The 56,205-nt window shown below is 59.9% G+C and carries 59 protein-coding genes and 1 tRNA gene (2 of these 60 cut by a window edge); 26 read left to right on the top strand and 34 right to left on the bottom strand.

The window, feature by feature from the left end:
• A protein-coding gene (locus tag BM152_RS10265; protein ID WP_066599971.1) for an iron-sulfur cluster assembly scaffold protein crosses the window boundary here: on the top strand, positions 1-203 show its final stretch. 262 nt of this gene lie to the left of the window's left edge; the window shows 203 of its 465 coding nt (coding positions 263-465); its start codon lies beyond the left edge, outside the window; it ends in the stop codon at positions 201-203.
• Positions 204-398: 195 nt separating this feature from the next.
• On the opposite strand, the gene BM152_RS19625 is transcribed toward BM152_RS10265, so the two are convergent.
• The 5 genes from BM152_RS19625 to sciP form a co-directional block, all read right to left on the bottom strand.
• Entirely contained in the window at positions 399-521 is a 123-nt protein-coding gene (locus tag BM152_RS19625; protein ID WP_269446548.1) for a hypothetical protein, read from the bottom strand.
• Positions 522-642: 121 nt separating this feature from the next.
• Positions 643-2,736, bottom strand: a complete 2,094-nt coding sequence (gene recG / locus BM152_RS10270) for an ATP-dependent DNA helicase RecG (RefSeq protein ID WP_066600298.1) — start codon at positions 2,734-2,736, stop codon at positions 643-645.
• A gap of 7 nt (positions 2,737-2,743) precedes the next feature.
• A complete protein-coding gene (gene ligA / locus BM152_RS10275) occupies positions 2,744-4,885 on the bottom strand; it encodes an NAD-dependent DNA ligase LigA (RefSeq protein ID WP_170845866.1) in 2,142 nt (713 codons plus the stop codon).
• 146 nt (positions 4,886-5,031) lie between these two features.
• The gene (ctrA, locus tag BM152_RS10280; protein WP_066599969.1) at positions 5,032-5,748 is read right to left on the bottom strand and encodes a response regulator transcription factor CtrA; all 717 of its coding nucleotides are present in this window, start codon (positions 5,746-5,748) and stop codon (positions 5,032-5,034) included.
• Between the two features lie 117 nt (positions 5,749-5,865).
• The gene (gene sciP, locus BM152_RS10285) at positions 5,866-6,144 is read right to left on the bottom strand and encodes a CtrA inhibitor SciP (RefSeq protein ID WP_066599967.1); all 279 of its coding nucleotides are present in this window, start codon (positions 6,142-6,144) and stop codon (positions 5,866-5,868) included.
• 127 nt (positions 6,145-6,271) lie between these two features.
• Here sciP and mnmA point away from each other — a divergent pair, with 127 nt between their 5' ends.
• Complete coding sequence (mnmA, locus tag BM152_RS10290) at positions 6,272-7,417, top strand: tRNA 2-thiouridine(34) synthase MnmA (RefSeq protein WP_066599965.1); 1,146 nt, start codon at positions 6,272-6,274, stop codon at positions 7,415-7,417.
• Between the two features lie 71 nt (positions 7,418-7,488).
• Here mnmA and lpxB read toward each other — a convergent pair whose 3' ends face one another.
• From lpxB to pyrH, 13 genes are all read right to left on the bottom strand, one after another.
• Positions 7,489-8,640, bottom strand: a complete 1,152-nt coding sequence (gene lpxB, locus BM152_RS10295; protein WP_066599961.1) for a lipid-A-disaccharide synthase — start codon at positions 8,638-8,640, stop codon at positions 7,489-7,491.
• The gene (locus BM152_RS10300) at positions 8,637-9,419 is read right to left on the bottom strand and encodes an LpxI family protein (RefSeq protein WP_066599958.1); all 783 of its coding nucleotides are present in this window, start codon (positions 9,417-9,419) and stop codon (positions 8,637-8,639) included. The genes lpxB and BM152_RS10300 overlap by 4 nt, the downstream gene beginning before the upstream one ends.
• A gap of 4 nt (positions 9,420-9,423) precedes the next feature.
• Positions 9,424-10,224 (bottom strand): acyl-ACP--UDP-N-acetylglucosamine O-acyltransferase, encoded by an 801-nt coding sequence (gene lpxA, locus BM152_RS10305; RefSeq protein ID WP_066599951.1) that lies wholly within the window; start codon positions 10,222-10,224, stop codon positions 9,424-9,426.
• Positions 10,225-10,234: 10 nt separating this feature from the next.
• On the bottom strand, positions 10,235-10,702 hold the full coding sequence (fabZ, locus tag BM152_RS10310) for a 3-hydroxyacyl-ACP dehydratase FabZ (RefSeq protein WP_066599943.1): 468 nt from the start codon (positions 10,700-10,702) through the stop codon (positions 10,235-10,237).
• A 196-nt stretch (positions 10,703-10,898) separates the two neighbouring features.
• Positions 10,899-11,537, bottom strand: a complete 639-nt coding sequence (locus BM152_RS10315; RefSeq protein WP_066599939.1) for an OmpH/Skp family outer membrane protein — start codon at positions 11,535-11,537, stop codon at positions 10,899-10,901.
• A gap of 1 nt (position 11,538) precedes the next feature.
• Positions 11,539-13,905, bottom strand: coding sequence for an outer membrane protein assembly factor BamA (gene bamA / locus BM152_RS10320; protein WP_082715285.1), 2,367 nt, complete (start codon positions 13,903-13,905; stop codon positions 11,539-11,541).
• Positions 13,906-14,190: 285 nt separating this feature from the next.
• Positions 14,191-14,322 carry a hypothetical protein gene (locus BM152_RS19630; RefSeq protein WP_269446547.1) on the bottom strand — a complete coding sequence of 44 codons (132 nt, stop codon included), beginning with the start codon at positions 14,320-14,322 and terminating at the stop codon, positions 14,191-14,193.
• A gap of 190 nt (positions 14,323-14,512) precedes the next feature.
• A complete protein-coding gene (rseP, locus tag BM152_RS10325; protein WP_066599938.1) occupies positions 14,513-15,859 on the bottom strand; it encodes an RIP metalloprotease RseP in 1,347 nt (448 codons plus the stop codon).
• A gap of 14 nt (positions 15,860-15,873) precedes the next feature.
• Positions 15,874-17,046, bottom strand: coding sequence for a 1-deoxy-D-xylulose-5-phosphate reductoisomerase (gene dxr / locus BM152_RS10330; RefSeq protein WP_066599934.1), 1,173 nt, complete (start codon positions 17,044-17,046; stop codon positions 15,874-15,876).
• Positions 17,047-17,053: 7 nt separating this feature from the next.
• Entirely contained in the window at positions 17,054-17,743 is a 690-nt protein-coding gene (locus BM152_RS10335; protein WP_066599932.1) for a phosphatidate cytidylyltransferase, read from the bottom strand.
• Positions 17,740-18,498 carry an undecaprenyl pyrophosphate synthase gene (locus BM152_RS10340; protein ID WP_066599930.1) on the bottom strand — a complete coding sequence of 253 codons (759 nt, stop codon included), beginning with the start codon at positions 18,496-18,498 and terminating at the stop codon, positions 17,740-17,742. The genes BM152_RS10335 and BM152_RS10340 overlap by 4 nt, the downstream gene beginning before the upstream one ends.
• 101 nt (positions 18,499-18,599) lie before the next feature.
• The gene (gene frr / locus BM152_RS10345) at positions 18,600-19,160 is read right to left on the bottom strand and encodes a ribosome recycling factor (RefSeq protein ID WP_066599922.1); all 561 of its coding nucleotides are present in this window, start codon (positions 19,158-19,160) and stop codon (positions 18,600-18,602) included.
• 64 nt (positions 19,161-19,224) lie between these two features.
• Positions 19,225-19,974 carry a UMP kinase gene (pyrH, locus tag BM152_RS10350; protein ID WP_066599915.1) on the bottom strand — a complete coding sequence of 250 codons (750 nt, stop codon included), beginning with the start codon at positions 19,972-19,974 and terminating at the stop codon, positions 19,225-19,227.
• Positions 19,975-20,150: 176 nt separating this feature from the next.
• Between pyrH and BM152_RS10355 the strand changes: the two genes are divergently transcribed.
• The 3 genes from BM152_RS10355 (at position 20,151) to BM152_RS10365 (ending at position 23,092) form a co-directional block, all read left to right on the top strand.
• The gene (locus BM152_RS10355; protein WP_066599912.1) at positions 20,151-20,954 is read left to right on the top strand and encodes a mechanosensitive ion channel family protein; all 804 of its coding nucleotides are present in this window, start codon (positions 20,151-20,153) and stop codon (positions 20,952-20,954) included.
• A gap of 140 nt (positions 20,955-21,094) precedes the next feature.
• Positions 21,095-22,003, top strand: coding sequence for a tRNA (adenosine(37)-N6)-dimethylallyltransferase MiaA (gene miaA / locus BM152_RS10360; protein ID WP_066599910.1), 909 nt, complete (start codon positions 21,095-21,097; stop codon positions 22,001-22,003).
• Positions 22,004-22,105: 102 nt separating this feature from the next.
• Positions 22,106-23,092, top strand: a complete 987-nt coding sequence (locus BM152_RS10365; protein WP_066599907.1) for a helix-turn-helix domain-containing protein — start codon at positions 22,106-22,108, stop codon at positions 23,090-23,092.
• Between the two features lie 126 nt (positions 23,093-23,218).
• On the opposite strand, the gene BM152_RS10370 is transcribed toward BM152_RS10365, so the two are convergent.
• Positions 23,219-23,794: a lytic transglycosylase domain-containing protein gene (locus BM152_RS10370; RefSeq protein WP_066599903.1), complete on the bottom strand. Its 576-nt coding sequence runs from the start codon at positions 23,792-23,794 to the stop codon at positions 23,219-23,221.
• Between the two features lie 243 nt (positions 23,795-24,037).
• Between BM152_RS10370 and ssb the strand changes: the two genes are divergently transcribed.
• On the top strand, positions 24,038-24,565 hold the full coding sequence (gene ssb / locus BM152_RS10375) for a single-stranded DNA-binding protein (protein WP_066599900.1): 528 nt from the start codon (positions 24,038-24,040) through the stop codon (positions 24,563-24,565).
• On the opposite strand, the gene BM152_RS18970 is transcribed toward ssb, so the two are convergent.
• A complete protein-coding gene (locus BM152_RS18970) occupies positions 24,562-24,906 on the bottom strand; it encodes a hypothetical protein (protein WP_211435251.1) in 345 nt (114 codons plus the stop codon). The genes ssb and BM152_RS18970 overlap by 4 nt on opposite strands.
• Here BM152_RS18970 and kdsA point away from each other — a divergent pair.
• Together kdsA and BM152_RS10385 are read left to right on the top strand one after the other, a co-directional pair.
• Positions 24,896-25,720 carry a 3-deoxy-8-phosphooctulonate synthase gene (kdsA, locus tag BM152_RS10380; protein WP_066599898.1) on the top strand — a complete coding sequence of 275 codons (825 nt, stop codon included), beginning with the start codon at positions 24,896-24,898 and terminating at the stop codon, positions 25,718-25,720. The two genes, BM152_RS18970 and kdsA, sit on opposite strands and share 11 nt — an antisense overlap.
• Positions 25,721-25,741: 21 nt before the next feature.
• A complete protein-coding gene (locus BM152_RS10385; RefSeq protein ID WP_066599896.1) occupies positions 25,742-26,080 on the top strand; it encodes a TfoX/Sxy family DNA transformation protein in 339 nt (112 codons plus the stop codon).
• A gap of 132 nt (positions 26,081-26,212) precedes the next feature.
• Here the strand turns inward: BM152_RS10385 and ndk are convergent, their stop codons facing one another.
• Positions 26,213-26,635, bottom strand: coding sequence for a nucleoside-diphosphate kinase (gene ndk, locus BM152_RS10390; RefSeq protein WP_066599890.1), 423 nt, complete (start codon positions 26,633-26,635; stop codon positions 26,213-26,215).
• Between the two features lie 139 nt (positions 26,636-26,774).
• On the opposite strand from ndk, the gene BM152_RS10395 reads away from it, so the two are divergent.
• From BM152_RS10395 to BM152_RS10405, 3 genes are all read left to right on the top strand, one after another.
• On the top strand, positions 26,775-28,625 hold the full coding sequence (locus BM152_RS10395) for an ABC-F family ATP-binding cassette domain-containing protein (RefSeq protein ID WP_066599882.1): 1,851 nt from the start codon (positions 26,775-26,777) through the stop codon (positions 28,623-28,625).
• A 15-nt stretch (positions 28,626-28,640) separates the two neighbouring features.
• Positions 28,641-29,267, top strand: coding sequence for a MarC family protein (locus BM152_RS10400; protein WP_074914168.1), 627 nt, complete (start codon positions 28,641-28,643; stop codon positions 29,265-29,267).
• Between the two features lie 75 nt (positions 29,268-29,342).
• Positions 29,343-29,912: a retropepsin-like aspartic protease family protein gene (locus BM152_RS10405; protein ID WP_231730468.1), complete on the top strand. Its 570-nt coding sequence runs from the start codon at positions 29,343-29,345 to the stop codon at positions 29,910-29,912.
• A 57-nt stretch (positions 29,913-29,969) separates the two neighbouring features.
• Here BM152_RS10405 and BM152_RS10410 read toward each other — a convergent pair whose 3' ends face one another.
• On the bottom strand, positions 29,970-30,428 hold the full coding sequence (locus BM152_RS10410; protein WP_066599875.1) for a DNA polymerase III subunit chi: 459 nt from the start codon (positions 30,426-30,428) through the stop codon (positions 29,970-29,972).
• Positions 30,429-30,434: 6 nt separating this feature from the next.
• Positions 30,435-31,901, bottom strand: a complete 1,467-nt coding sequence (locus tag BM152_RS10415; protein WP_066599873.1) for a leucyl aminopeptidase — start codon at positions 31,899-31,901, stop codon at positions 30,435-30,437.
• 99 nt (positions 31,902-32,000) lie between these two features.
• Here BM152_RS10415 and lptF point away from each other — a divergent pair, with 99 nt between their 5' ends.
• The 6 genes from lptF (at position 32,001) to rsmA (ending at position 39,687) form a co-directional block, all read left to right on the top strand.
• The gene (gene lptF, locus BM152_RS10420) at positions 32,001-33,182 is read left to right on the top strand and encodes an LPS export ABC transporter permease LptF (RefSeq protein WP_066599871.1); all 1,182 of its coding nucleotides are present in this window, start codon (positions 32,001-32,003) and stop codon (positions 33,180-33,182) included.
• Entirely contained in the window at positions 33,179-34,276 is a 1,098-nt protein-coding gene (gene lptG, locus BM152_RS10425) for an LPS export ABC transporter permease LptG (RefSeq protein WP_066599863.1), read from the top strand. Before lptF ends, lptG begins: the two co-directional genes overlap by 4 nt.
• A gap of 3 nt (positions 34,277-34,279) precedes the next feature.
• Positions 34,280-36,478, top strand: a complete 2,199-nt coding sequence (locus tag BM152_RS10430; RefSeq protein ID WP_082715283.1) for an LPS-assembly protein LptD — start codon at positions 34,280-34,282, stop codon at positions 36,476-36,478.
• Between the two features lie 133 nt (positions 36,479-36,611).
• Positions 36,612-37,865, top strand: a complete 1,254-nt coding sequence (locus BM152_RS10435) for a peptidylprolyl isomerase (protein WP_074914190.1) — start codon at positions 36,612-36,614, stop codon at positions 37,863-37,865.
• On the top strand, positions 37,862-38,845 hold the full coding sequence (pdxA, locus tag BM152_RS10440) for a 4-hydroxythreonine-4-phosphate dehydrogenase PdxA (protein WP_066599855.1): 984 nt from the start codon (positions 37,862-37,864) through the stop codon (positions 38,843-38,845). Before BM152_RS10435 ends, pdxA begins: the two co-directional genes overlap by 4 nt.
• Positions 38,845-39,687 carry a 16S rRNA (adenine(1518)-N(6)/adenine(1519)-N(6))-dimethyltransferase RsmA gene (gene rsmA / locus BM152_RS10445; protein ID WP_066599852.1) on the top strand — a complete coding sequence of 281 codons (843 nt, stop codon included), beginning with the start codon at positions 38,845-38,847 and terminating at the stop codon, positions 39,685-39,687. The genes pdxA and rsmA overlap by 1 nt, the downstream gene beginning before the upstream one ends.
• Positions 39,688-39,843: 156 nt before the next feature.
• Here the strand turns inward: rsmA and BM152_RS10450 are convergent, their stop codons facing one another.
• From BM152_RS10450 to BM152_RS10490, 9 genes are all read right to left on the bottom strand, one after another.
• Positions 39,844-40,479, bottom strand: a complete 636-nt coding sequence (locus BM152_RS10450) for a DUF4167 domain-containing protein (RefSeq protein ID WP_066599849.1) — start codon at positions 40,477-40,479, stop codon at positions 39,844-39,846.
• A gap of 371 nt (positions 40,480-40,850) precedes the next feature.
• A complete protein-coding gene (gene prmC, locus BM152_RS10455) occupies positions 40,851-41,705 on the bottom strand; it encodes a peptide chain release factor N(5)-glutamine methyltransferase (RefSeq protein ID WP_066599847.1) in 855 nt (284 codons plus the stop codon).
• On the bottom strand, positions 41,702-42,751 hold the full coding sequence (gene prfA / locus BM152_RS10460; protein WP_066599844.1) for a peptide chain release factor 1: 1,050 nt from the start codon (positions 42,749-42,751) through the stop codon (positions 41,702-41,704). Before prfA ends, prmC begins: the two co-directional genes overlap by 4 nt.
• Before the next feature lie 55 nt (positions 42,752-42,806).
• Positions 42,807-43,229 (bottom strand): DUF1499 domain-containing protein, encoded by a 423-nt coding sequence (locus BM152_RS10465; RefSeq protein ID WP_066599835.1) that lies wholly within the window; start codon positions 43,227-43,229, stop codon positions 42,807-42,809.
• Entirely contained in the window at positions 43,226-44,191 is a 966-nt protein-coding gene (gene speB, locus BM152_RS10470) for an agmatinase (protein WP_066599827.1), read from the bottom strand. Before speB ends, BM152_RS10465 begins: the two co-directional genes overlap by 4 nt.
• Before the next feature lie 225 nt (positions 44,192-44,416).
• On the bottom strand, positions 44,417-45,010 hold the full coding sequence (locus BM152_RS10475) for an outer membrane protein (protein ID WP_066599825.1): 594 nt from the start codon (positions 45,008-45,010) through the stop codon (positions 44,417-44,419).
• A 214-nt stretch (positions 45,011-45,224) separates the two neighbouring features.
• Positions 45,225-47,054, bottom strand: a complete 1,830-nt coding sequence (locus tag BM152_RS10480) for an ABC-F family ATP-binding cassette domain-containing protein (RefSeq protein WP_066599823.1) — start codon at positions 47,052-47,054, stop codon at positions 45,225-45,227.
• A 47-nt stretch (positions 47,055-47,101) separates the two neighbouring features.
• Complete coding sequence (locus BM152_RS10485; RefSeq protein ID WP_066599821.1) at positions 47,102-47,545, bottom strand: tellurite resistance TerB family protein; 444 nt, start codon at positions 47,543-47,545, stop codon at positions 47,102-47,104.
• Positions 47,546-47,725: 180 nt separating this feature from the next.
• Positions 47,726-48,478, bottom strand: coding sequence for a GNAT family N-acetyltransferase (locus BM152_RS10490; RefSeq protein ID WP_066599820.1), 753 nt, complete (start codon positions 48,476-48,478; stop codon positions 47,726-47,728).
• A 269-nt stretch (positions 48,479-48,747) separates the two neighbouring features.
• Here BM152_RS10490 and msrB point away from each other — a divergent pair, with 269 nt between their 5' ends.
• A complete protein-coding gene (gene msrB, locus BM152_RS10495) occupies positions 48,748-49,149 on the top strand; it encodes a peptide-methionine (R)-S-oxide reductase MsrB (protein ID WP_066599819.1) in 402 nt (133 codons plus the stop codon).
• A 116-nt stretch (positions 49,150-49,265) separates the two neighbouring features.
• Here the strand turns inward: msrB and BM152_RS10500 are convergent, their stop codons facing one another.
• Positions 49,266-49,763, bottom strand: a complete 498-nt coding sequence (locus tag BM152_RS10500; RefSeq protein ID WP_066599813.1) for an outer membrane protein assembly factor BamE — start codon at positions 49,761-49,763, stop codon at positions 49,266-49,268.
• A 79-nt stretch (positions 49,764-49,842) separates the two neighbouring features.
• Here BM152_RS10500 and BM152_RS10505 point away from each other — a divergent pair, with 79 nt between their 5' ends.
• The 8 genes from BM152_RS10505 (at position 49,843) to BM152_RS10540 (ending at position 56,058) form a co-directional block, all read left to right on the top strand.
• On the top strand, positions 49,843-50,400 hold the full coding sequence (locus tag BM152_RS10505) for a YceD family protein (protein WP_066599810.1): 558 nt from the start codon (positions 49,843-49,845) through the stop codon (positions 50,398-50,400).
• A 314-nt stretch (positions 50,401-50,714) separates the two neighbouring features.
• Complete coding sequence (rpmF, locus tag BM152_RS10510; protein ID WP_066599808.1) at positions 50,715-50,921, top strand: 50S ribosomal protein L32; 207 nt, start codon at positions 50,715-50,717, stop codon at positions 50,919-50,921.
• Between the two features lie 54 nt (positions 50,922-50,975).
• Positions 50,976-52,082, top strand: a complete 1,107-nt coding sequence (gene plsX / locus BM152_RS10515; protein WP_066600285.1) for a phosphate acyltransferase PlsX — start codon at positions 50,976-50,978, stop codon at positions 52,080-52,082.
• A 20-nt stretch (positions 52,083-52,102) separates the two neighbouring features.
• Positions 52,103-53,077, top strand: coding sequence for a beta-ketoacyl-ACP synthase III (locus BM152_RS10520; protein ID WP_066599807.1), 975 nt, complete (start codon positions 52,103-52,105; stop codon positions 53,075-53,077).
• 117 nt (positions 53,078-53,194) lie between these two features.
• Positions 53,195-53,494, top strand: coding sequence for an integration host factor subunit alpha (gene ihfA / locus BM152_RS10525; RefSeq protein ID WP_066599804.1), 300 nt, complete (start codon positions 53,195-53,197; stop codon positions 53,492-53,494).
• A gap of 25 nt (positions 53,495-53,519) precedes the next feature.
• Positions 53,520-54,701, top strand: coding sequence for a MerR family transcriptional regulator (locus tag BM152_RS10530; RefSeq protein ID WP_074914170.1), 1,182 nt, complete (start codon positions 53,520-53,522; stop codon positions 54,699-54,701).
• A gap of 92 nt (positions 54,702-54,793) precedes the next feature.
• Positions 54,794-54,870: transfer RNA gene (locus BM152_RS10535), tRNA-Pro, on the top strand.
• A 114-nt stretch (positions 54,871-54,984) separates the two neighbouring features.
• Complete coding sequence (locus BM152_RS10540) at positions 54,985-56,058, top strand: 2'-deoxycytidine 5'-triphosphate deaminase (protein WP_066599800.1); 1,074 nt, start codon at positions 54,985-54,987, stop codon at positions 56,056-56,058.
• A 48-nt stretch (positions 56,059-56,106) separates the two neighbouring features.
• Here BM152_RS10540 and BM152_RS10545 read toward each other — a convergent pair whose 3' ends face one another.
• Positions 56,107-56,205: the 3' portion of a hypothetical protein gene (locus BM152_RS10545; protein ID WP_066599799.1), read on the bottom strand. Its footprint extends 159 nt past the window's final position; only the last 99 of its 258 coding nucleotides appear in the window; the start codon falls outside the window, past its right edge; its stop codon occupies positions 56,107-56,109.

The following is a 56,205-nucleotide window of genomic DNA, read 5'->3' on the forward strand; positions in this document are numbered from 1 at the left end:
TTGGTCGAACCGAATCCGAACTCCGGCGCGCCCGCGATGAATTGGCGGCTTTTCTCAAAGAAGACGGCCCGATACCCTCTGCCCCGTTTGAAGGGTTCGAGGCGCTTTTGCCCGCACGGGATTTCAAGAACCGGCACGCTTCGATCCTCTTGGCGATCACGGCCACCTGTAGGGGCTTTGAGGAATTGTCCCGCACCATCTAGCCGCAGAATCTACAACATCAACGCCACCCGAAAGACCATAAAAAAAACCGCCGCACTTCGGAACGAAGGCGGCGGCAGGTTGATCTGATGCGTCGTATCGGCGGTTGGGGAACCACCTTCTGAACAGGTAAGGGACAGATGTGAGGCAGACGCGGGGTTCGGGATCAGATCAGAGGCAGAAACACGAAAGTGACGTCACACCAGAGCGGGCAGAGACAACCCGCCGACAAGGATGACCAAAAGCGCAACCGCGCCGAGCATGTCTTCGAGCAGAGTCGCTTGGGAGCGGCTAACAACGGACTTGAGGTCTTTGATCATGGCATCCTCACCATTAAGGTTAATGACTTGTTGCCACTTTGTTCTCATATTGAGTTTCGTCTGTAAAGAACTTTTTAAGAACATTTGCGAACAAACCGGTATCTCAAAAAGGAAAGACCGCCTAACCCACTGAAATCAAACGGATCGCCTCATCCTTGCCCATCAGCCACAGAAGAATACGCACAGCCTGCCCGCGTTCGCTTTGCAGCGTCGGATCATCATGCAGGAGTTTACGCGCGTCCGATTGGGCCAAAGCCATCAATGCCGATTGCCGTTCCAGATCGGCCACACGGAAACGCGGCAGGCCGGATTGCGCCGTGCCCAGAACGTCGCCCGCCCCGCGCATCGCCAGATCCTCTTCCGCGATGCGGAACCCGTCCTCGGTCTCCCGCAAAATCTCCAGTCGCTGCCGTCCGGTTTCGGTCAAAGGAGGTTTATACATAAGCAGACAGGTCGACGCGACATCCCCGCGCCCGACCCGTCCTCTAAGCTGGTGCAACTGGGCCAGACCGAAATGCTCGGCCCCTTCGATCACCATGATCGAGGCGTTCGGCACATTCACCCCTACCTCGATCACCGTGGTTGCCACCAGAACAGAGAGCCGTCCCGCCGAAAATTCGGCCATCGTGCGGTCCTTGTCCTCAGGCGCCATCTGTCCGTGAACCAAACCGACACGCCCCTCACCCAAAGCCGCGCGCAGATATTTGAACCGCTCCTCGGCGGCCGTCATATTCACCAACTCGCTTTCCTCGACCAAGGGACAAACCCAATAGGCCTGCTTTCCGTCGGAAATGGCATCGCGCAAATGCGCCACCACCTCATCCATCCGTTCGATCGAACTCAAAGCCGTTTTCACCGGCGTGCGCCCCGGTGGTTTTTCATCCAGAACAGAGACATCCATGTCCCCGTAATGCGCCAGAGACAAGGATCGCGGAATCGGCGTGGCCGTCATCACCAGCACATCCACCGCCGTGCCTTTTTTCGACAGAGCCAGACGTTGCGCCACGCCGAAACGGTGCTGCTCGTCGATAATGGTCAGACGCAAATCGTGATAGGTGACATCCTCCTGAAACACGGCGTGCGTGCCCACAAGAATATGAATATCGCCACGTTCCAAGGCCGCGAGTTTTTCTGCGCGGGCACGGCCCTTGTCCCGCCCGGTCAACAACTCCAGCACAACACCCGCACTCTCCGCCAGAGGTCTGAGCCCCTCAAGATGTTGACGTGCAAGGATTTCCGTCGGGGCCATCATCACCCCCTGCCCGCCGCTTTCGACCGCAACCAACAGCGCAAAGAGAGCCACCAGCGTCTTGCCCGATCCCACATCGCCCATCAGCAAACGGTTCATCCGCTGCGGGGCGGCCATGTCGGCGGCGATTTCTTCCATCGCACGGCTTTGTGCGCCGGTCGGGCGATATGGCAAGTCTTTCAAAACCTTGGCACGTAAGTGCCCGTCACCTTCATTCACCCGCCCCTTGCCGCGACGCACCCGTGCGCGTGCAAGAGCCAAGGTCACTTGATGGGCAAACAATTCGTCATAGGCCAGCCGTTGCCGCGCTACGCTGGTCGGAGAGACCTCATTGGCGGAGAGTGGACGGTGCGCCTGAGACAAGGCCGTCTCGAAATCCGGCCAGCCTTCGCGTGCTTTGAGCGCGGGATCGATCCATTCCGCCAAATCGGGCACGCGCTCCAAAGCGGAGGCGCTGGCTTTCGCCATGGTTTTCTGCGTCACCCCCGCCGTCAAAGGATAGACCGGCTCAAACCCCGGCAATTCATCGGCCTCATCCTCCGTCAGAATATAATCCGGATGCGGCATCTGGAACTGCCCGTCATACATCTCGACCTTACCGGACAAGAGGCGGCGCTCACCTACGGGCAACTGTGTTTCAATCCATTTCGATGCCCCGCGAAAGAACACGACCTGAAAGGCAATCTCGCGATCTTCAACGAAAACCCGATAGGGCAAGCCCTTGCGCGTGGGCGGCTGATGGCGCAGTACCGTGACTTCGACCGTGGCCACCATCCCCGGCGACACATCGCGCAAACTGTCGCGCCGCCGCCGGTCCACCACCGCATTGGGCAAAGTGAACAACAGATCACGCGGACGCTCCACCCCCATTGCTGGCAGGAGTTTCGCCGTCTTCGGACCCACGCCAGACAGCGTTTCCAAACCCGCAAACAAGGGGAAAAGTATATCCGGACGTCCCGTGCTCATACGCTGATCATGCATCCCCGATCAGCGCAAGCCAACCGTCTTCGTCAATCACCTCGATTCCGAGGTCTTTTGCTTTCTTCTCTTTCGATCCAGCCCCCGGACCCGCCACGACCAGATCGGTTTTGGCAGAGACCGAACCGGAGACCTTTGCGCCCAGAGATTCCGCGCGGGCTTTGGCCTCTGCGCGGGTCATTTTCTCAAGAGAGCCGGTAAAAACAACGGTTTTTCCGCTCACAGGGCTATCGTTTTTGGGCTTTTCCGCCTCGATCGGATTGAGATGGGCCACCAACCTGTCGATAGACGCGCGCTCGGCTTCCTGGTGGAACGCGGTGACGAGCGAGGTGGCCATAACCTCCCCCACACCGTCGATGGACAGCAGGTCGTTCCAGGCGTCTCCGGTGCCGACTATGGCTTGGCTCATGGCGGTTTCGAAGGCCTGCCATGTGCCGTAATGCGTGGCCAGAAGGCTCGCGGAGCTGTCCCCGACATGACGGATGCCGAGACCGAAAATCAGCTTGGCCAAGGGGATGTCGCGACGGGCGTCGATGGCGTCGAAAAGATTAAGCGCGGATTTCTCGCCCCAGCCTTCGCGGTTCTTGAGCTGCTGAATCTTTCCGGGGCCGAAATTCTCTTTTAATTCAAATATATCGGCAGGTTCTTTGATCCACCCGTCCTTGTAGAATTGCTCGATCTGTTTGGCCCCGAGTCCTTCGATATCGAAGGCCCCGCGCGACACCAGATGTTTGAGTTTCTCCACCGCCTGCGCCGGACAGATCAGCCCGCCGGAACAGCGGCGCACAGCGTCGCCCTCTTCGCGGATGGCGTCGGATCCGCACTCCGGACAGGTGGTCGGAAAAACGTATGGCAAAGCGTCGGACTTGCGTCGGGCAAGATCGACATCGGCCACCTTCGGGATCACATCGCCCGCACGGTAAACCTGCACCCAGTCACCGACGCGAATGTCCTTGGGCTGTCCCGTCTCATCGGGGCGAATGACCTCGCCTTTCGAGCCAAAGCCCTGAATGTAATCCTCATTGTGCAGCGTGGCGTTGGAGACCACGACGCCGCCCACGGTCACGGGGCTCAGACGCGCGACCGGCGAGAGCGCGCCGGTGCGGCCAACCTGAATGTCGATCCCCTCCAGCCGCGTCCATGCCAGTTCGGCGGGGAATTTGTGCGCGATGGCCCAACGGGGCGTGGTCGAACGAAAACCCAAACGGCGCTGCAACTCAAGATTGTCCACCTTGTAGACCACACCGTCGATGTCATAGCCCAGCGTGGCGCGTTGGGCTTCGATCTCCCGATAATGCGCGAGCAGGTCGGAAATGCGGGTGAACCGCTTGGTCAGCGGGTTGGTCTGAAACCCGAGCGCGGCGAGGCGGTGGATCGCCTCCATCTGTGTCTCGGCCAGTGGGTCGGACAGTTCGCCCCATGCGTAGGCGAAGAATTTGAGCGGACGGGCGCGGGTGATTTCGGGATCAAGCTGGCGCAAGGAACCGGCGGCGGCGTTGCGCGGATTGGCGAAGGTCTTGCCGCCGCGTTCGGCGTGGCGGGCATTCAGCGCGTCGAAATCGGCGTGGGACATATAGACCTCGCCGCGCACTTCGAGCACCTCGGGCGCACCGTCCAGTTCCTGCGGAATATCCGCGATGGTGCGGGCATTGGCGGTGACGTTTTCGCCCACCTCGCCATCGCCGCGCGTGGCAGCGGAGACAAGCCGCCCCTGTTCATAGCGCAAGGACAGGGACAACCCGTCGATTTTCGGCTCTGCCGTATAGGCGATTTCACCGGGCGCGCCGAGATATTTGCGCACGGAGCGATCAAATTCCTCGACATCCTCGTCGTCAAAAGCATTGGCCAGAGACATCATCCGCACCGCATGGGTAATCTTGCCAAAACCTTCGGCGGGGGCTGCGCCGACCTGTTCGCTTGGGCTGTCGCTGCGTTTGAGATGGGGAAAACGGGCCTCAATGGCTGCATTGCGCCGTTTGAGTGCATCATATTCGGCATCCGACATCACCGGCGCGTCTTCGGTGTGATAGGCGATATTCGCCCCCGACAGATGCTCGGAAAGCCGTGCCAGTTCCGCACGCGCTTCCGCTTCGGTCAATGCCTCGACAGATTTTGATTCTGTCACAGTGTCAGCCATAAAAATACCTCCCCGAGGATGCCTTTCCCTTGGTTTAGGAGAGGCGAACAGGGAGGTCCAGTCAGTAGATATCCACGAGACGGAGAAAACGCTCCAAATCATACGTCCTGACGGATCGGAACAGAACAAACCGTCAGGGGATGCACTCAGGCGCCAATGGCAATTTGTTCGTCCATATCGGACAGGGGCTCCGGATCGCGCAGCACATAGCCGCGGCCCCAGACGGTTTCGATGTAATTCTCCCCGTCAGTGGCATTGGCGAGTTTCTTGCGCAATTTACAGATGAACACGTCGATAATCTTGAGTTCCGGCTCGTCCATACCGCCGTAAAGGTGGTTGAGGAACATTTCCTTGGTCAGTGTCGTGCCCTTGCGCAGGGAAAGCAGTTCGAGCATCTGGTATTCCTTGCCCGTCAGATGCACAGGCTTGCCGCCGACCGTGACGTTTTTACCGTCGAGATTAACCTCGATCTTGCCAGTGCGGATCACGGATTGGGAATGTCCCTTCGAGCGGCGGATGATGGCATGGATGCGCGCCACAAGCTCTTCGCGGTGGAACGGTTTGGTCAGGTAGTCGTCTGCACCAAAGCCGAATCCCTTGATCTTGTTCTCGGTGTCATCAGCCCCCGACAGAATCAGGATCGGTGTTTCGATCCGTGCCAGCCGCAATTGTCGCAACACCTCGTGGCCGTGCATATCGGGCAAGCCCAGGTCCAAAAGAATTAAATCGTAATCATAAAGTTTTGCGAGATCGATCCCCTCTTCGCCAAGATCGGTCATATAGACGTTCAGGTTGGCGTGGGACAGCATCAGCTCGATGCTTTTGGATGTGGTGGGATCGTCTTCGACCAGCAAAATGCGCATGGTTCTATGTCTCCGTTAGAATCTTCCAAATTTGTTTTTGTTGCGTTCTCTGAAATGAAAGGTGCTCAAAAATAGTTAACTACCCGTTACCAAATATAAACTTTTCGTGTTCCCCCCTCAAGACTGTCGATATTTTTGCAGTGCTGTGGCCTTCAAAGCGGCTTCGCCATGTTCGGAAATGGCGGTTTTCCACGAATTGAACTCCTCTTCGGACAATCCGTAGGTTTTCAAGGCTTCCGACAGGGGAATCAGCCCATAAACAACACCTTTCACCACAAGCGCCTTGCGAGAGGCCACCCAGCGGCGGGTTTCCTTCGGGGGAAGGTCGGCTCTGGTCATGATCGACCCGTCAGGAAGTGTTACGGCACGCGGACCATCAACTTTTTTAAGATACATGGAACTCACCCTCATCTTGAATTGCACAACCTTTGTGCCGCAATCCTCTTAATGGGGAGTGAAGCCGCCCCTTGAGAATAGTTCCAATTTTCTTATATAGCAGGACTGTTCCCGAAAGGATTTATTCATGTTTGACGACGGCGCACACCCGCTGAACTCCTTGGGCTTTGCGAAAGCCCCGAAAGACACCCGCGTGGTTGTGGCCATGTCGGGGGGCGTGGATTCCTCTGTGGTCGCGGCCCAGCTGGCCGAAGAGGGCTATGACGTGGTCGGCGTGACGCTCCAGCTGTATGACCACGGCGCAGCGCTTTCCAAGAAGGGTGCGTGTTGTGCAGGGCGTGACATTCACGATGCGCGGCGCGTGGCCGAAGAAATGGGGTTCCCGCATTATGTTCTCGACTACGAGAACGTGTTCAAGGATGCGGTGATTGACGAATTCGCCGACAGCTATCTGGCCGGTGCCACCCCTGTGCCCTGCATCCGCTGTAACGAGCGGGTGAAGTTCAAGGATCTGTTGGAAACCGCCAAGGATCTGGACGCCGATTGCATGGCGACGGGGCATTATATTCAACGCAAGATGGGCGCAAACGGGCCGGAGCTTCATTCGGCGGCGGATGCGAACCGTGACCAGAGCTATTTTCTGTTCTCGACCACGCCGGAGCAGCTTGACTACCTGCGCTTCCCGCTGGGGCATTTGCCGTCCAAGGACGCGACACGTGCGCTGGCGGCGAAATACGGGCTGTCTGTGGCGGAGAAGCCGGACAGTCAGGACATCTGTTTCGTGCCCAACGGCAATTATGCCTCCGTGATCGAGAAGCTGCGCCCCGGCGCGGCGGAACCGGGCGAGATTGTGGATCATAACGGAGTGGTGCGCGGCACGCATGAGGGTGTGATCCATTACACGATCGGCCAGCGGCGCGGTCTTGGCATCGGGGGGCTCACGGAGCCGCTTTATGTGGTGAAGCTCGACGTGGACAATCGCCGCGTGATCGTCGGGCCGAAAGAGATGCTGGCGACGCGGAAAATCCCCGTGCGGGAGATCAACTGGCTGGGTGACGAGCCGTTTACTTCACGCGAGGAATGGGTGCTGGACGTCAAGGTGCGCTCGACACGGCCGCCGCGTGAGGCGATCATCCGCCCGATTTCCGAGACCGAGGCCGAGGTGGAACTGGTCGTGGCCGAAGAAGGCGTCTCGCCGGGACAGGCTTGTGTCTTCTATGATCCGGACGGGTCGCGCATCTTTGGTGGCGGCTGGATCTGGCGCGGGCATTAAGGCCTCCGGAACACCACAAACAAAAGCAGCGTGCGTCCCAGCCGGGGCGCACGCCGTCAGCTGCAAACCTCTCAGCCCTGCGCAATCCCGTCAAGAATGGCGCGTGCAGCCCTCAGGCCCGGATTTTCCTGCCCTCGCCCCAATCGCTCCATCGTCAGTTTCATCGCCGCACGCTGGTCATCGCCTGTGTTGAGCACATGAGACAAAGAGGCCGTGATTTTCTGCGGGATGCACTCTTTCCCGAGAAACTCCGGCACGACGCGGGTCTCCGAGACCAGATTGACCAAAGTCACCGTGTCGACCAGCAGCTTGCGCTTGATGATCATCTCTGTGAGCCAGTTCATCCGATAGGCAATCACCATCGGCGTGTCATTGGCGGCAAGCTCCAGAGACACGGTGCCAGAGGCCGCAAGCGCCACATCTGCAGCACGGAAGGCAGCGGCCTTCTCCGCCTTGTCCGAGGCCTCAATCAGGATCGGCTGAACCGGCCAGTCGCTCTTCACCACACGCCGCACCACATCTTCGACATTCTGCGCCATCGGCAGGACATAGCGGGCCTTCGGATGATGCAGCGAGAAATGCCCCATCGCCTCGCCAAAGAGCAAGGCAAGAATCCAGACCTCGCTCTTGCGCGATCCGGGCAGGATCAGAACAAGAGGCTCCGTGCCAATCCCGTGCCGTGCGCGAAAATCGGCAACGTCTTGGTCAGAGGCCAGGTCCTCTGTCGCCACAGGATGACCGACAAAATCACAGCGCAGCCCCTCTTTCTCGAAAAAGGGCGGCTCGAAAGGAAAGAGCGCCAAGAGCTGATCCACACGTTTTGCAAGCTTGCCCGCCCGTCCCGGACGCCACGCCCAAACCGTCGGCGCCACATAGTGGCAAATGCGAATATCCGAGCGAGCCTTCACAAGATCGGCCACGCGCAGACAGAAATCGGGACTGTCGATGGTGACAACCACATCGGGCTGCCAGTCGAGAATGGCCTCGGCCACTTCGCGGATACGACGCTTGAGATGGAAATATTTCGGCAGGATTTCCGCAATCCCCATGAGAGACAGTTCGGACATGGGAAACTGGCTGACAAGCCCCGCCTCCGCCATTGCCGCACCGCCCACGCCGCGAAATTCCACATCATCCGCCAGAGCGGCCAGCCCCGCCATGACGGCCCCGCCAAGACGGTCGCCGGAAGGTTCGCCCGCGATCACAAAAACCTTGAGTGTCATTGCGCTTTCAGGAACAACCCTGCCTCTTTTACACGCGCCTCGACGGCGTCACGATCCAATACAATCACCTCACCCGACGGGATCACAAGCCCGCCAAGCCCGGCCTCGATCACCGCCTCGATGGTGGACAGCCCGATGGTCGGCACATCAATCCGCATATCCTGCCCCCGCTTCGGCGCTTTGACAAGAACGCCGTTGGAACGTCGTAAATGGGCAGGCGTCCGGGCGACAAAAGACAACATAGCATCGGTGCCCTGAAGAGTCTCTATGCCGAGCATCTGCCCGCCGGCACAGACCGCGCCCTGCCCCACATCCAGAGGCCCGAGCGCGTCCAGCACGGCTTGGGCGCGGGCGGTGTCCTCCTCGTCCTGACGGGTCGGTTTGCGGCCCCAGATCACACCGGGCTCCAGCACAAGATCAGGCCGGATTTCGGTTGCTCCACGGACGAGAAAGCCCTGATCCTCGAAAAGTGCCAGAACCTCACGCAACAGCGCATCATCGCCCTTGCCCAGAGACATGGCGAGGCGTAGCGCATGGCGATCCATCAACACGGGGTTGACCTTCGGACGGCTCATGGCACCCGCAAAGGTGACAGCGCCCACATCGCGGGATTTCAAATCCTTGAAAAGCCGACCCAGCTTTTCGATCCGCGCGGTGACATGCTCGATCCCCTCGGGCACCTCCACCGGATCCAGTGTCACATAGACAGGATTGTTCAGCGCCTCGGCCAGAAGCCGTGGCAGCGCGTCTGATCCGGCTATGATCGCGGTGCGGGTCATGGGATCACTTCGGGGTCAAAAAGCCGCGGTCGCTGTCTGCCATGACAAAGGCCACCATGCGGGAGACGTAATCGCTGTCGAAATCTTCCTTGAGGCGTTGGGCGCGGTCCTTGAAGGAGCCTTCGCCCTGTTTGAGCATCTGGAAGGCGGCACGAAGCTGGTTGATGTCGTCGCGGGGCACGCCTTTGCGTTTAAGCCCGACGAGGTTGAGCCCGTCCAACTCGGCACGCGGGCCTTGCACCAGCGCATGCGGCAGCACGTCGGAGGTGACCATCGAGAGCGCGCCCACAATGGCGCCCTGCCCGATCCGCACCCATTGGTGGATGCCGGACAGACCGCCGATGATCACATCATCCTCAATGACACAGTGCCCCGCGACAGCGACAGAATTGACCAGAATCACCCGATCCCCGATCTGCGCGTCATGAGCCACATGGGCAGAGGCCATTAGCAGGCAATCATCCCCCACGCGGGTCACGCCACCGCCGCCCTCTGTACCCGTGTTCATGGTCACATATTCGCGGATGCGGTTGCGCTTGCCGATGACAAGGCGGGTCTTTTCACCCTTGAATTTGAGGTCCTGCGGAATTTCCCCGATGGAGGCGAACTGGAACACGGTGGTGTCCTCGCCGATCTCGGTGTCGCCGGTGATCACCGCGTGGGATTTGATCACCACGCGGTCTGCAAGCCGGACCTCCGGACCGATCAGGCAAAACGGCCCGATCTCCACATCCGCACCGATCACGGCGCCCTCTTCGATCACGGAAGACGGATGAATGCGGGCGCTGGGGTGAATGGTGCTCATGGTCCTGTCCTTACGCCTTGGGCGTCAAATCCATCATCGCGGTAAATTCGGCCTGACAGGCCAGTTCGCCATCAACCTCGGCGCGGCCATCGAATTTCCAGACCTTGCCGCCGCCCCGCTTCACGGTGACATGCATCTTGAGCTGGTCACCCGGCACGACTTTGCGGCGGAATTTCACCCCGTCGATGTTCATGAAATAGACGTTGAATTCCTTGTCGGCTAGTTCCATGTGCACGCCGACCATGACGGCGGCGGTCTGGGCCATGGCTTCGACGATTGTCACGCCGGGCATAACCGGCTGGCCGGGGAAATGGCCCTGAAAATGCGGCTCGTTGAAGGTCACATTCTTGATGCCGGTGCAGGAATTCGGGCAGTCGATATCCACCACACGGTCCACAAGCAAGAACGGATAGCGGTGCGGCAGGATGCGCTGGATCAGGTCGATATCTGCAATGGTCGGCTTGGTGCTCTCGGTCATATGTCTTCCCCGGGCTTCATTGTCTTGTTGTCTTTCTCGTGCAACCGGCGGGCCGCAAGGTGTGGCGATCCGCTCGGCCCTCTTGCCCCTGAAATGCTCGGGGGACAGAAATGCTGGCTTACTACCTATCAACAGAGGTTCGGGGTGACAAGCAGGGCGACGCGCTCTTGCCGCTCTGTTCAGGTCTGCGGGAGGCTCAGTCCTCAGAAGGCGCCGTATCCTGATCTGCGGGCGCTGTATCCGTGTCCTCGGCCAAATCCTCGTCGAGTTTCTCGATCACCAGACGGGAAATGTCGATCGCCCCGTTCATCAGATAGACCTGTCCGCGTTCAAACACCACGACTGCACCTAGATCGCGTGCGATGGTGGCCAGCGCGTCGTTCATCTTCTGCTCGATTTCGCCGATCCCGTCGTCGTAGAGCGTCTGGATGTCGCGGGCTTTCTGGTCCTGTGCGCTGCGAGCTTCGGTGACTTTGGTGTCAAATTCCTGCGCACGGAGGCGAAACGCCTCTTCGCTCATCAGCGGCTTGGCGTCGGCGATCTCCTGCTCTTCGGTTTCAAGATCGGCGTAGATCTGTTCGTTTTCCGCCAGAAGTGCCGCACGGGCCTCATCGATCTCGGCCTCAAGCGCCTGCCCCGCAGCACTTTGGCTCAGCACACGGGACCGGTCAAAGACCAGAACCGGAAAGACCAGTTTCGTGCCCTTTGTTGCGGAGACCTCTCGACTTTCCACCGTTTCAGAGGCAACACCCGAGCCCTGCGGCGCATCCTGTGCGCATAGTGCAGTCGCACCCAGAGCGAACAGAACGGCCAGCGAAACCCTGCGTAGAAACATCTCAGAAGCTCGTGGAGATGGTCAGATCGAAGGTCTGTTCCTCATCATAGTCTTCTTTTTGAAGCGCCTTGGAGAAGTTGAAGCGCAACGGCCCCAGAGGCGTCGTCCAAAAGACCGAAGCCCCGATCACGGAACGCCAATGCAGATCATCGGACCCACTGTAGATGTTATCCGTATCATCCAGCCCCCAGACGGAGCCATAGTCAAAGAACAAACCACCGCTCAATCCGTATTCTTCGGGCAGCCCCAGAGGGAACTGCGCATCCAGACGGGCCACGGCATAGTAGTCACCGCCAAGTGCGGCATCGTTTGTTTCAGAGCGCGGACCAATCCCGCCGGTTTCAAACCCGCGGATGATGGAGGAACTGTTGAAATAGCGGTTTGCGACGCTGGAATCGTCACCCGCATCCAGAACACCGCCTTCAAGCGTCGCCACCAGAGTGATTTCCTCGTTCCAGACCTTGGTCCGTCCCGTCAGCTCGAAAGAGGTTTTTGTATAGCTGATGTCGCCACCGACAGGACCGGCAAAATCCTGACCGAATTTGAACAGGATGCCCGAATTGGTGGACAAGCCACTGCGCCGTGTGTCGTAGCTGTAGGAATAGCCTACCGAGCTTGTGGTTTCCCAACCGTCATCAATGTCCCCGTTAATTTGGGATGCATAGTAAGCACTGTAAGAACTGTAATCGTCTTCCCAATAATCTTCATCATCGGTGATACGCGCCATCTCTGCACGGTAGTTGAGCGTCAGGCTGCCATGCTCAGAAACAGGGAACGTCAGACGCGGCGAGACATAGGCGCGTTCGATATTGTATTCCGCGTAACCGGGTTGGGACGTGCCCAGACCTGCCGAGAAGCCAAAGGCCACATCGCGACCAAGGAAGGCCGGTTCGACAAAGCTGAACGACAGGCTACCGTCATCAATATCCGTGGTCAGGTTGAAGGACAGGCTCTGCCCGCGGCCCAGAAAGTTCGCTTCGCTAAAGGACGCGATCAGGTTGGCCCCGTCCGACACGGAATAGTTGCCGCCGAAGGTGAAAGAGCCGGTCGGCTTTTCGGTCACATTCACATCGACAATCATCTGGTCGGGTGCGGAGCCCTGACGGGTCTCCACATCGGCATTCGAGAAGAAACCAAGCGCACGGATGCGTTCAGCAGACGCACGGATCTGGCGCGGGTTGAACGGGTCGCCTTCGACCACTTTGAATTTCTGGCGCACCACACGGTCAAGCGTGGTCTGGTTGCCTTCGATATCGATCCGCTCGACAAAGACGCGCGGCCCGCGTGTCAACTTGAATTCGATGTCGAGGGTCTGGCTGCGCTGGTTGCGGGTCACAACCGGCTCAACGCGCAGGAAGTCGATGCCCTTTTTCAGAGCCAGCGCTTCCATCCGGTCGATGCTGTTTTCCACGGCCAGCGGCGAATAGGTTTGACCTGCGCGGATTTTATTGACCTTGGCAAAATCTTCTTCCAGCGCCTCGGCGATCTCAGAAGACACCGTGATATTGCCGAATTCGTATTTCTGCCCTTCGCGCACGTTGAAGGTCAGGAAATAGGCGTTGCGCTCGCGCGAGAACTCGGCGGCGACATTGAGCACCTGAAAGTCGATATAGCCGCGCGACGTGTAGAAATCCGTGAGAACCTGTTTGTCGAACTGGATCCGGTCTTCAGTGTAGGTGTCACGCCCGATGATGAACCGCAGGGCACCGGCCTGTTTGGTTTCAAGCACACGACGCAGACGCGAGTCGGAATAGTTGCGGTTGCCGACAAAGCTCAGGCGCTCGATCTCGACGCCTTTGCCCTCGGTCACTTCAAACACCACATCCACGCGGTTGTCGGAGCGACGGATGATCTTCGGCGTCACAGTGGCGACGAGTTGCCCCTTCGCCTCATACATCTTGGTCATATTGGCAGCATCGGCCTCCGCATCGGAGGGCGAATAGACGCCGCGCACCTTGGTAGTGAGCACGGACATCAGCGCATCATCGCTGACCTTGCGGTTGCCTTCGATAGAGATCCGCGACACGATCGGAAACTCGGTCACTTTGATGACAAGCGTGCTGCCGCTCGGGACGAACTCGACGGTTTCGAAGAGACCGGAGCCCAGAACCTTCTGGTAGGCATCGTTCAGCTCCCCGCCGGACACGGATTGACCACGGCTGATTCCCGCATAGGACAGGATCGTTCCCTGAGACACCCGCGCGTTCCCTTCGACCACCACATTGGTGAAACGGTAGGACTGGGCCTCAGCCGGTGCCGGAAACACGGTGTAAGAGACGGAGGTGACAGCAAAAGCCGCGAATGAAAGCGCAAAAGCACGGGCAAGACGTGGCTTTACGCGGGTCGAACGATGATTCATTGAGAGCATGTCAGCTTTCTCGAAATTCCCACAAGTTATAAGCTGAGTAACGGCAATACGGCGCCTTGTCAAAAGCGTTCGCGCACAATTCGCGGCCCGAGGCACACAGCATAAAGGCCCTCGCAGAGTGCGAAAGCCCCAGTTCTTGCGTTGGAGTCGAGTTTTCCGGTTTGCTGCTTCACACAGATTTGCGTGTATCCGGCAGGCGGCGCGGGCCGGTTTCAGAGCCTTGTCTGCGTCAATCCGTGCGGCACTCCATGCAGAAAGCCCCGCGCCTCAACCGGCGGCGCAGTGTTACAGGAAAAGCTGACCGAAGAACGAACCGGCCACCAGCGCCACGACAATGGTGGCGGCATAGAGCAGACGATCCCAGTTCAGGTCGACAAGTTCATGAACGCTTTCATAGCCTGCACGCAATGTGGTCATATCGTGGTCCTCACCTTCTTCGAAAGGAGGCCGAACCGCTGACAGCGCCCCGCCTCCACAGGATCAAGACGGTCGGGGCTTTTGCCCTGCCCGCCTTGATGACGGGATAGGCGCTGAATGTGGCGATATTTGGATGAACTGCCGGTTTTCTTTGTGAAATCCGGCAACAATCTTAATGAAATACAGCGGATTACTTACAGAACAGGTCCGATCCCAGTCCCAGCACCATAAATCCCAGAATCACGGCCATGCCGATGGTCATCATCACGCCCACCGCACGGTCCGGCAGAGGTTTGCCGCGCACCGCTTCATAGGCGTAGAACACCAGATGCCCGCCATCGAGCACCGGAATCGGGAAGAGGTTCATCAGCCCGATTGCGGTGGAGAGCAACGCCACGGTGGACAGAAAGCTGGCCACCCCGTCAGCAGCAGAGGTGGAGACCACCTCGGCAATCCCCACGGGACCGGAGAGGTTACAGGCGGAGATCGCGCCGGTAATCATATGCGCCATGCCGGAGAGCGAGGTGACAATGATCCGCCAGACGCCCTGCGCCCCCGCGACAATTGCTTCGCCCAGACCGACAGGTTCTGTGCCCACGGAGAACAAAAGACCGCCCGTGATGCCGATGAGCCAGCGGGTTTCGAACTCCCCGTCCGGCAGCGGCAGATCACGGCGGCGGGGTTCCAGAGTGGTCTCGTAGGTCTCGCCACCGGCATCCGTGTTGCGCCAGACCGTCAGGGTCATCGGCGCGCCGTCATGGCTGGTGACATAGTCCTGCAAGTCCCAGAACGTATGGACGTCCTCCCCGTCGAGGCGGGTGATGACATCGCCCGTCTTGATCCCCGCATCCCGTGCCGCCGATTTCGGGGAGATGCCCGAGACGATCACCGGATAAGGATAGGCCCCCTGAACCGTCAGTTCCTCGCCATTGCGCATCACAGTGTAAGTGACCTCCGCCGTGCGCGGCAGCTCTTCGAGGACCTCCATCAGCTCGGTCGGCGCAGGAATATTCAGCCCGTTGATGGCAAGGATTTCGTCGCCGGACTCGATGCCGACCTCGAAGGGCACGGGGGAGATTTCATCGACGACCAGCGTGTCGGTGGCCTTGCCCGCGATCAGCACGAAGATGGTGAAGACGATGAAGGAAAAGATGAAGTTGAACACCGGACCGGCGGCCACTGTAAGCGTGCGCGCCCACAGAGGGGCACCGGGCATGGTGTGGCGGGCCTCGTCCTCGCTCATGCCTTCGACCGCATGGGCGTCAGGGGCGGAGGCTGCATTGGCGTCGCCTGCGAATTTCACATAGCCGCCGAACGGCAGGGCCGCGATCTGCCAGACCGTGCCGCGTTTGTCGGTGCGCTGCCAGAGCGGCTTGCCGAAACCGAGGGAAAACACATCCGCGCGGATGCCCGACCAGCGTCCGACGATGTAATGGCCGTATTCATGCACCGTGACGATGATCGACAGGGCGACAATGAAAAACACGAGCGTAAAGGCGGTGCCGCCGAGACTGCTCACAAGACTGGTTACATCCATAAAACGGGTCTTCCTTATTTTTTCAACGCGGGCTGCAAGGCCGCCACGCGGGCTCTGGCTTCTTTATCGGCTGCAAGCACATTGTCCAAGCTCAAGCTGCCCGCGTCCAGTCTCACATCCACTGACATTTGATTGAGCACCTGTTCGACAAGGCGCGCCATGTCGAGAAACCCGATCTTTCCGGCAATGAAATGGTCCAAAGCCGCCTCTTTTGCGGCATTGAACACGGCACCGGCCAGACCGCCGGTCTCCATCACCTCGCGGGCCAGCCGCAAAGGCACAAAGCGGGTCTCGTCGGGGGCCTCAAAGCGCAACAGGCCGACCTTCGCCAGATCAAGCCGCGCCACCGGAAGATCGCGGCGCTCCGGCCAGTGCAGCGCATAGCCGATGGCGTGGCGCATGTCGGGCGCGCCCATATGCGCCATCAAGGCCCCGTCGCGGAACCCTACCAGCGCGTGAACATATGAGCCGGGATGCACGAGCACTTCGATCTGGTCGGGATCAAAGCCGAAATATTCTTTGGTCTCAATAATTTCGAGTGCCTTGTTAAACATAGAGGCGGAATCAATCGTGATCCTCTGCCCCATGTCCCAAGACGGGTGCTTGCAGGCCTGCGCCAGCGTGGCCCCTTCGAGACGCTCCAGCGACCAGTCGCGGAACGGACCGCCGGATGCGGTGATGATGACGCGCTCGACCTCGGATTGATCCTCGCCCACCAGCCCCTGAAACACGGCGGAATGTTCGCTGTCCACCGGCAGAACCCGTGCGCCGTGTCCTTGGGCTGTGCGCATGAGCAGCGGGCCTGCGGTGACAAGGCTTTCCTTGTTCGCAAGCGCCAGCGTGGTGCCGTGGCGCAGCGCATGAAGGCCCGGCGCGAGACCGGCAGAGCCGACAATGGCGGACATGATCCAGTCGGCCTCACGATCCGCCGCTTCGAGCAAGGCTTGCGCACCGGCGGCAGCCTGAACACCAGATCCCGAAAGCGCGGCCTTGAGATCGTCAAGCCGGTCCTCATAGGCGGTGACAGCCACATCCGCGCCCAGTTCAATCGCGTCTTTCGCCAACAGATCGATATTGCCGCCGCCGGTCAGGGCCACCACGTCATAGGCCGCACGATCACGGCGGATCAGGTCGATGGTCGATTGCCCGATGGACCCCGTAGCACCGAAAATGGAAATGCGTCGCATATCTGCCTCAGCCGAAGATCACATCGAGGATAAAGGCCAGCGCCCCAAGCGCCAGAAGCGCATCGAACCGATCGAGCACTCCCCCGTGTCCGGGGATGATGTTGGAACTGTCCTTGACGCCCATACGACGCTTCAGCCCGCTTTCGGCCATATCGCCCAGTTGCGAGGCAAAGGACAGGATCATCGAGGAGGTGACAAAGAACCACAGACGCACAAGCCCTTCGGGCATGAAGGGATGGCAGAAATAGCCTAACAGCCCTGCCCCGATCCAGCCGCCCAGAACGCCGGACCATGTCTTGTTCGGGCTGATGCGCGGCCAGAATTTCGGCCCGCCCAAGGTCTTGCCGACCAGATAGCCCATAGAATCCGTCACCACGACCAAACCGATAACATAGAGCAAGAGCGCACGCCCGCCCTCCGCAGACAGGGTCACAAGGCCGAGGCAACCCAGCACCAGCACAGCCAGATAGGCCAGCAGCACATTGCGATCTCCCGCCGTCATCCCTGTGGCCTGTTTCACCTGCCACATCCGCCAGAGTTCCCACAGGCCGACGAGGCCAACAACGGCCACAAGACCGCTAAAGGCCAGATGTGAGGTCAGCACGGCACCAAGTCCGACTGCGACCATCACCACAGCCGACAGAAGCCGAGGCATCAGATCGCGCCATTTGCCGGTTTTGGGAGAATTTGCGCTCACGATTTCACCCCGCCAAAACGCCGGTCGCGGCCCGCATAGCGCGATACGCATTCGGCAAAGACCTCTGCAGTGAAATCCGGCCAGAGCGTGTCGATGAATTCATATTCGGAATAGGCCGACTGCCAAAGCAGAAAGTTGGAAATCCGTGCCTCGCCCGAGGTGCGAATGACCAAATCGGGGTCCGGCAGAACGCGCGTGTCGAGATAGCGTGTCAGCGTGGTTTCATCGACCGTATCGGGGTCGAGATTGCCTTGCGCCACATCATGCGCAAGATCTTTGACCGCGCGAGAGACCTCGTCGCGCCCGCCGTAATTGATCGCAATGGTCAGATGCACGCGGGAATTCTCTTTTGTGACCTCTTCAAGCTCGTCCATCAACCGGATGAGTTTCTTGTCAAGCCGCACGCGGTCACCAATGAAGCGCACACGCACACCTTCGGCCACAAGCCCTTTCATCTCTCCCTGAATGTAGCGGCGGAACAGGGACATGAGGCCGGAGACTTCGGTCTGGGTGCGTTTCCAGTTCTCTGTCGAAAAGGCAAAAATGGTCAGGTATTCCACGCCCAGATCGGGACAGGCGCGCACGATTTCCTTGACCCGTTTGGCCCCTGCATGGTGGCCGAAAAGGCGCGGTTTGCCGCGGGACTGCGCCCAGCGACCGTTGCCATCCATAATTACGGCAACATGGGTCGGACCGCCCGTATTCGCCTCTCCGGAACCGGATTGGCTTGAATTTGATGGGCTTGTCTCGCTCATCGCGCCTCTCAAAATACAATCGTCTGAAACGCGAGAGCCCCGCGTTTCAGACATGTTCCAAACAATGGTAAAAGCGCCATAAAACGACGCTTTCGCCCCCCTTAAACCTGCATGATCTCTTCTTGCTTGTTGGCCAGAAGATCGTCGATCATTTTGATATGTTTGTCGGTCAAATCCTGCACTTCGGATTCCCAGAATTTCTGGTCGTCGTCGGACATGCCGTCCTTGTGCTTCTTGATCTGCTCCATCCCGTCACGGCGCACGTTGCGCACGGCGACGCGGGCGTGTTCGGCATATTGGCCGGCCACTTTGGTCAACTCGCGGCGGCGTTCTTCGTTCAGCTCGGGAATCGGCAGCATGATGATCGTCCCGTTGAGCTGCGGGTTGATGCCCAGACCGCTCTCGCGAATGGCTTTCTCGACCTTGTTCACAAGACCTTTGTCCCAGACGTTGATCGTCACCATTCGCGGCTCCGGCACGTTCACGGTGCCGACCTGATTGATCGGGGTCATGGAGCCGTAGGCGTCCACCATGATCGGTTCCAGCATCGAGCCGGAGGCACGCCCCGTCCGCAAAGAAGCGAATTCCGTCCGCAGGTTGTTCAAAGCCCCGTCCATACGTTTGGACAGGTCTGAGGTATCGAGTTCAAAATCTTCGGACATGGGTGAGTTTCCCCTCTTTTCGTATCGTTTCGCGGCGACGCGGGTCGCTGCGCTTATAGCCCTATCAGTTCACCAATGTATAGGTACCTTCGCCCGCAAGGATGGAGCGGAAGCCCCCCGGCGCGTCCAGCGGGAAGACCACCAGCGGCAAATCATTGTCACGCGCCAGCGCGATGGCGGAGGCATCCATGACCTTGAGATTCTTGCGCAGCACCTCGTCATAGCTGACGTGATCGTAGCGTTTGGCATCAGGGTTGGTCTTGGGATCCTTGTCATAGACCCCGTCCACGCCGTTCTTGCCCATGAAGATCGCCTCACAAGCCATTTCATTGGCGCGCAGCGTGGCCGCCGTGTCGGTGGTGAAATAGGGGTTGCCGGTGCCTGCGGCAAAGATACAGATCCGTTTTTTCTCAAGGTGGCGCACCGCGCGGCGGCGGATATAGGGCTCGGCCACCTCGTTCATGGTGATCGCGGAGATCACCCGCGTGTGAATACCCAGACCTTCCAGCGCGGCCTGCATACCTAGTGCGTTCATCACCGTGGCCAGCATCCCCATGTAATCGGCGGTGGTGCGTTCCATCCCCTGCGCCGAGCCTTGCAGCCCGCGAAAGATATTACCGCCCCCGATCACCATACAGATCTCGACACCGAGATCATGCACGGATTTCACCTCTTTGGCGATCCGTTCCACCGTCGGCGGATGAAGACCGAATCCCTGGTCGCCCATGAGCGCCTCGCCCGAGATCTTCAACAGCACACGTTTATATTTCGTGGCAGGGTGATCCTTGCCCGTCTCAAGCTCCGCGTCGCTCATAACATGTCCCCGATATGAATTTGATTGCCGGCAAAATGCGCGAAAACGCCAGCAGGATCAATGCGCCTTTTTCGGAAACTCTGCGGGGAGGCCAAAACGCCTTTTCCCCGCTCCTTTTGCCCGAAACACGATCATAGAATACCCTCTCGCATCCATATAAGAAAACAAGGACCACAATGGACAGTGTCAACACCTCCTTCGGATGGCTACAGGCCAATCTGATCAACATCCTTTATGTCATTCTGATCGCGGCGGTCGCGTTCTGGGTTGCAGGACTGGTGAAAAAACTCATCCTCAAACTGGGCGAAAGCCATGACTCGCTGGATGACACGCTGTTCCAGTTCTTCGGCTCGCTGGCCCGCTATGCCGTCCTGATCTTTGCAGGTCTCATCATTCTCGACCGTTTCGGCATCCAGACCACCTCGCTTGTGGCCATCCTCGGCGCCGCCGGTCTCGCCATCGGTCTGGCACTTCAAGGTACGCTCTCCAGCCTTGCCGCCGGTGTGATGCTCATCGTGTTCCGTCCCTTCAAAGTGGGCGATTTTGTCGAGGCCGCCGGTGTTTTCGGCAAGGTCGAGGCGATCACCCTGTTCACCACGGATATGATCACCTTTGACAACCAACACATCATCATCCCCAACTCGGAAATCTGGGGCACCAAGATCACCAACCACTCTCACCATCCGGTGCGCGGCGTGGATATGATCGCCTCGGTCGCCTATGGCTCCGATATTTCCAAGGTGAAAGCCGCGATCAAAAAGGTGCTCGACGCCGATCCGCGCGTGTTGGCCGATCCGGCCCCCTTTGTCGAAGTGCAGGACCTCGCCGCCTCCAGCGTCGATCTTCTGGTGCGCCCCTTTGTGAAGGGTGAGGATTACTTCGCAGTCAAATACAGCTTCCCACAGGCAATCTACGAGGAATTCAACGCCCAAGGCATCGAGATTCCATTCCAGCAGATCGTGCTGCACAAGGCCGACTGAACACCGTAGGCGGAACCGGTGGCACGACAGAGCGCCATCTGCTGCAAACACGGCCAAACATGACAAAACGCGGGGCCTTTCGGGGCCCCGTTTTCCTGCGGGATATTGACAGCGCGGCGATGGCCTGAAACATCGCCCCCATGACCCTGCCCTTCGACATATCGCCCACGCAGCCCGTGCTGATCGCCGGACCCACAGCCTCCGGCAAGTCGGCACTTGCGCTTGACATTGCCGAGCGTCAGGGCGGCGTGATCATCAATGCCGATGCGCTTCAGGTCTTTGACAACTGGCGGGTTCTGACCGCACGCCCCTCTCCCGAAGACGAAGCCCGCGCACCCCATGTGCTTTACGGGCATGTCGCCGGAGACGAGATCTATTCGGTCGGTCACTGGCTGCGCGATGTGACGCCCTATCTGAATGGTGCGAAGCGTCCGATCATCGTTGGCGGCACGGGGCTGTATTTCACCGCGCTGACCGAAGGGCTGGTGGAGATCCCCCCCACGCCCGACACGATCCGTCAAGAAGCGGACCAACGTCGTGCCGATGAGGGCAATCACGCAGGGCTATTGGCAGAGCTTGACGCGGAAGACCCTGAAACCGCGGGAAAAATCGACCGGTTGAACCCGATGCGAGTCCAGCGCGCGTGGGAAGTTCTGCGGGCCACAGGGCGCGGTCTGGCCGCGTGGCAGGCCGACACACCGCCGCCCTTGATGCCGCTTGCGAACTGCTGTCCGGTGCTGCTTGAGGCCGACAAGGACTGGCTCAACGCCCGCATCGCGCAGCGATTCGAGATCATGCTGGCCCAAGGCGCTCTGGACGAGGCACAGGCCAATCTGGCAGGCTGGAACCCCGCCGCTCCCGCCTCCAAAGCCATCGGTGCGCCCGAATTGATCGCCCATTTGCGCGGCGAAATGGGTCTGGAGGAGGCCAAAGAGGCCGCAACCATCGCCACACGGCAATATGCCAAGCGTCAACGCACATGGTTTAGAGCGCGTATGAAGGCCTTCCACAAGATATCGCTGCCTTGCGCAGAGATTGCGGATAGCTAAACAAATGCACATATCACATTGAAAACAAAATGTTTTCTTTGACTCGCCCTCTGTGAGGTCTAATCTACGGTTGAAATTGCACAAACCGAACAAGATTGCCCCATGCCCGAGACAAAACCGCGTAAGATTTTCCAATCCCTGCCCTTGGGGGAATTGTCGAAGGGCGACGTGGCCAAGCCGGAGGCTGCCAAACGCGCCGCAGCCATGCCGCACTCCGCTCAGGCAACATCCGAGGCGAAACCGCGCAACGCCAAGCCACGCAAGACCCCCGCGCCCAATATTCCCGACATCCCGCCGCAAAGCGCCTATCGCGTCAACACGCTGGGGCGCGGCACGGGCACGCTGTCCAATGTCAACAAATGGCGCACCGAAGCCATGCGCAGCCATCGTTCGCCGACACTGTTGTGGTTCACCCGCGGTCAAGGCCGGATCACGGTCGCCGGTGTCACCCGCGGTTTCGGGCCGCACAACCTGATCTACCTGCCAACCCGCACCATGTATGGCTTTGAACCTGTCGGTCAGGTCATGGGCTACACGGTGCATCTGCCGGACAAGCCGAGCTTTGCCTTGCCCAAAGAGCCGCTGCACATGCGGTTTCGCGAGGTGATCCAGCAAAACGAGATCACCGGTATGATCGAAGGCTTGCAACGGGAAATCGATGGCGACCGTCCGGGACGTGACCGCGCTATGGAATTTCAGGCGGGTATGATTGCGGTCTGGCTCGAACGCCAGATGTCGGTGATGCCGGATTACAACCTGACGCCCGATGCCTCGCGCCGTCTCGCCGCCGCCTATACGGCCTTAGTGGAAAGCAAGCTGCGCGAAGGCTATACAGTTGCGCAATTCGCCGCCGATCTTGGCGTCAGTCCGACGCATTTGACACGGGCCTGCAACATCGCCTGCGGGCGCTCGGCCTCGGCGATTCTCGCGGATAGGGTGCATTTCGAAGCCCGCCGGATGCTCTCGGAAACCGATCTTCCGATCAAGCAGATTGCGCAAAAACTGGGATTTCACTCCGCCGCCTATTTCAGCCGCGCCTTTCACAAACACACAGGCCAGTCCCCGCGTGCCTTCCGGCAATCGGCCTGACACGAGGCTGAGCGGGGCCGTCTGACGGGTGTCAGCGGCTCAAGCGGCGCTCAATCATGCCCCTGATACGGCTCTGTGGATTTTTGGTAATTCTGGCGGCGTCTCCGGCGCGGCGCATTGCAACACTCACGATCCGTAGATGATTTTGACGTAGTTCATCGTCTCTTTATAGGGCGGCACGCCGTTGTATTTCTCGACCGCCAAAGGCCCCGCGTTATAGGCCGCAAGCGCCAGTCGCCAGTTGCCGAACCGGTTGAACATCATCCGCAAATACCGTGCCCCGCCTTCGAGATTTTGCTGCGGGTCGTTGATATTCACACCGAGCAGCCGCGCGGTCTCCGGCATGAGCTGCGCCAGTCCGGTCGCGCCCTTGGGGCTGCGCGCCGAGGGGTTCCAACCGCTCTCCTGCTGCACAAGGCGCAAGAACAGATCGGTCGGAATGTCATGTTTGCGTGCCATAGCCTCCGCCACGGGCAACCACTGGCCCTTATAGCTGCCGGTATATTTTGCCGTGGCCGCATCCGAGCCGAAACGTTCGGGCTGAAGCGTGACCGAATTGGAATATTGCTGGGCAGCACGCCCGTCGAGCACGGAAAGCTGGGAATCAAAGATCGCCATGCGATTGCTGGTCGAAAAGATGTCTTCGGCAACAACGCCATCCACAAGGCCGAAAAGCGCGACCGCAACGGCTGCAGCCCGCATCCCCGGACGAAATCGCCCTACACAGGACAAAGTGCGGGACGAGGTGCGGGACGCGACAACGGAAGTTCCAAACTCTGCATACATCCAAAAATCCACTTACCACCATCCGATCCCGCGCAATATAGGCGCAAAATCGGAAGTTTCAAAGGACAAGCGCACCGAAGGCGGATTTTGGCCTTCCATTGCAGGCGCGGGTTTGGTGTAAGGTGCGTCCAAGTTGAAGAATCTCAGGGAGTAGATCGCATGGCCGGTTCCGTGAACAAAGTCATCCTCGTGGGCAATCTGGGCGCGGACCCGGAAGTGCGCACATTCCAGAACGGCGGCAAGGTGTGCAACCTCCGCGTCGCAACATCCGAGACCTGGAAGGACCGCAACACGGGCGAAAAACGCGACCGCACCCAATGGCACACGGTAGCGATTTTCTCCGAACCTCTGGCCCGCACCGCAGAGCAATATCTGCGCAAAGGCTCGAAGGTCTATCTCGAAGGCCAGCTGGAAACCCGCAAATGGCAGGACCAACAAGGCAATGACCGCTACTCCACCGAAGTGGTGCTGCGCCCCTACACCTCGACCATGGTGATGCTCGATGGCCGCTCCGGTGGCGGCGGCGGAGACAACTATGGCGGTGGTCAAGGTGGCGGCAGCTATGACCAGGGCCCCTCCGGCGGCTACGATCAGGGCGGCTACGGCGGCGGCTCAGGTGGCGCGGGCGGTCCCCAAGGTGGCGGCTCCAGCCGTCCGTCTCTGGACGACGACGAAATCCCGTTCTAGGTCACACCGACCGGAAACTGTCGATGATTGCGAGGAAGCCTTCGGGCTTCCTCTTTCTTTTGAGCGGTCTGTTTCAGCGCCCAACCAGAAGTCCCGTCAAAAGCGCGGAGATCTGCCAAACCATCCTGCCTTAAAGCAACAGGCTTGCGCCCTGCCCCTGCTTCGTGGAATAAGGCGCTTTGCGATTGGCTTGTGTCACAAGTTGATTGTGAAAGGCCCACCACATCAACACCCACCAGATCAACAGATTGTGCGGCGTGTCCCGAAACCCTGTGGTTCAGGTGTATCGAAAAACGCTTTAGCTTGCGCACATCAGCAAAGAGGCTCCCTATGACCGCCAAAGACGTCTCCATCGGCAATGTCACCTTTTCCAACGCCCGCCCCTTCGGCCTGATCGTCGGCCCGTGCCAGTTGGAAAGCCTCGATCACGCCCGTATGCTGGCCGAAAAGATCGCCGAGGCCTGTGCGCAAACCGGCACTGAATTTGTGTTCAAAGGCTCCTATGACAAGGCCAACCGCAGCTCCCTGTCCGGAAAACGCGGTCTTGGCGCCGAAAAAGGCCTCACCATCCTGTCGAAAATCCGCGAGGAATTCGGCTGTCCGGTGATCACCGATGTGCATGAAGCCGCGCAATGCGCTATGGCCGCCGAAGCCGTCGACATCCTGCAAATCCCGGCCTTCCTATGCCGCCAGACCGACCTTCTGCTGGCCGCAGGCGAAACCGGCAAAGCCATCAATGTCAAAAAAGGACAGTTCCTCGCCCCTTGGGACATGGACAATGTCGCCGCAAAACTCGCCTCCACCGGCAATGAAAAAATCATGCTCTGCGAACGCGGCACCTCCTTTGGCTACAACACGCTCGTGAGCGACTTCCGTGGCCTGCCGCGTATGGCGCAAACCGGCTATCCGGTCATCATGGACGCCACACATTCGGTGCAGCAACCGGGCGGACAAGGCACATCCACCGGCGGTGACCGGACCATGGTCCCCGTGCTGGCCCGTGCCGCCGTGGCCGTGGGCGTTGCAGGGCTCTTCATCGAAACCCATGAAGACCCCGACAACGCACCGTCTGACGGGCCGAACATGCTGCGGATCGAAGACCTCGCTCCGCTTCTGGCAACGCTTCACGCGCTCGACACAGTCGTCAAACCCTGAGCCGCCAAAGCGCCCCTGCCTGTGCCTGCCCCCGTCTCCTCCATTCGCAACCTTGGCCCCGCATCTGACGCAAATTTCGCAGCTGCGGGGATCAAGAGCGCCGAAGAGCTGCGCGCGCTAGGACCGGACGCCGCCTATGCGCGGCTTCTGGCAAGCGGCCACCGCCCACATTTCATCGGCTATTACGCGATGGTGATGGGGCTACAGGGCCGTCCGTGGAACGATTGCAAAGGCAAGGAAAAAGAGGCGCTTCGCACGCGCTTTGACGCAATTGTCGCCTCGGTCGCCGCTGATACTTCCGCCGCGCCCAGCGGTATTGAGGCCGCGCTCAACGAGATCGGAACAGGTCTCAAACGATAACGCCCGCCCCCGACATCTAAGCACCGGATAAAACCGGTCCGGCTTTCTGATGGCAAAAATACTCATAGAAAAAGGCCGCCCCCAAGGAGCGGCCTTTCGCATGTCCAAAACATAACGGAAAGGGTGTGCCCCTTAGCCGACCAGTTCGAGACCGGAGAAGAAGAATGCAATCTCTTGCGCTGCGGTTTCCGGAGCGTCGGAACCGTGCACGGAGTTTTCACCGATGGACAGGGCGAACTCTTTGCGGATGGTACCTTCTGCGGCTTCTGCCGGATTGGTCGCGCCCATGATTTCACGGTTTTTCGCAATCGCGTCTTCACCTTCGAGCACCTGAACCACGATCGGCTCGGAGATCATGAATTCGCACAGTTCGCCGAAGAACGGACGGTCTTTGTGAACGCCGTAGAACTCTTGCGCTTGAGCAAGGGTCAGCTGGATGCGCTTGGATGCGACAACGCGCAGGCCGGCTTCTTCGAACTTGGCAACGATTTTGCCCGTGAGGTTGCGTTTGGTGGCATCGGGTTTGATGATGGAGAATGTGCGCTGGATCGCCATTGGATGAGCCTCATAGTGATGTCAAAGGAACGGGCCGGACCGAAAAGCCCCGCCCAAAGATTGCGCGCCGGATAGCATGAGGCGCGCCGATTGAAAAGCGGCGATTGACCTTCCGTGAAACGTCAGGCAAGTCAGCAACATGTTAAAGATCCAAAACATCACATATTCCGTCGAAGGCCGCACTCTCATCGAAGAGGCGTCCGTCACCATTCCCACCGGCCATAAGGTCGGCATCGTGGGACGCAACGGCGCGGGCAAGACGACGCTCTTTCGCATCATCAAGGGCGAACTGGTGTTGGAGACCGGCGCCATCGAGATTCCCAAACGCGCCCGCATCGGCGGCGTGGCTCAGGAGGTGCCGGGCAACGAGGTTTCCCTGCTGGATACGGTTCTGGCCGAGGACAAGGAACGCGCCAGCCTCATGCAGGAGGCCGAGACCGCGACCGATCCGCACAGGATTGCCGATATCCAGACCCGTCTGGCCGATATCGACGCATGGAGTGCCGAAGGCCGTGCCTCAAGCATTCTCAAAGGTCTGGGATTTACCGACAAGGAAATCCAGATGCCCTGCTCCGCCTTTTCCGGCGGCTGGCGGATGCGTGTGGCCTTGGCAGGCGTGCTGTTTTCCCAGCCGGATTTCCTGCTGCTCGACGAGCCGACCAACTATCTCGATCTCGAAGGTGCGCTCTGGCTTGAGACCTATCTCGCCAAATATCCGCATACGGTGCTGCTGATTTCCCATGACCGCGCCCTGCTCAACCGTGCGGTAGGCGCGATCCTGCATCTCGAAGGCAAGAAACTGACGCTGTATTCCGGCGGTTACGACGATTTCGCCAAGACCCGCGCCGCCCAACGTGCGGTTCAGGCCGCCGCCGCCAAGAAACAAGACCTGCATCGTGCGCATTTGCAGAGCTTTGTGGACCGGTTCAAGGCCAAGGCCTCGAAAGCCAAACAGGCGCAGAGCCGTGTTAAAATGCTGGAGAAGATGGAAACCATCACCGCGCCCGAAGATGCGGCGCGTGTGGTCTTTTCCTTCCCCGAACCCGAAGAACTGTCGCCCCCCATCATCAATATGGAGGGCGTGTCGGTCGGCTATGACGGCAAGGCGGTTTTGCAACGACTGAACCTGCGGATTGATCAGGACGACCGGATCGCGCTTTTGGGGCGCAACGGCGAGGGCAAATCGACGCTCTCGAAACTCCTGTCCAACCGTCTGGACCCGATGGGCGGGCAGATCACGCGGCACAACAAGCTGCGCATCGGCTTTTTCGCCCAGCATCAGGTGGATGAATTGCACCTGAACGAAACACCCTTGCAGCATTTGCAAAGCGCCCTGCCCGGTTTTTATCCGCCGAAACTGCGGGCCAAACTGGCGGGATTCGGTCTCGGGGCCGATCAGGCCGATACCGAGGTCGGACGTCTTTCAGGGGGCCAGAAAGCCCGCCTGTCGCTTTTGCTCGCCACGCTGGATGCGCCGCATCTCTTGATCCTCGACGAGCCGACCAACCACCTCGACATCGAAAGCCGCGAGGCTCTGGTCGAGGCGCTCACGGCCTACACCGGTGCCGTGGTGCTGGTGTCTCACGACATGCACCTTCTGAGCCTCGTGGCCGACCGGCTGTGGCTGGTCAAAGATGGCCGCGTCTCCCCCTATGAGGAAGATCTCGACGCCTATCGCAAACTTCTGTTGCAAGGCGACGACAAGCCCAAATCCGAGAAGAAAGAGAAAGCCGCGCCCAAGCCCCGCAAAGCCAGCCGCGACGAAATTCTTGCCCTGCGTGCCGAGGTGCGCAAATGTGAGGAACGGGTCAACAAGCTCACGGATATGAGCAAGAAGCTTCAGGTCAAACTCGCCAATCCCGAACTCTACGAGGACAAAGAGGCCGCAATCGTCTGGCAAAAGAAATATGGCGAAGTGACAGAGGCCACCGAACGCGCCGAGGCGCTCTGGCTGGCAGCACTTGAAAAGCTCGAAAAATCGGGCGGATAAGGGAGAGACGGCAGGATGGAGCTACAGGTATTGATCACTGCCTTCATGACGCTGTTCGTCATCATCGACCCGATCGGGCTTGCGCCGCTCTTCGTGGCCATCACACAGGGGCAAACCGCCCGCCACCGTCGGGCCATCGGGCTGCGGGCGGTGCTGATTGCCTTTGGCATCCTCACTATTTTCGGTCTCTTTGGCGACCATGTGCTGACCTTCGTCGGCATTTCCATGCCTGCCTTTCGCATCGCGGGCGGTCTTTTGCTGTTTCTGACCGCCTTGGAGATGCTGTTCGAGAAGCGCACGAAACGCCGCGAGGAACATGCCCAGCACCCTGAACACCAGCCTGTGGAAGACCCTTCTGTTTTCCCGCTGGCCACGCCGCTTCTGGCCGGTCCGGGGGCGATCACCTCGATGATCCTGTTGATTGATCAGGCCAACGGCATCGCCGGCATCCTGCTGATGCTGGGGGTTCTGGTCGCGGTCCTACTGGTCTGTCTTGCCTTTTTCGCCCTCTCGGGGGCGATGGAACGCGTTTTCGGGGCCACGGGCATCAATGTGGTCACGCGGTTGATGGGGATGCTTCTGGCGGCTCTCTCGGTGCAGTCCGTCGCCGACGGGAAAAAGGACATGTTCTTTCTCGGCTGATCCCTTTGCCCTTTGTCGCAGCACAGCCTGCTGACAAATCGTGCGCGGGCCCCTATCTATAGTCTCATGGATCAGATGGACACCGCCCGCATACTCTACCTGTCGCTCCTTCTGGGCGCGATTGCCTTTTATTATGTCATCGCCAACCGGCGCAATCTGGGGCAGATGCTGCGCCATGCCGTGCTGTGGGCGTTGATCTTTATCGGCGCGCTGGCCGCTGTGGGGCTATGGCAGGATGTGCGCCCGCGTTTTGCACCTGCGCAGATCAGCGATGGCGCCGGTGTGATCACCGTGGATCGCGACCATTCCGGACATTTCTCCATCATTGCCGAGGTCAACGGCGCACCGGTGGAGTTTCTGGTGGATACGGGCGCGTCAAATGTCGTGCTGTCGCTCAGTGATGCGGAGAAAGCCGGTGTTGATGTGGACAATCTGGCCTTTACCGGCCGCGCCCAAACCGCAAATGGCACGGTGCGCACCGCCTCTGTAAAGATCGACACCCTGACCCTTGAGGGCATCACCGACGATGGCGTACGTGCCTATGTGACGGATGGCGAGCTGTTCGGCTCGCTACTCGGCATGGATTACCTGCGCCGTTATGACAGTATCGAAATCAAACAGGACAAGCTGATCCTGACGCGCTAAGCGGCGGGGAGACACGCTCCAGAGCGAGCCCATCAGGCGGACAGATCAGGGCGCACCCTAACCCGCCTTGCTCTCCGCCTTTTTCTCCCAGCGGCCACTTTCCTCAGACCAGTATTGCGCTTCGGCCCCCGCGCTTGTGAGGCTTTTCCATTGATGCCGCGCGTGTTGCACCGCCTCCATGTCATGCCCGTCAAACAGGATACAGGCGCGATCAAGGGCGGCAATTTCCTCCGCGCTCACCTCCGCCCCGCCGACGCTCATGACGCAGGAGGCCGCGTTGCCCCCCGGTGTGGCCGACAACAGAATCGGCTGATCCGCGTCATGCGGACCGCCCGCCAAGCCATGCGGCAGAAACCCCTCACGCAGCCAGAGCGCCTGATCCAGTGCGCGAAGCTGCTCGATCGAGCGCCCGCGCACTTCCACGCGCCAGCCGGCAGAGAGGGATTTCTCCGCCAGCGTGCCCAGCGTTTCCACCAGAGGCGCGCGGGTCAGGTGATAGAAATAGACAGCACCCATAAGGGGTTAGCCTTCCTTGTTCATCTCGTCGATCATCCGGTTGAGCGCCAGAACGCCCCAGCCTGTTGCCCCCTTCGGGGCCAATGTGGTGGGCGATTTGACCGAGGCCACACCTGCAATGTCGAGATGCATCCACGGCGTTTCATCCTTGACGAAACGCTTCAGGAATTGCGCCGCCGTGATCGCACCGCCCCAACGCGGGCCGACATTTTTCATATCCGCCACATCGGATTTGATGAGGTCGTCATAGCCCTGTCCCAAGGGCAAACGCCACGCGCCCTCGCCCTCGGCTTCGGCGGCTTTCAGGAACCCGTTGCAGAAGGCATCATCGTTGGAAAACACACCGGCGTTCTCGTTGCCAAGCGCAACCAGACACGCGCCTGTGAGCGTGGCGAGGTCGATCATTGCGGTCGGGGCGAATGTTTCCTGCGCATACCAGAGCACATCGGCCAGAACCAGACGCCCTTCGGCATCGGTGTTGATGATCTCGACCGTGTCGCCCTTCATGGAGGTCACCACATCGCCGGGACGTGTGGCCTTGCCATCAGGCATATTCTCCACGAGGCCCACAAGCCCCACAACATTCACCGGCGCCTTGCGCAGGGCGAGCGATTTCATCACGCCCGACACCGTGCCCGCGCCGCCCATGTCCATGGTCATGTCTTCCATACCGCCTGCGGGTTTGAGCGAAATGCCGCCCGTATCAAAGACCACGCCCTTGCCGACCAGCGCCAGCGGGGCTTTGTCTCCGCCGCCGGTCCATTGCATCACAACCATTTTCGTGGGCGTCACAGAGCCTTGGCCCACGGAGAGCAAGAGGTTCATTCCCAGCTCTTCGAGACGATCCTCTTCGAAGACCTCGACCTTGAGGCCAAGGCTTTCAAGCTCCACGAGCCGATTGGCAAATTCCGTGGTGGTCAGCACATTGGACGGTTCCGACACCAGATCACGGGTGAAGAACACCCCTTCGGCCAGTGCGGTCACTGTGGAGAAATCGACTGTTTCAGGTTTGCTCACCGCAAACGTGACCTCCGGAGCGGCAGATTTTTCGTCGCCGGTTTTGTGATCGGTGAATTTGTAATGTTTGAGCGCCAGTCCCAAGGCCAGTTCCTCGACCCGTTTGACGCTACCGGGCAGCACCAGAGCGCCCTCCTTGCCAAGCGCACCACCGATGGCCGCGCCTGCCTTGCGGCACAGATCACTGGAGGCCTGATTGGCCAGTTTGACCACCTGCACGGCCTGCGCTTCCATACCGGTCGGATAGGCCAGTTCTTTCGCCTCGCCCTCTTTGAGCGTCTCGAAGGCCGCGCTTTCGATAAAACGCGCCAGCGCGCCTTTGGTCAGACGGTTGATCCGCCGCGCCGCCTGTCCGAGTTTTCCATCGGGGCTGACGAGAACAACCACGCGGCCAGAACGGGCGGCAATGGCGTCGAGATCGAGGGCGGTAACGGAAAGCTGAACAAGCGCGGTCATATCAAATCCTGTGTAAATTGATGTCCCGCTATAGGTAGCGGTCAAACGAGGGGCTGACCAGAGTGAGATTGGACCTTTCTCCCAGCCGCAGGGAACGATATGGTCGCGCGCAACGGTCAGGACGGGTACGGGACAACGGGTTTGGGAAGATTCGACAAATACATGCTTCAGCAATTGCTGATGCTGTTCGGGTTTTTCTCGCTCGTTCTGGCTCTGGTCTTCTGGGTCAACAAGGCGGTGAGCCTGCTGGACTGGCTTATGGGAGACGGGCAGTCGGCCTCGACCTTTCTCCAGCTCACGCTTTTATCCCTGCCGACCATTCTGGTGAATCTGCTTCCCATCGCCGCCTTTGCGGCCACCGTCTATGTGACCAACCGCTTGTCTTCCGAATCCGAACTGGTGGTTGTTCAGGCCGCAGGCTATTCGCCCTATCGTCTGGCCCGTCCGGTGCTTTATTTCGGTGTCATCGTGGCTTTGATGATTGCGGTGCTGTCCCATGTGCTTGTGCCTTTGTCGCAACGCGAACTGGACCTGCGCCGCGCCGAGATTGCCGGCGACATCACCGCGCGGCTTCTGACAGAAGGCACATTCGTGCATCCGGTCAAAGGCATAACCTTCTATGTCCGCAATATCTCCGCCGCTGGCGAGCTTGAAGATGTCTATCTCTCGAACAGCCGCACGGAAGGCGAACGCCAGAGCTTTATCGCCAGTCAGGCCTTGATCGTCAAAGACGAGGACGGGCCGATGCTTTTGATGTTCGACGGTATGACGCAGGTCTATGACCTGGAAGACCAGCGGCTCTCCGTCACACGGTTCGACAGTTTCGCCTATAGTCTGCAGGGGCTGTTCGGCACGACACAGGCGCAAAGGCGCAGCCTCAAATCGACAGACAGTTTCGATCTGTTGCGCGCGAGCCCTACACTTCTGGAAGAGTTGCGCTCCAGCCGTTTGCAGGTTCTGGCCGAAGTCACCCAACGCATGAACAAGGCGGTGCAGGGATTCGCCATCTGTCTCATCGGCTTTGCCGCGCTGCTCATTGGCGGTTTCTCGCGCTTTGGCTTGTGGCGACAGATTCTTCTGGCCATCGTGCTTCTGGTCATCATCAAATCGCTCGACAACAGTTTCGAAGGCATGATCAACGATGATCCCTCGCTCTGGCCGCTGCGCTATGTCGCCTCAGTGGTGGCTGTTCTCATGGCCTTGGCGCTGATGTGGAAAACCGCCCGCCCCGCAAGGCGCTCGCGGCGACGTGCAAAACATGGAACGGAGGCGAAACCATGAGGCTCGATCTCTATTTCGCCCGCCGCTATATCCGCGCCCTGCTCATGGTGCTGGGGGTTTTTGCGGGCCTGATCGCCATGGTCGAGAGCCTCGATCAAATCCGCAATTTCTCCGGCGTCGAGATCAGCGGCACGGCCATTCTCGGCATGGCGCTGTTGCGCGTGCCGACCACCCTTTACGAAATCCTGCCCATCGTGGTGATGATCGCCACGCTCACGCTGTTTCTCGGACTGGCGCGGTCCTCGGAACTGGTGGTGGCGCGGGCCTCTGGGCGCGGGGCGATGCGCTCTCTTGTGCCAATTGCCATTGTCGCCTTCGTCTTCGGCCTGTTCAGCGTGGCCGTGCTCAACCCCTTCACCGCCGCGACCGAACGGGCCTATGACCAGCGCGAAACCCTGTATCTTCAGGGCGAACGTCAGGTGTTCTCCGTCTCCGACGAAGGGCTCTGGCTGCGCGAAGGCACAGGAAGCGGCCAGATGGTCATCCGTGCCACACGGTCCAACCTCGACGGCTCCATCCTGTATGACGTCAGCTTTCTGGGCTTTACCACCGAGGGCCTGCCGATGTTCCGCATCGAAGCGCTCGATGCGCGGATCGAAGACGGTCAATGGGTGCTCACAGAGGCGAAACGCTGGCCGCTGCAAGGGGCTGCCAATCCGGAAGCCGCCGCCACGAGCCATGCGCGGCTGACCCTGCCCACCAGCCTCAGCCTTGAGGAAATCCGCGACCGGTTCGGCTCGGCGGAGGCTGTGTCGATCTGGGATATGTCGGCCTATATCAAGAAACTGGAAGACGCCGGTTTTTCCGCACGCAGCTACAAGATGTGGCTGCAAAGCGAACTGGCCCTGCCCTTTGCCTTTGTCGCGATGATGCTGATCGCCGCCGGTTTCACCATGCGCCACACACGACTTGGCCGGACCTCGACCCTCGTGGTCACCGCCATCATTCTGGCCTTCGGGTTCTATTTCCTGCGCTCTTTTGCCATTGTCATGGGACAGAATGGATTGCTGCCGATCACGCTGGCCGCATGGGGGCCACCGCTGGCGGTGATCCTCGCCACACTTGCACTTTTGCTGCATCTGGAAGATGGATAGGACATGAGAGCTGCTGCCCCGTCTATGACCACGCCCCGCCCCCGTATTGCCCGCCTCACAGGCGGCGCAAGGCGGTTTGCCTGCCATCTCACAGTGACGGCGGCTCTTGCGCTCACAGCGGGCGCCCAGCCTAGCCTACTCCACGCACAGGACAGCCAACAGGACGCCAGCCTGCCCACCGCGCTGCTGGCCAATGGCGTAACCTTTGACGGGGAGATGCTCGTCGCCACCGGTGATGTCGAAGTGCTCTATGATGGCACCCGCCTCACCGCCAGCCGCATTGCCTACAACCAGACCACAGGTGCACTGAGCATCGACGGGCCGATCCGCCTGACGGAAAGCGGCTCCGACACGGTGGTTCTGGCCTCCGCCGCAGAGCTCGACACAGAGTTGCAAAACGGCATCCTGACCTCCGCGCGCATGGTGATCGACCAACAGATGCAACTGGCCGCTGCGCGTCTTGACGTGATCGACGGGCGTTACCTGCGGATGCAGAAATCCGTGGCCTCGACCTGTGAAGTCTGCGCCGACCGGCCTGTGCCCATGTGGGAAATCCGTGCGCAGGAGATCGTGCATGACAGCGAGGCCCGCCAGCTCTATTTCACCAATGCCCAGATGCGGATCATGAATGTGCCGGTGCTCTGGCTGCCGCATCTGCGTGTGCCGGACCCGACGCTCGAACGCGCCAACGGTTTTCTTGTCCCCGAGGTGCGCACCGACTCGACGCTGGGCACAGGGATCGAGATTCCCTATTTCATCACCATAGGCGATCATCGCGACCTCACCGTCTCGCCCTATCTGGCGACCAACACAACAACGCTGAACCTGCGTTATCGTCAGGCATTCACCAATGGCGATATCGAGATCAACGGCGCAGTCAGTGACGATGACACCACCGACGGGCTGCGGGCCTATGCCGAAATCGAAGGCGACTGGACCCTCCGCAACGGCTATGCGCTCGACATCGACCTCGCTGCGGTTTCGGACACAAGCTATCTCTCGGAATACGATATTTCCGACAGCAATTACCTCAAATCGACCGTCAACCTGTCACGCTACCGCGCCGGAGAGGCGATCGACGGAGAGATCACCTACAGCCGCTATCTGGGTGACGGCACCAACAACGACAATCCCACCGTGCTCGGGGAGTTTCTCTTTGAGCGCTATGTCCAGCCGTGGAGCCTGCCCGGACGGTTGAGCTACGGCTTCACCGCATCGAGCTATTACCGCGAATCGAACGATGATGTGGACGGGGCGGATGTGTTGCGCCTTGGTGCGGAAAGCACTTGGAGCGGTAGCAAGATTTTCGACAGCGGCTTGCGGCTCGACAATGAGGCCTCCGTCTATGCCGACGCCTATCTCATCCGGCAGAACTCGGATTACGACAGCACGGTCCTGCGTGGCACCGCCAGCGCCGAGACCAAACTAAGCTGGCCACTGACCCGCAGCACCGCCTCCGGTGCCTCGGAAATCCTTGAACCGATCCTGCAACTCGGCTGGTCGGACAGTGTCGGCGGCTCTGTGCCGGACACGGATTCGCTGTTCATCGAGTTTGACGAAGGCAACCTGCTGACACTTTCGCGCTTTCCCGGTGCCGACCGTCGCGAAACCGGCCTGACCTCCGCCGCCGGTCTGCGATTCTCGCATTACGGGCCGACATTCGACTATGCGGTGACACTGGGGCGCGTGCTCTATCTCGAAGATACCGACGGCTATTCCACCTCTTCCGGCCTCTCGACCACCCAATCGGACTGGCTTCTCGCGGCGCGTATGGCCTTTAACGACCGCCTGTCGCTCTATAACCGTCTGCTGGTGGGCAATGACGCGGAAATGACCAAATGGGACACCCGTCTGGACTATCTGCGCGACACCTACAGCATCGGCACGACCTACAGCTATGTGATCGCCGATGCCGTGGAGGACCGCGACGAGCCGATCAACGAATTCGCCCTCGACGGGGAAGTGATCCTCGCCGATCACTGGACGCTGACCGGCGAATACCGGCATGATTTCGAAAATGACGAAGTCACCCGCGCCAAACTCGGGATCAAGTTTCAAAACGAATGCACCCGCGTCCAGATCGGCCTGACGCGCCGCTACTGGGACACGGATGACCTCGACCCGACCACGCGCGTGACCTTCTCCGTGGGCTTCGGGGCCTTTGCAACAGAACAGACCAAGGCCAGCACATGCGCCTTTTGAGCAGAACTTCCGCAAAGTTTTACCCCGCGTGCGCAGTCAGGCTTTGCAATCCACTTGGCCCGCGTTGTGAAACCCCTTAGAAAGACATCGAGTAACGCGCTTTTTGGGGCGCATGTGGAATATGGGAGTTGGCATGACACGCAAATTCAGGGCTGATCTGATCGCCGGATTGAAGAAAGCGAGCCTCGGGCTCCTCTGTGCCGTGCTTGTCGGGACAGGCGTGCCGGATCGTGCCGCCGCGCAAAACCTCTTTGCCCCTGTTGCCTATGTCAATGACAACGTGGTCACCGGATTCGAGTTGAACCAGCGCATCCAGTTGATGACCGTGCTGGGTGCCACGCCGACCCGTCAGGCCGCACTGGATGCCCTGATCGAAGAACGGCTCAAGAAAGAGATGGCGGACCGTTTCGGCCTGTCGCTCACGGACGAACAGGTCGCCGCAGGTATTCAGGAATTTGCCGGACGTGGCGGGCTGAAACCCGAACAATTCCTCTCGCTCATGGCCCGCGAAGGCGTCAGCGCGCAAACCGTCCGCGACTTTGTCGCAACCGGCCTGTTGTGGCGCGAAATCGCTCGCGGTCTCTTTGCCAACAAGGCCCAGATTTCCGACCTCGAAGTTGACCGCGCCATGCAGAACAACGGCCCCTCAGGCGGCCTGCGCGTGTTGCTGTCCGAACTCTTCCTGCCTGCACGCACACCGGAAGAGAGAGCCAAATCCGAAGCCCTCGCCAAACAGATCGCCGCACGCCCGTCGATCTCTGCCTTTGCTGCCGCCGCCAGCGAATATTCCGTGGCTCCCTCGCGGGAAAAAGCCGGACGGATGGACTGGGTTGCCATCGGTGATCTGCCGCCTGCCCTGCGCAACACCGTGGCCGGTCTGAAACCCGGCGAGATCACAGCGCCCCTGTCCACGCAAAACGCCATCGGCCTGTTCCAGCTGCGCTCCGTGGCGGAAACCACCCGTCCCACACCCAAGGCCGACGCCATCACCTACGCCGCCTATTACATCGCAGGCGGACGCTCCGAGGCCGCGCTCAAACGCGCCGCAGAGGTCAAAGCCAGCGTCGACAGCTGTGACGACCTTTACGGCATTGCCAAGGGCGAGCCGGAAGAGGTGCTGCAAATCGACACCCTGCCAGCCGGAGACATCCCCACGGATGTGGCCGTCGAACTGTCCAAACTTGACCCCGGCGAGGTCTCCACCGCCCTCACCCGCGCCAATGGCGAAACTCTGGTCTTCCTGATGATGTGCGGACGCACCTATGAGAACACCGGCAATGTCGACCGCGAACAGATTCGTAACCAGTTGCAGTCCCAACGCATCGGCGCTCTGGCGGACAGCTACCTTGCGGAACTCAAGGCCGACGCCACCATCGTGATCCCATGAGCGGGCGTCGACACGCGCCGATTGCGCTAAGTTGCGGAGAACCTGCGGGCGTTGGGCCGGAACTGGCGGTCGCAGCAGCTCAGGCACTCGATGGTGCCCTGCCGTTCTTCTGGATCGGAGACCCGCGTCACCTGCCCGAAGGCAGCCGTTTCGCGGAAATCTCTACCCCCGCTGAGGCGCATCATGTGGCCTCCGGCACCCTACCCGTGCTGCGTCACGACTTTGCCGCCCCCGCCACCGCAGGCCAGCCCGATCTAGCCAATGCCCGCGGTGTGATCGACGTGATCGCCCGCGCGGTCGCTCTGGTGCAATCCGGCGAAGCCTCCGCCATCTGCACCGCCCCCATCCACAAGAAAGTCCTGAAAGACGGCGCGAATTTCGCCTATCCGGGACATACCGAGTTTCTTGCCCATCTGGGCGGCGTCGAACGCGTGGTGATGATGCTGGCCTGCCCCGAATTGCGCGTTGTGCCGGTGACCATCCATATCGCGCTCAAGGATGTGCCCACGGCCTTCACCCCCGCGCTGCTCGAAGAAACCATCCGCATCACCGCCATGGATTTGAAACGTTTCTGGGGGATCGAGCGTCCGCGCATCGCCATTGCGGGGCTGAACCCGCACGCGGGCGAAGGCGGGGCAATGGGCCACGAAGAACTCGACTGGATGATCCCGCTGATCGAACGGCTCGGCGCGGAAGGCTTTGATCTCAAAGGCCCGATGCCGCCGGACACCATGTTCCACGCCAAGGCGCGTGCGGGCTATGATGTGGCGCTTTGTGCCTATCACGATCAGGCGCTGATCCCGATCAAGACCATTGATTTTTCCGGCGGCGTCAATGTCACCCTCGGCCTGCCGTTTATCCGCACCTCGCCGGATCACGGCACCGCCTTTGACATTGCCGGCAAAGGGCTGGCCGATCCGACCAGCCTGATTGCAGCGCTGAACATGGCCGCAGAGATGGCCGCAAAGGGAGACACCTGATGAGCACCGTCGATGGTTTGCCGCCGCTGCGTGCGGTGATCGAGGCCCACGGGCTTGTGGCCAAGAAGTCCCTTGGACAGAACTTCCTGCTTGATCTCAACCTGACCTCCAGAATCGCCCGTCAGGCCGGAGACCTCAGCAAATGCGACGTGCTCGAAGTCGGCCCCGGCCCCGGCGGTCTGACCCGAGGTCTGCTGGCTGAAGGCGCGCGCAAGGTGCTGGCCGTGGAAAAAGACAGCCGCGCGATGGCGGCTTTGGCCGACATTCAGGCGATCTATCCGGAGCGGCTCGACATCCTCAACGCCGATGCGCTGGAGATCGACCCGCTCGAAACCCTCACCCCGCCGGTGCGCGTGGTCGCCAACCTGCCCTATAATGTCGGCACGGAGCTTCTGGTGCGCTGGCTGACCCCGCCCGCATGGCCACCCTACTGGGCCTCGCTTACGCTGATGTTCCAGCGCGAAGTGGCCGAGCGGATCGTGGCCCAGCCCGGCTCCAAGAAATACGGTCGCCTCGCGATTCTCAGCCAGTGGCGCACCAACGCCCGCATCGTCATGGAACTTCCGCCAGAAGCCTTCAGCCCTCCGCCAAAAGTCCATTCTGCCGTCGTGCATTTCGAGGCCCTTCCCGCCCCGCGTTTCGAGGCCGACCCGAAGGTGCTCGAACGCATCGTCGCCACCGGTTTCAATCAACGCCGCAAGATGCTCCGCGCCTCGCTCAAAGGGGCGGCAACGGATATCGAGGACCGTCTGATCGCCGCAGGGATCAAGCCGACAGATCGGGCGGAACAGGTGCCTATTGAGGGCTGGTGTGCCTTAGCCCGCGAGGTTGCCAAGGGCTAGACTGTCACGCAACGATCTGCGGGCGGTCAGCTTGGCCCCAGCCACAACGCCCGTCCCACCATCTGCCATAGAAAAACCCCCGCCACATCGGACGGGGGTTTTTAATATTCAAAAGCTCAAAGCACGGGGTTGCGCCCGAACATCCGTAACGTGGTCTTACTCGACCACGTCCGGAGCTGTTTCCGGTGCAGATTTCGGCTCAGACTCCGCGGGTGCGCTCTCGGCCTTGGCCGCAGCTTCCGCTTCACGCTCCGCCTTGGTTTTGCGCGGCTTGCGCGGTGCACGCGGCTTTTTCGGTTTCGGCGCCTCTTTGGGAGCCTCTTCCGGTGTTTCTACCAGACCGGCATCGCTGGCCTCGGCTTTGTTTTCGGAGAACAACAGATCAGGCTGTTCGCCCTCTCCGGCAACCGGTTGCGCAGGTTGTGCGGGTTGTTGCTGCTGCGCCTCGCGTTTGCGATGCTGGCGCTCGCGTTCGGCGCGTTCAGCCTCCTGACGCTCGCGGCGTTCCTGTTGTTCGCGCTCTTGCTGTTCGCGTTGCGCTTCCTGTTCTTTCTGGGCTTGCCCCAGAAGACGCAAGTAATGTTCCGCGTGCTGCTGGAAGTTCTCGGCGGCCACGCGGTCATTCGAAAGCTGCGCGTCGCGGGCAAGCTGGTTGTATTTCTCGATGATCTGCTGCGGCGTGCCGCGCACCTTGCCCTCCGGACCGGAGCTATCAAAGACACGGTTGACGATATTGCCAACAGAACGGTTGCGGTTGTTCTTGGACCGCGAACGGTTTTTGGAAGATCTCATATGTTGTTCTTTCGAGCCTATGTCTCGGTAAAGTCGAGCCTGTGTCTGCCGGGTTCTATGGACCGGCTTATCCTTGAATTGGCTTGTCTGTCCCATGCGCTCCCAGTATCGGGAGCCGCAACGTCAAAGCTGTGCAGGGTAACAGCGTCGGGGAGAAGCTCCGCCTTACGCTGTCTCCAATAACCACGCCAGAACGGGCATTACAAGCGTTTTTTGCACATCCCATGCGCCGAAATGCGGCTTTTTCCGCGAAAAACCGGCCAAATTACCGATTTCCGGAACTCTTGCACAGAAAGGTTACCATTTGCTTTCTATAAGTACATTTTCCCTTCCGCCGATGCAGAACCACGAGGAAAAGTGCCGGCAAAACCCTATTTGCCGAGGTTGCGCGGATGCGGGTTCGGGGCCTGTGCACAGACCACTCGGTCGCGCCCGTCAAAGTCGGACAGGACACGCACCGCTTTCAACCCCTGCTCCAGAAACAGTGCCGAGACCGCAGCCCCCTGTGTCGGGCCGATCTCCACCAGCACCCGCCCGCGCGGCGCCAGAAACGCCCGCACCTGCGCCGCGATGATCCGGTAGCAGCTCAGCCCGTCCGCCTCGTCGGTCAACGCCACGCGCGGTTCATGGGCAAGCTCCGGAGACAAAGCCGCCATTTCCTCTGCCGCAATATATGGCGGGTTGGAGGTGATGAGATCGAACTGCCCCTCGACACCGTCCCACCAATCGGCCTGTTGAAACCGCGCACGCGACGACAGGCCCAAAGCATCGGCATTGCCCCGCGCCACGGCCAAAGCCGCCTCGGACACATCCGTGCCCAGCCCTTTGGCCAGAACCTGTTCCGCAAGCAAAGTCAAAAGGATAGCGCCCGACCCTACACCAAGGTCTAACACCGAGGTGAAGGGTTTCGACAGCGCCTCGGCAATCAGAACCTCGGTTTCCGGACGCGGGTCAAGCACATCTGTGCTCACGGAGAACCGCCTCCCGAAGAACTCGCGGTAACCCAGAATATGCGAGACCGGTTCGCGCTTTGCACGCCGCTCAATCGCCTGCTCAAACCCTTGCGCCTGCTCTGCCGTGATGGCATCCGGCAGGACCAAGGTCAGCCGTCCCGGCGCAATCCCCAACACATGCGCCATCAACAGCCGTGCATCTCGGGGCGCACCCTCGATCCCCGCCTCATTCAACCGTTTGGTGCCTGCAATCAGAGCCGTCTGGACGCTCACGCTTCCATCTCCGCGAGAAGCCCCGCCTGATGATCGGAAATCAGCGCGTCGATCACCTCGTCGAGATCACCCTGCATCACCTGATCGAGCTTGTAGAGCGTCAGGTTGATGCGGTGATCGGTCATACGCCCTTGCGGGAAATTATAAGTGCGGATGCGCTCGGACCGATCCCCCGAGCCGACTTGCGACTTCCGGTCTGCCGACCGCGCATCATGAAGCTTTTGGCGCTCCGCATCATAAAGCCGCGCCTTGAGAACATTCATCGCAATCTCGCGGTTGCGGTGTTGGGATTTCTCCGAAGACGTCACGACAATCCCCGACGGGATATGGGTGATCCTCACCGCCGAATCTGTGGTGTTGACGTGCTGGCCACCCGCACCGGAGGAGCGCATCGTGTCGATCCGGATGTCGTTGGGGTTGATCTCGATATCCACGTCCTGCGCCTCCGGCAGCACCGCGACCGTGGCCGCAGAGGTATGAATCCGCCCGCCACTTTCGGTCTCCGGCACGCGCTGCACCCGATGCACGCCGCTCTCGAATTTCATGCGGGCAAAGACGCCATCGCCCTTGATATTGGCGATCACCTCCTTGATGCCGCCCAACTCGCCCTCGCTCAATTCGATGATCTCGAAGTTCCAGCCCTTTGCCTCCGCATAGCGCTGATACATGCGTAAAAGATCACCGGCGAACAGCCCTGCCTCATCGCCGCCCGTGCCGGGGCGAATCTCGATGATGGCCGAGCCTGTATCGGCGGCGTCTTTGGGCAATAGCGCGATCTGGAGCGACTCTTCGGCTTCGGGAATCGCCGCTTTGAGCGCGGGGAGTTCCTCTTCGGCCAGCGCCTTCATCTCCGGATCGGCGAGCATTTCTTCGGCCTCGGCAATCTGCTCTCTGAGGCTTTGGTAACTGCGGATCTGTTCGACCACAGGGCGCAACTCGGCATATTCGCGGCCAAGGGCGACAATATCGCCCGTGCCTTGCGACATGGAGGCCTCAAGGAATTCAAAACGCTGGAGGATCTGGTGTAAGCGGTCTTCGGGTATCATGGGGTGATCTGTTGCCTGTGATCCGCCTGCGCGTCAAGCATCATCGCGTGATCTCTCAAAACCCAGCCGCCTCGATCCACGCCTCTGCGCGGCGCGCGTTCACGCCGAAATCGGCTTTGCCAAAGCGCAAACGGCCCAGAATCGCCAGTTCAGCACCGCCTTCATGCGGGCGGGCGGCCAATGTGGTGTAATCGGGAAATCCCCAGAAAAACGAGCGTGTGCGATAGGTCAGACGCCCCTCCTCGACCGATCCGGCCACATGGCGCGTGCGTGGCTCGGTCTGTGCCACAGCGGAAAGACGCGCCAGCGCCTCCTCCGGTTGCAGCGGTGCGGTCACGAGACGTTTCACGCCGCCGGGCGCGGGGTCTGCGGCGGCGAACGGGTCCACATGCCAGCGCGCAGGATCACTCGGCGTCAGCCGGACGATGGCTTGCAGCGCCACGAAAACAATCAATGCCCCCCAGAAAACCATTTTCATAAATCCTCTCTGCGGGTCCAGCCATACAGGCAAATCAATTCCATCAGCACATGCGCCCCTGCGATGGCGGTGGCGCCGGTGGTGTCAAAAGGCGGTGAGACCTCCACCACATCGCCGCCGGTCAGCCTGACCCCCGCCAGATCACGCAGGATCGCGGCGGCCTGCCAGCTTGCCAAACCGCCCCAGACCGGCGTGCCGGTGCCGGGGGCAAAGGCCGGATCGAGGCAGTCGATGTCAAAGGTCAGGTAGCAATTCCGCGTGCCGACGATTTTCTTGACCTCGTCCGCGACCCACCCTGTGCCGCGCTCGTGCACGGTGCGCGCGTCGATGATATTGACGCCCATCGTGTCGGGGTTGTCGGTGCGAATGCCGATCTGGACAGAGGTCTTGGGATCAATCAGGCCGGTCTTCACCGCTTTGTAGAACATCGTCCCGTGATCGACCCGCGCGAGATCGTCGTCCTGCCATGTGTCCGAATGGGCATCGAAATGGATCAGGCTCAACGGCCCGAATTTCTCCGCATGGGCTTTCAGAATCGGGTAGCTGATATAGTGATCGCCCCCCATCACCAGACTGCCTGCGCCCGCGGCCAGAATCGTGCGGATATGATCGGTCAGGCGGTCGGGAAATTCCGACACCATCGCATAGTCAAAGGCCAGATCGCCGTAATCCACCACGTTGAACAGATCGAACGGCGAATAGCCCCAGCCATAGGGCGCATCAAAGGCCTGTAGCGCGGAGGCCTCGCGAATGGCGCGCGGACCAAGGCGCGTGCCCGGCCGGTTGGTCACCGCCTGATCGAAGGGCACACCCGTGATCGCCAGATCGACGCCCGCCAGATCCTTGCTATAGCGCCGCCGGAAGGCCGACAGCGCACCGCCAAAGGCGTTCTCGAAGACCAGCCCTCGCCCCGTTCCAGTGAAGGCCAGATCAATCTGGTTTTTTGCATCCTCAAGCGCCATCTGCGGCCTTTCTGCTCTCATCGTGCATATGTGTCGGAACACACTGTAGCCATTGCCTCCGGCTTGGCAATCGGATGGGCGCTGCAGATGCGAAAAAACCCTCCGCTCGGGAAAGCGGAGGGCTGAGGACGCTCGCTGCTGCAAATCGTCCTCTTGGGAGGTGGCCGGACAAGTTGCCCTGTCCGTGCCAGACAAATGTCCGACGGAAGTCAGACGCGTGTCAGATCAGAATTTGAACGACACACGGGCGCCTAAAGTCGTGGCCGAAAGATCGGAACCGCTGTCGTCAAAACCGTCGAATTCGTTTTGCAGCAGTTCGGCACCGACATTGACGCTATCCGTCACGGCATAGTCCACGCCGAGACCATAGGTGTAACCGGTGTCATCATAGGACACGCCATCAATGTCTGCATTGGCATAGGCCGCACCGACCACACCGTAGATCAGAGCCGGACCTGCGTCATAACCAGCACGCAGTTTCAGGCGGGTCATGTCTTCAAGCTCGGAAGCACCGGTTTCGATATCGGAGCCGAGGTATTCAAGTTCGCCACCGAGGACGAATTGGCCGAAGTCGTAGTTGTAGCCGCCGAACACACCGTAAGTCATGTCGTCGGCGTCATCGAGCGCGTCATCGCCCCAGCCGTAGCCGAGAGTCGCACCAGCGTAACCACCCGTCCAATCTGTATCGGTCATGATCGCCACAGGCGCAGGCGCGATTGCAGGCTGCTCGACAACCGGTTCGGAATAGCCGCCAGCGAATGCAGGAGCGGTCAGGGCGAATGCGCCAAGTACCAGCGCGGGGGTTGCGAAACGTTTCATCATTTTCTCCTTGTATGCCTCGTTCTTGAGGTGATGCCATCATCGACATCTCAACAAGGCAGATAGAGAATTTGTTCCGAAAAAACAGAGGGTCAGAGGTCACGCTCGCGTGAGGAAACCGTGAGGTTTCCTAAATCGGTCAAATCCTGCCGAACCTCTGGAGTCCGTTGGCAAAAATTGGCTCACACAACCGTAGAGCAAAAAAACGGCGCCCTCAAGCGCCGGAATTTTTCTCCTCGAGCGTAAGCCATTCTTCCTCCGCCGCATCGAGAGCGGCCTGACGCTCTGTCAGCATTTCAGTGGCTTTCTGGAACTTCACCGGCTCGCGTGTGAACAGCTCCGGATCGGCCAGAAGATCAGCCAGTTTGGCGATCTCTGCTTCCAGCCGCGCAATCTCCGCTGGCAGGGCCTCAAGCCGGTGTTTTTCCGTGAAGGACAGGCCGGATTTTGCCTTCTCCGCTTGCGGCTTGGCCTCCGACTTGCCGGATTTCTGCGCCGGTTTCTGGCTGGCTTTGCCTGCCTGCGCCTTGGCACGCTCGCCCCGCTGCGTCAGGTAGTCTGTCCAGCCGCCCGCATAGACCACAGCCTCGCCATCGCCCTCCATCGCCACGGTCTGCGTCGCCACACGGTCGATAAAATCACGATCGTGCGAGACCAGAAGAACCGTGCCCTCGAAATCCGTTAAAATTTCCTGCAACAGGTCCAGTGTTTCGATGTCGAGATCGTTGGTCGGCTCGTCGAGCACCAGAAGATTCGACGGTTTCGCCATCAGTTTCGCCAGCAAAAGCCGCGCCTTCTCACCGCCCGAAAGCGAGGAGACCGGCGCGCGGGCCTGTGCATCGGTGAAGAGGAATTCTTTAAGATATCCAACAACATGCTTCGGCGTGCCCCGCACCATGACCTGATCGGCCTTGCCCGACACGCGCATGTCCTTGTCGGAAATCAGCGCCTCCCACAAGGTCAGATCATCGCGCAGGTTGGAGCGGGTCTGGTCAAAGACTGCCATATCCAGTTTCGTGCCCAGTTTGACGGTGCCTGTGTCGGGCTCCATCTCGCCTGTGAGCATTTTCAACACCGTGGTTTTACCCGCGCCGTTGGGGCCGACAAAAGCAATCCGGTCGCCGCGTGCCACCTTGATGGACAGATCACGCACGATGACCCTGTCGCCAAAGGTCTTGGAAATATGCTCGGCCTCGACCACGCGCTTGCCGGATTTCTCCGCAACGTCCAATTCCATCGCCGCCGTGCCCTGACGCCGGATCTGGCTGGCACGTTCGGAGCGCAGGTCTTGCAGGGCACGGACGCGCCCCATGTTGCGCTTGCGTCGCGCCGAGATGCCCTCGACCGCCCAACGCGCCTCGGCCTTGATCTTGCGATCCAGCTTGTGGCGCTGCATATCCTCGTCTTCCCAGATCTTGTCACGCCACGCCTCGAACGCCGCGAAGCCCTCTTCCTGCCGCCGCACCGCACCGCGATCAATCCAGAGGGTTGCGCGGGTCAGGTGGTTGAGAAAGGCCCTGTCGTGGGAGATCAGCACATAAGCGGTTTTCGTGGTGCGCAGCTCTTCTTCGAGCCATGCAATCGCTTCAATGTCCAAGTGGTTGGTCGGCTCGTCGAGAAGCATCAGCCCCGGCGCTTCGGCCAGAAGTTTCGCCAAGGCCGCACGACGACGCTCGCCACCGGAGGCGGTCTCCACCGGCGTTTCCGGATCGAATTTGAGTCCCTCGGCCACCATATCGACCTTATAGGTCTCGCTCGGATCCAAGGTGGACGAGGCAAAATCCCCCAAAGTGGCAAAGCCGGACAGATCGGGATCCTGCTCCATATAGCCGACTGTGATCCCCGGCCCCAGAACGCGGCTGCCGCGATCGGCCTCCACGAGACCGGCCATGACTTTCATGAGTGTGGATTTACCCGACCCGTTGCGGCCCACAAGGGCGACACGGTCGCCCTCCTGAACAACAAGGTTGAGCCCGTCAAAAACGGGGTCTCCACCAAAGGTGAGGGAAATATCGGAGAGCTGTAATACGGGTGCGCGTGCCATAAAGACCCGCTACAGGCCACTGTAGCAAAGGTCAAGCGCCGGCAAACTCAGCCCTCACGCACCTCGGACTGGAGTGCCTTTGCCCGTTCTTTCGAAATGCCCAGCAGCTTTTCGATATGATGCAAAAGCACATCTTCCTCTTCGTGCTTCACACCATCGGCATAAACCACCTGCCAAAGCGCCTTCAGCGTGCGTTCGCGCTCTTCCATGCTGATGGCATTGCGCACGATGGCGGTCATTTCCTGCGTTTCGGGCATTTCTTTCTCAAGCTTCTCGCAAGCCGCCCGCATTTTCGACGCCTCGACTGGGTTCAACCCGAACCGGCGCGCGAGAATGGAATCGATCACTTGCAACTCTTCGAACAGAATCTTGTTGTCGGCCTTCGCGGCCCGCACCATGAGCGCGCCCATGGCATGTTGCGCATCAGCCTCCGGCAAAGGCGTCTCGTAAGGCTCGGCTTTTGTGAAAAGCGCTTTCAGGGTTCTGAACATTGTCGGCTCCAAACTGGGGTCACGGCGAGTCTTTCACAGACCGCGCCCCGCTTCCAGTATCTCACCAATGAAAAAGAGATCGTTTCGCGCCCCTGTTGCAAAAGGCAGACAGCTTGACCGGAACCCGAGCCTACTGACGCGCGACAGCCGCCCGTTGCACGGATATGCCATGAGCAAAGGTTAGCCTGCCACCGCCCGCAGCAACCGCTTGCGCGCAGGCGGGATGGCCTTGATCTCAACGCCGGTAAACACATGCATTGTATTCAATTCGCGATCCACCACTGCATGATCCGACACCCAGCCGCCCATCATCAGATAGGTCTTCAACAGCGGCGGCATCTTGAGCATCGCACGGCGTGCATCCGGTTTGCGCCGCAGTCGCGCCGCGTATTTGAATACATTGGGGGCCTTGACCTTCGGCAGGAACCGTTTGGGACCAAGGTGACGGTGTTTGAGCATAGCCAAAGCATCGGCATGATCCTTCCACTCGGTGCCATGAAAAGAAGAACAGCCGAACAAAAGCGCCACATCCTGCTCGTCGACATAGCGGGTCATCGCCCCCCATGCCACACGCAGAATATCCGGGTCCTTCACCTCGGGATGAATGCAGAAACGCCCCATCTCCAACATCCGGCCCTCATATCCCGCAAGCCCCTCAAGCCCGTAGAACTGCGCTGAATAGCTTTGCGAAATTTGCGCCCCGCCTTCGAGGTCCAGAAAGCGATAGGTGCAGACCAGCCGCCCCGTCTTGCGTTCTTCGATCAACACATGACGGCACAAAGCATCGAAATCATCGGCCTCAAGCCCGTCTTCACGCGCAACCGCGCCCGTGCCTGCCACGAAAGCCAGATAACGCAAACGTTGCGCCGCCTCGACATCGGCACGGGTCTCGGCAAAGCGCGCCGTGTAACGGCCTTTCAGGAGCTTGAACATCGCTATGAGTCCTTTTCTTGTCCCTATAGAATATGGGTAGCCCCTTCATGCCTGCAAGTTATGACGGTTTCTTGACGCCTTGCCTCGCGCCAAATGCCGCCTAACTGTGCTAAAACCACACACGCACGACCCGAACCGCATATGTGCGGGCACACAGCAGGGCGGGTCAAGACCTTGGGCCATGACTTCGGTATGGTCTGGCCTGCAAACTCATCCCCTGTCGCAGCTCCAATGCGACTGAGGTCAACCGAAAGCAAAAGGGACACCATATGGCCAAAATAGAGAAAACCGACGCCCAATGGCGCGAGGAACTGGACCCGGAAACCTATAGGGTGACCCGTCTGGCGGGCACCGAGCGCCCCTTCTCCCATCCCGGTTTCCCGAAAACCCCCGGCGTTTTCACCTGCGCCTGTTGTGGTGCGGAACTGTTTGCACAGGAAAACAAATTCGAATCGCATTGCGGCTGGCCCGCCTTCGACGCAGTCAAAGACGATGCCCCCATAGCCGAAACACGTGACACCACCCACGGAATGATCCGCACAGAAGTGCATTGCGATCAATGTGGCGCGCATCTGGGCCATGTCTTCCCCGACGGTCCGCGCGAGACCACCGGTATGCGTTATTGCATCAACGGCGTGTCTCTGCGCTTCGTGCCCAAAGACGCAGACTAAACACATCCACCGCCCACATAGACCACGCGGGCGGCTTTCTGATGGTCCAAATACTCAAAAAAACCGCGCGTGGGGCTTCCCATGCGCGGTTTTTCCAAATCCGTAAAATACAAAGCTTACTGCAACAACTGCTCCGCAGAGACATTGCCAAGGTTGCCAAAGAGCTGCTGGAGGAATGTAATGCCCTTCACCCCATCATCCGTCACGCGACGCGACAGGACAACCACACGACCCTGCTCAAGCCCGAAGCGCTCGACATTGCTGACCCGCCCTTGAGCGTCAAAAGAAATGGCCACAACCTGACGGTCCACTTCTTTCGGCTCGAACGCGCCCAGATGGCGGAATTGCGAGCGGACGTAATACCATGCGGAACTGTCCAGAATACCTTCTGTGCCCGGCGTGCCGATCTCGTCCTTGATGGTCTCTTTTGTATCGACCCCGACAGAGATTTGCGCCAGTTGCTCCGCGGACGGCACATAGCCGTGATTGCGGAACTGCGCCACGCAGGCCGTCAGAGACAGGATAAGGGTCAGCCCCAACACGGCTTTCGCCAGAGTGGAGACCCAGGATAAGACCCCTGTTGCGGTCTTTTGCGGGAAAATGCGGTCGGACATGTGCCCCCTCTTGCCTTGTGAGCCTGCGCCTCTTATCCGCTTATAGAAACAGGGCCCGACGTTCAAGGAGACATCGACAATGGGACATGACGGTTTGACAAGCTGGGGGGCGGAATTGCGCTTGCGTGATCTTTCGGACGCCCATGCGCATCCGTTCCGCCTCGTACCCACATCCGAGGATATGGAAGAAATGGCCGCCACGCTTGGCCTGTCTTCCGTGAAGAAACTGTCCTTCGAGGGCAAGATGATTCCCGTCGGCAAACGTGACTGGCGCCTTGAGGGAAAACTGGGGGCTACGGTGGTCCAGCCCTGCGTAGCCACACTCGCGCCTGTGACAACACGGATCGACGCGGATGTGACCCGCAGCTACCTCGCGAAGTTCAAAGAGGATACCGAGGAAGAAGAAATTGAAATGCCCGCAGATGACGCAGAGCCTCTGCCCGTCGCGTTGCATCTGTCCACCGTGGCACAAGAAGAGCTGGCACTGGCGGCACCGGATTATCCGCGAGTCGAAGGCGCCGAGCTCGCGGTGACGCAATTCACCGAATCTGGCAAGGAGGCGATGACCGACGAGGACACCAAACCTTTTGCCAGCCTCAAAGCTCTGCGCGACAAGTTGCAAAAAGACGGCGAATAACCTGCGCGGGCGGGACACACCCGCCCCGAAAGGCCGGAAAACCACCGCAAAACACCGGATAAACACGGCAAAAACAAAAGACTTGCACGAAAACAAAATCCGAGTATGTTCCCGGCCTCGCTTCCACGAATGTTGTCGCGTCTGGCGCAGACGGAATGCCATGGCAAAACCATGGTTTACACGCTGCCCGCGAAAGCCTATGAAGCGCCAAAGTTTTGCCGGGCATGAGGCCCGGAGATAAATTGGGGCCCCGGCCCCGCCCACCTGCGGCACGGGTTTTCGAACCTTTTGCCCTTTGATACCGAGGTTGAGACATGGCTGTCCCTCAGAATAAGATTACCCGCTCCAAGCGGAACATGCGCCGCGCACACGATTCGCTGGTTGCAGGCAATCCTGCTGAATGCCCGAACTGTGGCGAGCTGAAACGCCCCCACCACGTCTGTGGTGCTTGCGGCCATTACGATGATCGTGAAGTCGTCGCACAAGCCGACGAGATCGATCTCGACGAAGACGCAGCATAAGCTTCGCTTTACGACGTCTGACACATGACCGAGCCCACGCCCTCAGTTGATCCGATGTCTGCCGCTTCTGCGGAGACCGAGGCACAACGTAAAGGTAGGCTCGGTGCACGTGCAGGCGTCAAAGTCACGCTTTCGGTTGACGCTATGGGCGGCGACCGTGGACCGGCGACCGTGGTCGCCGGTATTGCGCGTTCTGCATCCAAAAACCCTGCGCTGCATTTCATCCTGCACGGCCCTGCTGCCGAGTTGAACAAACTTGTGCGCAAACGGCGCATCCTTCGCGATCGCATCGAGATTCGCGATGTGCCCGGGGTCGTCACTATGGATGAAAAACCCAGTCAGGCCATGCGCCGACCGGACACGTCAATGCGCTCTGCGATTGATGCGGTGAAAAACGGCGAGGCTCAGGCCTGTGTCTCCTGTGGCAACACCGGAGCGTTGATGGCGACCTCGATGATCCGCTTGCGCAAGCTCGACGGAATCAACCGCCCCGCCATCGCCTGCCTATGGCCCTCGCGCAATGCGCAGGGGTTCAATGTCATGCTGGATGTGGGCGCGGATATTCGTGCCGATGCGCGTGATCTGCTGCAATATGCCATGATGGGCGCCTCCTATGCGCGCAATGGCTTGGGGCTGGATCTGCCGCGAATCGGATTGCTGAATGTCGGCACCGAAGAACACAAAGGCCGCGCCGAACTGAAAGACGCCAATGAGTTGATCTCCAATGCCTCAGGCATCGGTGGATATGACTTCAAAGGGTTCGTCGAAGGCGGAGACATTCCCGGTGACAAGGTTGATGTCATCGTCACCGACGGGTTTACCGGAAATATCGCGCTGAAAACCGGCGAAGGCACGGCAAAACTTGTGGGTGATTTCCTCAAGGAGGCCTTCAAGGCCACGCCTCTGTCCCGCGTCGCCGCCCTTCTGGCGCTGACCTCGTTGAAACGCTTGCAGAAACGAATCGATCCGCGACGCGTGAATGGCGGGGTGTTCCTCGGCCTCAAAGGCACAGTGGTCAAATCCCACGGCTCCGCTGATGCCACCGGCGTCTCGGCCGCAATCAAACTGGCCTATGAACTGGCTTCCACAGGGTTCACCGAACGTTTGGCCGCACGGGTTGCATCCGCCGACGCCTCGGCGCAAAATGACCCAACGTCATAAGTAACATAAGGCTCAAAGCCATGACAATCCGGGCAGTCGTCACCGGCGTGGGTCACTACCTCCCCGCACGCGTGGTCGAAAACGCAGAATTCGAAAAAACTCTCGACACATCCGACGAATGGATCAGAACGCGCACGGGAATCGAGCGCCGCCATTTCGCGGAAGAAGGCGAAACCACCTCCATGATGGGCACTGCCGCCGCGAAAGCCGCGCTTGCCGATGCGGGTGTGGACGCCAGCGAGATTGACGCCGTGATCGTCGCCACCTCGACGCCGGACCTGACCTTCCCCTCTGTGGCGACGATGATCCAGAAAGAGCTGGGCATGTCCTGCGGCTTTGCCTTTGACGTGCAGGCCGTTTGTGCGGGCTTTATCTATGCGCTCTCCAATGCCAACGCCCAGATCGTCTCCGGTCAGGTGAAGAAAGTTCTGGTGATCGGCGCAGAGACCTTCTCCCGCATCATGGACTGGACCGACCGCTCCACATGCGTCCTCTTTGGTGATGGCGCGGGCGCTTTGGTGCTTGAGGCACAAGAGGGCAAAGGCACACCGGAAGATCGCGGCATCCTGTCTGTCGATCTCAATTCCGACGGCAATTACAAAGACATGCTCTATGTCGATGGCGGTGTCTCCACCACCGGCACGGCCGGAAAACTGCGGATGCAGGGCAATGCGCTCTTCCGTCAGGCAGTGCAAAAACTCGCCTCCACCGCTGAGACCGCCATCGGCAAGGCCGGGCTGACCACGCAGGACATCGACTGGATCGTGCCGCATCAGGCCAATATCCGCATCATCGAAGGCACGGCCAAAAGGCTCGGGCACGCGATGGATCAGGTGGTTGTCACCGTGCAGGATCACGGCAATACCTCCGCCGCCTCGATTCCGCTGGCCATGTCGGTCGGCAAGGAACGCGGACAGATCAAGACCGGCGACATCTGTGTGGCCGAGGCCATCGGTGGCGGGCTGGCTTGGGGCGCGATTGTCATCCGCTGGTAACCGGTCACGGTCCAAGGGCGGCTTCCCGCGCGTCAAAAGCCCCGCCCAAGTCATTGATATTGACGGGGGCTTTGCAAACTGCCACTCTCACCTCAACCGTCCAAAAGGGGGAGACAAATGAGCAAGACTTTGACACGTATGGACCTGAGCGAAGCTGTATTTCGTGAAGTGGGTCTGAGCCGCAATGAATCCGCCGCCCTTGTCGAAAGTGTGCTGGCGCATATTTCCGATGCCCTCGTCGAAGGCGAGACCGTCAAGATTTCATCTTTCGGCACCTTTTCCGTGCGCTCAAAATCCGAACGCGTCGGCCGCAATCCGAAGACCGGCGACGAAGCCCCTATTCCGGCGCGCCGCGTCCTCACCTTCCGCCCGTCGCACCTGATGAAAGATCGGGTGGCCGAAGGCAATAAAGCGTAAACTGCACCTAAAGGCTTGATATTAAATGGATAAATCACCGGACGCCTTCCGCACAATCAGCGAGGTTGCCGATTGGCTTGACACGCCGGCCCATGTGCTGCGCTTTTGGGAGAGCCGGTTTACCCAAGTCAAACCCATCAAGCGCGCGGGCGGGCGACGCTATTACCGCCCTGCCGACATGGCGCTTTTGGGCGGGATCAAGAAGCTGCTACATGACGATGGCATGACCATTCGTGGCGTGCAAAAACTCTTGCGCGAACACGGGGTTAAATATGTCGCCTCGCTCTCCCCTGTGATCGAGGGGGTTGAGCCGATCACCGCCCCGCCTGTGACGAACAGCCCGATTCCCCCGACGCCGAAACCGTCCGAACCTGTGCAGCTTGCTGTCGTGGAAACGCCGCCCGAACCGGCCCAACCTGCACAAGAAACAGCACAAGAGCCGGAACCTGCCCCCGTGCGCACGCCTGTGCCACCCGCGCCGATGGCCGAAATGGTATCCCAAGAGGACTACGAGGCAGAGCTGCCTGAAGAGACCATTGTCCCCTTTTCCCGCTCTGAGCCTGTATCTCCGGACACCGCCGAGGCGCAGCCCGAATCTGACGCGCCTGAGGTTGCAGCAGAGGCGGTGGTCGCAGAGGTCGAAGTTGCAGAAGCGCCTGTATTCACGGCTCACCTAGAAGAGACCACGCCCACAGAACCCACCACAGACGAGATTGCCGCAACTGCCGCGCCAACAGAGCCGGAACCGCATGATCCGTCCGAAATGCCGATCGCGATGGATGAAGCCGAAACAGGCACATATGAGTCGGAGGCGATGACCGAATCGCTGTTCGATATGACAGACAGTTCCGAAGCGGATGAGGCGGACTCAATGGCTGAACAAGCGACTTTCGACTTCGACCTGAGCGAGTCCTTTGCGGATCACGACCCCGATCCGACTCTGGTGGAGACGGACGAGGCCGAGCTGCCCGCCGACGCCCCCCTTGCCGCGCCCACAGAGGCCGAGGCCCCCGCCACACCGGAACGCCTGCCCTTGGGAGCAGCACTTGATCTGCCGGACGACCCTGAGGACACCGCGCCCGAGATCACCCCTGCGGCCAGTGTCTTGGGGCAGCTTGATCATCGCAAACTGATGACCATGCCGACAGATGAGATCACCGCACTGGTGGCGCGAATCGAAACGCTGCGGGCGCGTCTGGCCGGTTGAACGCAATCGTGCAGCTTATTCCAAATTCAGTGTCTTTTTCGCAAAATAGCACTTGCCCCCGCCACGGAAATCTCTATTTAACGTGTCCACGTCGGGCTATAGCGCAGTCTGGTAGCGCGTCCGTCTGGGGGACGGAAGGTCGCAGGTTCAAGTCCTGCTAGCCCGACCAACAACACCTCAAAACCGCTCGCAACCCTCTGGGCTTGCGGGCGGTTTTGCGTTAAGCCTCTGCCATTCTGTGAAAACCCCGCAAGGTGCCCGCAATCAGGGTGGAGGAACGACAATGGGTGTACTGGCCGACCATGCCATTCGCGACATGCTCACACGCGGCGAGATTTCTGCCGAACCGGCTGTGATTGACGCTCAGGTGCAACCCGCCTCTCTTGATCTGCGTCTCGGAGCGCGGGCATGGCGGGTTCGGGCCTCCTTTCTGGCCGGAGAGGGCCGCACCGTGGCCGAACGTCTCGAAGAGTTCGAGATGCACCAGATTGATCTCACAGAGGGCGCAGTGTTGGAAAAAGGCTGCGTCTATGTCGTGCCCCTGATGGAGCGGCTGGCCCTGCCCGACGGGATTCAGGCCGTGGCCAATGCCAAAAGCTCGACCGGACGGCTGGACCTTTTGACCCGCCTCATCACCGATGAAGGCGTCGAATTCGACCGCATAGCTCCGGGCTATGACGGCCCGCTGTTTGCCGAAATCTGCCCACGGTCGTTCTCCGTGCTCGTCCGCCCCGGTATGCGGCTCAACCAGATCCGGTTCCGCGACGGACAGGCCGTGCTCACCGATCCCGCGCTGATGGCGCTGCACGAGAGTACCCCGCTGGTCGATGGGCCCGCCGTGATTGATCAGGGGCTGGGGTTCTCTGTCGATCTGAAGCCCGCTGAGGGTGATCTCGTCGGTTATCGGGCCAAGCCGCATACGGGCGTGATCGACCTCGACAACATCGGCCATTACGATCCGGCGGAATATTGGGAGCCGATCCATGCCCAAAACGGCCAGATCATCCTTGATCCGGGCGCGTTCTATATCCTTGTGAGTCGCGAGGCTGTGCATATCCCGCCCGACTATGCCGCCGAAATGGCCCCCTATCTGGCGATGGTGGGCGAATTCCGTGTGCATTACGCCGGTTTCTTCGACCCCGGTTTCGGCAATGTGGATGCAGGTGGCGCAGGTGCACGCGGCGTGCTTGAAGTCCGCTGCCACGAAGCGCCTTTTGTGCTGGAACACGGGCAAATCGTCGGGCGTCTGGTCTATGAAAAGATGCAAAGCCGCCCCGACCGGCTATACGGTGCTGATCTTGCGTCGAATTATCAGGGGCAAGGGCTCAAACTCTCTAAACATTTTCGCGGACTGTAATCTACCGACGCAGCCACGTCCGTAAGCCGAAGCTTCCGCAAACGCGCTTCAGAACTTGCCGATTCTCCGGCTCATACGGGCCAGTTTGCGGGCGCGTTTGGCGCTCTCTTTGGCTTGCGAGGACATCTGGGCCTGATCCTGCGTCCG

Source organism: Celeribacter halophilus, from assembly GCF_900114135.1.
GTDB lineage: Bacteria > Pseudomonadota > Alphaproteobacteria > Rhodobacterales > Rhodobacteraceae > Celeribacter > Celeribacter halophilus.

Coding starts and splice junctions, on each gene's coding strand:
- pyrH (WP_066599915.1), bottom strand. CDS start 19,974: ATGAGCGACGCGGAGCTTGAGACGGGCAAGGATCACCCTGCCACGAAA.
- rpmF (WP_066599808.1), top strand. CDS start 50,715: ATGGCTGTCCCTCAGAATAAGATTACCCGCTCCAAGCGGAACATGCGC.
- BM152_RS10485 (WP_066599821.1), bottom strand. CDS start 47,545: ATGTTCAGAACCCTGAAAGCGCTTTTCACAAAAGCCGAGCCTTACGAG.
- BM152_RS10500 (WP_066599813.1), bottom strand. CDS start 49,763: ATGTCCGACCGCATTTTCCCGCAAAAGACCGCAACAGGGGTCTTATCC.
- lpxB (WP_066599961.1), bottom strand. CDS start 8,640: ATGACACTCAAGGTTTTTGTGATCGCGGGCGAACCTTCCGGCGACCGT.
- BM152_RS10355 (WP_066599912.1), top strand. CDS start 20,151: ATGGACAGTGTCAACACCTCCTTCGGATGGCTACAGGCCAATCTGATC.
- BM152_RS10395 (WP_066599882.1), top strand. CDS start 26,775: ATGTTAAAGATCCAAAACATCACATATTCCGTCGAAGGCCGCACTCTC.
- BM152_RS10450 (WP_066599849.1), bottom strand. CDS start 40,479: ATGAGATCTTCCAAAAACCGTTCGCGGTCCAAGAACAACCGCAACCGT.
- prfA (WP_066599844.1), bottom strand. CDS start 42,751: ATGATACCCGAAGACCGCTTACACCAGATCCTCCAGCGTTTTGAATTC.
- ligA (WP_170845866.1), bottom strand. CDS start 4,885: ATGGCTGACACTGTGACAGAATCAAAATCTGTCGAGGCATTGACCGAA.
- BM152_RS10315 (WP_066599939.1), bottom strand. CDS start 11,537: ATGTTTCTACGCAGGGTTTCGCTGGCCGTTCTGTTCGCTCTGGGTGCG.
- ssb (WP_066599900.1), top strand. CDS start 24,038: ATGGCCGGTTCCGTGAACAAAGTCATCCTCGTGGGCAATCTGGGCGCG.
- bamA (WP_082715285.1), bottom strand. CDS start 13,905: ATGCTCTCAATGAATCATCGTTCGACCCGCGTAAAGCCACGTCTTGCC.
- frr (WP_066599922.1), bottom strand. CDS start 19,160: ATGTCCGAAGATTTTGAACTCGATACCTCAGACCTGTCCAAACGTATG.
- mnmA (WP_066599965.1), top strand. CDS start 6,272: ATGTTTGACGACGGCGCACACCCGCTGAACTCCTTGGGCTTTGCGAAA.
- ndk (WP_066599890.1), bottom strand. CDS start 26,635: ATGGCGATCCAGCGCACATTCTCCATCATCAAACCCGATGCCACCAAA.
- BM152_RS10465 (WP_066599835.1), bottom strand. CDS start 43,229: ATGAAAATGGTTTTCTGGGGGGCATTGATTGTTTTCGTGGCGCTGCAA.
- plsX (WP_066600285.1), top strand. CDS start 50,976: ATGTCTGCCGCTTCTGCGGAGACCGAGGCACAACGTAAAGGTAGGCTC.
- BM152_RS10520 (WP_066599807.1), top strand. CDS start 52,103: ATGACAATCCGGGCAGTCGTCACCGGCGTGGGTCACTACCTCCCCGCA.
- rseP (WP_066599938.1), bottom strand. CDS start 15,859: ATGGATGTAACCAGTCTTGTGAGCAGTCTCGGCGGCACCGCCTTTACG.
- kdsA (WP_066599898.1), top strand. CDS start 24,896: ATGACCGCCAAAGACGTCTCCATCGGCAATGTCACCTTTTCCAACGCC.
- dxr (WP_066599934.1), bottom strand. CDS start 17,046: ATGCGACGCATTTCCATTTTCGGTGCTACGGGGTCCATCGGGCAATCG.
- sciP (WP_066599967.1), bottom strand. CDS start 6,144: ATGTATCTTAAAAAAGTTGATGGTCCGCGTGCCGTAACACTTCCTGAC.
- lptG (WP_066599863.1), top strand. CDS start 33,179: ATGAGGCTCGATCTCTATTTCGCCCGCCGCTATATCCGCGCCCTGCTC.
- BM152_RS10430 (WP_082715283.1), top strand. CDS start 34,280: ATGAGAGCTGCTGCCCCGTCTATGACCACGCCCCGCCCCCGTATTGCC.
- BM152_RS10340 (WP_066599930.1), bottom strand. CDS start 18,498: ATGAGCGAGACAAGCCCATCAAATTCAAGCCAATCCGGTTCCGGAGAG.
- BM152_RS19630 (WP_269446547.1), bottom strand. CDS start 14,322: ATGACCACATTGCGTGCAGGCTATGAAAGCGTTCATGAACTTGTCGAC.
- BM152_RS10400 (WP_074914168.1), top strand. CDS start 28,641: ATGGAGCTACAGGTATTGATCACTGCCTTCATGACGCTGTTCGTCATC.
- ctrA (WP_066599969.1), bottom strand. CDS start 5,748: ATGCGCATTTTGCTGGTCGAAGACGATCCCACCACATCCAAAAGCATC.
- BM152_RS10405 (WP_231730468.1), top strand. CDS start 29,343: ATGGACACCGCCCGCATACTCTACCTGTCGCTCCTTCTGGGCGCGATT.
- BM152_RS10370 (WP_066599903.1), bottom strand. CDS start 23,794: ATGCGGGCTGCAGCCGTTGCGGTCGCGCTTTTCGGCCTTGTGGATGGC.
- BM152_RS10540 (WP_066599800.1), top strand. CDS start 54,985: ATGGGTGTACTGGCCGACCATGCCATTCGCGACATGCTCACACGCGGC.
- msrB (WP_066599819.1), top strand. CDS start 48,748: ATGGCCAAAATAGAGAAAACCGACGCCCAATGGCGCGAGGAACTGGAC.
- lpxA (WP_066599951.1), bottom strand. CDS start 10,224: ATGAGCACCATTCACCCCAGCGCCCGCATTCATCCGTCTTCCGTGATC.
- BM152_RS10475 (WP_066599825.1), bottom strand. CDS start 45,010: ATGAAACGTTTCGCAACCCCCGCGCTGGTACTTGGCGCATTCGCCCTG.
- recG (WP_066600298.1), bottom strand. CDS start 2,736: ATGAGCACGGGACGTCCGGATATACTTTTCCCCTTGTTTGCGGGTTTG.
- BM152_RS10530 (WP_074914170.1), top strand. CDS start 53,520: ATGGATAAATCACCGGACGCCTTCCGCACAATCAGCGAGGTTGCCGAT.
- pdxA (WP_066599855.1), top strand. CDS start 37,862: ATGAGCGGGCGTCGACACGCGCCGATTGCGCTAAGTTGCGGAGAACCT.
- BM152_RS10435 (WP_074914190.1), top strand. CDS start 36,612: ATGACACGCAAATTCAGGGCTGATCTGATCGCCGGATTGAAGAAAGCG.
- rsmA (WP_066599852.1), top strand. CDS start 38,845: ATGAGCACCGTCGATGGTTTGCCGCCGCTGCGTGCGGTGATCGAGGCC.
- ihfA (WP_066599804.1), top strand. CDS start 53,195: ATGAGCAAGACTTTGACACGTATGGACCTGAGCGAAGCTGTATTTCGT.
- BM152_RS10300 (WP_066599958.1), bottom strand. CDS start 9,419: ATGACCCGCACCGCGATCATAGCCGGATCAGACGCGCTGCCACGGCTT.
- BM152_RS10365 (WP_066599907.1), top strand. CDS start 22,106: ATGCCCGAGACAAAACCGCGTAAGATTTTCCAATCCCTGCCCTTGGGG.
- BM152_RS10410 (WP_066599875.1), bottom strand. CDS start 30,428: ATGGGTGCTGTCTATTTCTATCACCTGACCCGCGCGCCTCTGGTGGAA.
- miaA (WP_066599910.1), top strand. CDS start 21,095: ATGACCCTGCCCTTCGACATATCGCCCACGCAGCCCGTGCTGATCGCC.
- speB (WP_066599827.1), bottom strand. CDS start 44,191: ATGGCGCTTGAGGATGCAAAAAACCAGATTGATCTGGCCTTCACTGGA.
- fabZ (WP_066599943.1), bottom strand. CDS start 10,702: ATGACCGAGAGCACCAAGCCGACCATTGCAGATATCGACCTGATCCAG.
- BM152_RS19625 (WP_269446548.1), bottom strand. CDS start 521: ATGATCAAAGACCTCAAGTCCGTTGTTAGCCGCTCCCAAGCGACTCTG.
- BM152_RS10505 (WP_066599810.1), top strand. CDS start 49,843: ATGGGACATGACGGTTTGACAAGCTGGGGGGCGGAATTGCGCTTGCGT.
- lptF (WP_066599871.1), top strand. CDS start 32,001: ATGGTCGCGCGCAACGGTCAGGACGGGTACGGGACAACGGGTTTGGGA.
- BM152_RS10480 (WP_066599823.1), bottom strand. CDS start 47,054: ATGGCACGCGCACCCGTATTACAGCTCTCCGATATTTCCCTCACCTTT.
- BM152_RS10415 (WP_066599873.1), bottom strand. CDS start 31,901: ATGACCGCGCTTGTTCAGCTTTCCGTTACCGCCCTCGATCTCGACGCC.
- BM152_RS10490 (WP_066599820.1), bottom strand. CDS start 48,478: ATGTTCAAGCTCCTGAAAGGCCGTTACACGGCGCGCTTTGCCGAGACC.